Origin of the sequence: Niveibacterium sp. COAC-50, assembly GCF_013184235.1 — a bacterium.
GTDB classification, from domain to species: domain Bacteria; phylum Pseudomonadota; class Gammaproteobacteria; order Burkholderiales; family Rhodocyclaceae; genus Niveibacterium; species Niveibacterium microcysteis.
The window spans coordinates 455,564-511,121 of the sequence record NZ_JABCJM010000001.1; the positions used below are offsets into that span (position 1 = coordinate 455,564).

At 63.9% G+C, this 55,558-nt stretch carries 59 protein-coding genes, 2 tRNA genes and 1 other RNA gene (2 of these 62 cut by a window edge); 54 read left to right on the forward strand and 8 right to left on the reverse strand.

The window, feature by feature from the left end; translation table 11 throughout:
• From HH302_RS02020 to HH302_RS02080, 13 genes are all read left to right on the forward strand, one after another.
• Positions 1-376: the end of a RodZ domain-containing protein gene (locus tag HH302_RS02020; protein WP_172197465.1), read on the forward strand. It extends 575 nt beyond the left edge of the window; only the last 376 of its 951 coding nucleotides appear in the window; its start codon lies off the left edge, out of view; its stop codon occupies positions 374-376.
• A gap of 5 nt (positions 377-381) precedes the next feature.
• Positions 382-1,632: a flavodoxin-dependent (E)-4-hydroxy-3-methylbut-2-enyl-diphosphate synthase gene (ispG, locus tag HH302_RS02025; RefSeq protein WP_172197468.1), complete on the forward strand. Its 1,251-nt coding sequence runs from the start codon at positions 382-384 to the stop codon at positions 1,630-1,632.
• 37 nt (positions 1,633-1,669) lie between these two features.
• A complete protein-coding gene (gene hisS / locus HH302_RS02030; RefSeq protein ID WP_172197471.1) occupies positions 1,670-2,974 on the forward strand; it encodes a histidine--tRNA ligase in 1,305 nt (434 codons plus the stop codon).
• Positions 2,961-3,608 carry a tetratricopeptide repeat protein gene (locus HH302_RS02035; RefSeq protein ID WP_172197474.1) on the forward strand — a complete coding sequence of 216 codons (648 nt, stop codon included), beginning with the start codon at positions 2,961-2,963 and terminating at the stop codon, positions 3,606-3,608. Before hisS ends, HH302_RS02035 begins: the two co-directional genes overlap by 14 nt.
• Positions 3,605-4,747: an outer membrane protein assembly factor BamB gene (gene bamB / locus HH302_RS02040; RefSeq protein ID WP_172197477.1), complete on the forward strand. Its 1,143-nt coding sequence runs from the start codon at positions 3,605-3,607 to the stop codon at positions 4,745-4,747. Before HH302_RS02035 ends, bamB begins: the two co-directional genes overlap by 4 nt.
• 10 nt (positions 4,748-4,757) lie before the next feature.
• Positions 4,758-6,086, forward strand: a complete 1,329-nt coding sequence (gene der, locus HH302_RS02045; RefSeq protein ID WP_172197480.1) for a ribosome biogenesis GTPase Der — start codon at positions 4,758-4,760, stop codon at positions 6,084-6,086.
• A 94-nt stretch (positions 6,087-6,180) separates the two neighbouring features.
• Positions 6,181-6,423 carry an RNA chaperone Hfq gene (gene hfq / locus HH302_RS02050; RefSeq protein ID WP_172197483.1) on the forward strand — a complete coding sequence of 81 codons (243 nt, stop codon included), beginning with the start codon at positions 6,181-6,183 and terminating at the stop codon, positions 6,421-6,423.
• A gap of 44 nt (positions 6,424-6,467) precedes the next feature.
• Positions 6,468-7,577, forward strand: a complete 1,110-nt coding sequence (gene hflX / locus HH302_RS02055; RefSeq protein ID WP_172197486.1) for a GTPase HflX — start codon at positions 6,468-6,470, stop codon at positions 7,575-7,577.
• 39 nt (positions 7,578-7,616) lie between these two features.
• Entirely contained in the window at positions 7,617-8,870 is a 1,254-nt protein-coding gene (gene hflK, locus HH302_RS02060) for an FtsH protease activity modulator HflK (protein WP_172197489.1), read from the forward strand.
• The gene (hflC, locus tag HH302_RS02065; protein WP_172197492.1) at positions 8,870-9,760 is read left to right on the forward strand and encodes a protease modulator HflC; all 891 of its coding nucleotides are present in this window, start codon (positions 8,870-8,872) and stop codon (positions 9,758-9,760) included. The genes hflK and hflC overlap by 1 nt, the downstream gene beginning before the upstream one ends.
• Before the next feature lie 3 nt (positions 9,761-9,763).
• Entirely contained in the window at positions 9,764-9,949 is a 186-nt protein-coding gene (locus tag HH302_RS02070; RefSeq protein ID WP_172197495.1) for a DUF2065 domain-containing protein, read from the forward strand.
• Positions 9,950-9,954: 5 nt separating this feature from the next.
• Entirely contained in the window at positions 9,955-11,121 is a 1,167-nt protein-coding gene (locus HH302_RS02075; protein ID WP_172197498.1) for an ATP phosphoribosyltransferase regulatory subunit, read from the forward strand.
• 2 nt (positions 11,122-11,123) lie between these two features.
• A complete protein-coding gene (locus HH302_RS02080; protein WP_172197501.1) occupies positions 11,124-12,431 on the forward strand; it encodes an adenylosuccinate synthase in 1,308 nt (435 codons plus the stop codon).
• 157 nt (positions 12,432-12,588) lie between these two features.
• Here HH302_RS02080 and HH302_RS02085 read toward each other — a convergent pair.
• Positions 12,589-12,673: transfer RNA gene (locus HH302_RS02085), tRNA-Leu, on the reverse strand.
• Positions 12,674-12,765: 92 nt separating this feature from the next.
• Here HH302_RS02085 and rnr point away from each other — a divergent pair.
• The 3 genes from rnr to ffs all read left to right on the forward strand — a co-directional run bounded on the left by rnr (position 12,766) and on the right by ffs (position 16,366).
• Complete coding sequence (rnr, locus tag HH302_RS02090) at positions 12,766-15,402, forward strand: ribonuclease R (RefSeq protein ID WP_172197504.1); 2,637 nt, start codon at positions 12,766-12,768, stop codon at positions 15,400-15,402.
• Positions 15,395-16,138 (forward strand): 23S rRNA (guanosine(2251)-2'-O)-methyltransferase RlmB, encoded by a 744-nt coding sequence (gene rlmB, locus HH302_RS02095; protein WP_172197507.1) that lies wholly within the window; start codon positions 15,395-15,397, stop codon positions 16,136-16,138. Before rnr ends, rlmB begins: the two co-directional genes overlap by 8 nt.
• A 130-nt stretch (positions 16,139-16,268) precedes the next feature.
• Positions 16,269-16,366, forward strand: an RNA gene (gene ffs, locus HH302_RS02100) — signal recognition particle sRNA small type.
• 64 nt (positions 16,367-16,430) lie between these two features.
• Here ffs and HH302_RS02105 read toward each other — a convergent pair.
• Complete coding sequence (locus HH302_RS02105) at positions 16,431-16,634, reverse strand: hypothetical protein (protein ID WP_172197509.1); 204 nt, start codon at positions 16,632-16,634, stop codon at positions 16,431-16,433.
• 157 nt (positions 16,635-16,791) lie between these two features.
• On the opposite strand from HH302_RS02105, the gene dnaX reads away from it, so the two are divergent.
• The 8 genes from dnaX (at position 16,792) to HH302_RS02145 (ending at position 26,446) form a co-directional block, all read left to right on the forward strand.
• Positions 16,792-18,675, forward strand: a complete 1,884-nt coding sequence (dnaX, locus tag HH302_RS02110) for a DNA polymerase III subunit gamma/tau (protein ID WP_172197512.1) — start codon at positions 16,792-16,794, stop codon at positions 18,673-18,675.
• 15 nt (positions 18,676-18,690) lie between these two features.
• Complete coding sequence (locus HH302_RS02115; protein WP_172197515.1) at positions 18,691-19,026, forward strand: YbaB/EbfC family nucleoid-associated protein; 336 nt, start codon at positions 18,691-18,693, stop codon at positions 19,024-19,026.
• Positions 19,027-19,088: 62 nt separating this feature from the next.
• The gene (recR, locus tag HH302_RS02120; RefSeq protein WP_172197518.1) at positions 19,089-19,679 is read left to right on the forward strand and encodes a recombination mediator RecR; all 591 of its coding nucleotides are present in this window, start codon (positions 19,089-19,091) and stop codon (positions 19,677-19,679) included.
• A complete protein-coding gene (locus HH302_RS02125) occupies positions 19,645-20,802 on the forward strand; it encodes a rhomboid family intramembrane serine protease (protein WP_172197521.1) in 1,158 nt (385 codons plus the stop codon). The genes recR and HH302_RS02125 overlap by 35 nt, the downstream gene beginning before the upstream one ends.
• A 22-nt stretch (positions 20,803-20,824) precedes the next feature.
• Positions 20,825-21,802, forward strand: coding sequence for a Gfo/Idh/MocA family protein (locus HH302_RS02130; protein ID WP_172197524.1), 978 nt, complete (start codon positions 20,825-20,827; stop codon positions 21,800-21,802).
• A gap of 62 nt (positions 21,803-21,864) precedes the next feature.
• Positions 21,865-25,515 (forward strand): DUF748 domain-containing protein, encoded by a 3,651-nt coding sequence (locus HH302_RS02135; RefSeq protein WP_172197527.1) that lies wholly within the window; start codon positions 21,865-21,867, stop codon positions 25,513-25,515.
• 47 nt (positions 25,516-25,562) lie between these two features.
• Positions 25,563-26,153 carry a malonic semialdehyde reductase gene (locus HH302_RS02140; RefSeq protein WP_172197530.1) on the forward strand — a complete coding sequence of 197 codons (591 nt, stop codon included), beginning with the start codon at positions 25,563-25,565 and terminating at the stop codon, positions 26,151-26,153.
• 8 nt (positions 26,154-26,161) lie between these two features.
• Entirely contained in the window at positions 26,162-26,446 is a 285-nt protein-coding gene (locus HH302_RS02145) for a 4a-hydroxytetrahydrobiopterin dehydratase (RefSeq protein WP_172197533.1), read from the forward strand.
• Between the two features lie 68 nt (positions 26,447-26,514).
• Here the strand turns inward: HH302_RS02145 and HH302_RS02150 are convergent, their stop codons facing one another.
• Complete coding sequence (locus tag HH302_RS02150) at positions 26,515-27,786, reverse strand: O-acetylhomoserine aminocarboxypropyltransferase/cysteine synthase family protein (RefSeq protein WP_172197536.1); 1,272 nt, start codon at positions 27,784-27,786, stop codon at positions 26,515-26,517.
• Between the two features lie 223 nt (positions 27,787-28,009).
• On the opposite strand from HH302_RS02150, the gene rpsF reads away from it, so the two are divergent.
• From rpsF to rplI, 4 genes are read left to right on the forward strand one after another with little or no spacing between them, the layout of a single operon-like run.
• A complete protein-coding gene (gene rpsF, locus HH302_RS02155) occupies positions 28,010-28,387 on the forward strand; it encodes a 30S ribosomal protein S6 (RefSeq protein ID WP_172197539.1) in 378 nt (125 codons plus the stop codon).
• 30 nt (positions 28,388-28,417) lie between these two features.
• Positions 28,418-28,720 carry a primosomal replication protein N gene (gene priB / locus HH302_RS02160; protein WP_172197542.1) on the forward strand — a complete coding sequence of 101 codons (303 nt, stop codon included), beginning with the start codon at positions 28,418-28,420 and terminating at the stop codon, positions 28,718-28,720.
• 2 nt (positions 28,721-28,722) lie between these two features.
• Entirely contained in the window at positions 28,723-28,998 is a 276-nt protein-coding gene (gene rpsR / locus HH302_RS02165) for a 30S ribosomal protein S18 (protein WP_172197545.1), read from the forward strand.
• A 21-nt stretch (positions 28,999-29,019) separates the two neighbouring features.
• Positions 29,020-29,469 (forward strand): 50S ribosomal protein L9, encoded by a 450-nt coding sequence (gene rplI, locus HH302_RS02170; RefSeq protein ID WP_172197548.1) that lies wholly within the window; start codon positions 29,020-29,022, stop codon positions 29,467-29,469.
• Between the two features lie 90 nt (positions 29,470-29,559).
• On the opposite strand, the gene HH302_RS02175 is transcribed toward rplI, so the two are convergent.
• The 5 genes from HH302_RS02175 to rplU form a co-directional block, all read right to left on the reverse strand.
• Entirely contained in the window at positions 29,560-30,891 is a 1,332-nt protein-coding gene (locus tag HH302_RS02175) for an NAD(P)/FAD-dependent oxidoreductase (protein WP_172197551.1), read from the reverse strand.
• A 127-nt stretch (positions 30,892-31,018) separates the two neighbouring features.
• Positions 31,019-32,134: a glutamate 5-kinase gene (proB, locus tag HH302_RS02180; protein WP_172197554.1), complete on the reverse strand. Its 1,116-nt coding sequence runs from the start codon at positions 32,132-32,134 to the stop codon at positions 31,019-31,021.
• Positions 32,135-32,137: 3 nt separating this feature from the next.
• A complete protein-coding gene (gene cgtA, locus HH302_RS02185; RefSeq protein WP_172197557.1) occupies positions 32,138-33,283 on the reverse strand; it encodes an Obg family GTPase CgtA in 1,146 nt (381 codons plus the stop codon).
• A gap of 133 nt (positions 33,284-33,416) precedes the next feature.
• On the reverse strand, positions 33,417-33,680 hold the full coding sequence (rpmA, locus tag HH302_RS02190) for a 50S ribosomal protein L27 (RefSeq protein ID WP_172197560.1): 264 nt from the start codon (positions 33,678-33,680) through the stop codon (positions 33,417-33,419).
• 18 nt (positions 33,681-33,698) lie between these two features.
• On the reverse strand, positions 33,699-34,010 hold the full coding sequence (rplU, locus tag HH302_RS02195; RefSeq protein WP_172197563.1) for a 50S ribosomal protein L21: 312 nt from the start codon (positions 34,008-34,010) through the stop codon (positions 33,699-33,701).
• Positions 34,011-34,181: 171 nt separating this feature from the next.
• On the opposite strand from rplU, the gene HH302_RS02200 reads away from it, so the two are divergent.
• The 26 genes from HH302_RS02200 to HH302_RS02325 form a co-directional block, all read left to right on the forward strand.
• Positions 34,182-35,150 (forward strand): polyprenyl synthetase family protein, encoded by a 969-nt coding sequence (locus HH302_RS02200; protein WP_172197566.1) that lies wholly within the window; start codon positions 34,182-34,184, stop codon positions 35,148-35,150.
• Positions 35,151-35,169: 19 nt separating this feature from the next.
• Positions 35,170-35,246, forward strand: a tRNA-Pro gene (locus HH302_RS02205).
• A gap of 366 nt (positions 35,247-35,612) precedes the next feature.
• Positions 35,613-36,320, forward strand: a complete 708-nt coding sequence (locus HH302_RS02210) for a beta-ketoacyl synthase chain length factor (RefSeq protein ID WP_172197569.1) — start codon at positions 35,613-35,615, stop codon at positions 36,318-36,320.
• Positions 36,321-36,402: 82 nt separating this feature from the next.
• Positions 36,403-37,086 (forward strand): 1-acyl-sn-glycerol-3-phosphate acyltransferase, encoded by a 684-nt coding sequence (locus tag HH302_RS02215; protein ID WP_216661741.1) that lies wholly within the window; start codon positions 36,403-36,405, stop codon positions 37,084-37,086.
• Positions 37,079-37,351 (forward strand): phosphopantetheine-binding protein, encoded by a 273-nt coding sequence (locus HH302_RS02220; RefSeq protein WP_172197575.1) that lies wholly within the window; start codon positions 37,079-37,081, stop codon positions 37,349-37,351. The genes HH302_RS02215 and HH302_RS02220 overlap by 8 nt, the downstream gene beginning before the upstream one ends.
• Positions 37,348-37,599, forward strand: a complete 252-nt coding sequence (locus HH302_RS02225) for an acyl carrier protein (protein ID WP_172197578.1) — start codon at positions 37,348-37,350, stop codon at positions 37,597-37,599. Before HH302_RS02220 ends, HH302_RS02225 begins: the two co-directional genes overlap by 4 nt.
• A gap of 6 nt (positions 37,600-37,605) precedes the next feature.
• Entirely contained in the window at positions 37,606-38,151 is a 546-nt protein-coding gene (locus tag HH302_RS02230) for a hypothetical protein (RefSeq protein WP_172197581.1), read from the forward strand.
• On the forward strand, positions 38,144-39,823 hold the full coding sequence (locus HH302_RS02235) for an AMP-binding protein (RefSeq protein ID WP_172197584.1): 1,680 nt from the start codon (positions 38,144-38,146) through the stop codon (positions 39,821-39,823). Before HH302_RS02230 ends, HH302_RS02235 begins: the two co-directional genes overlap by 8 nt.
• The gene (locus HH302_RS02240; protein ID WP_172197587.1) at positions 39,820-40,560 is read left to right on the forward strand and encodes a glycosyltransferase family 2 protein; all 741 of its coding nucleotides are present in this window, start codon (positions 39,820-39,822) and stop codon (positions 40,558-40,560) included. Before HH302_RS02235 ends, HH302_RS02240 begins: the two co-directional genes overlap by 4 nt.
• Complete coding sequence (locus tag HH302_RS02245) at positions 40,557-41,549, forward strand: acyltransferase (RefSeq protein ID WP_172197590.1); 993 nt, start codon at positions 40,557-40,559, stop codon at positions 41,547-41,549. Before HH302_RS02240 ends, HH302_RS02245 begins: the two co-directional genes overlap by 4 nt.
• Entirely contained in the window at positions 41,533-43,074 is a 1,542-nt protein-coding gene (gene hutH / locus HH302_RS02250) for a histidine ammonia-lyase (RefSeq protein ID WP_172197593.1), read from the forward strand. The genes HH302_RS02245 and hutH overlap by 17 nt, the downstream gene beginning before the upstream one ends.
• On the forward strand, positions 43,067-43,483 hold the full coding sequence (locus HH302_RS02255) for a thioesterase family protein (RefSeq protein WP_172197596.1): 417 nt from the start codon (positions 43,067-43,069) through the stop codon (positions 43,481-43,483). The genes hutH and HH302_RS02255 overlap by 8 nt, the downstream gene beginning before the upstream one ends.
• Positions 43,480-44,085, forward strand: coding sequence for an outer membrane lipoprotein carrier protein LolA (locus HH302_RS02260; RefSeq protein WP_172197599.1), 606 nt, complete (start codon positions 43,480-43,482; stop codon positions 44,083-44,085). The genes HH302_RS02255 and HH302_RS02260 overlap by 4 nt, the downstream gene beginning before the upstream one ends.
• Positions 44,078-46,444 (forward strand): MMPL family transporter, encoded by a 2,367-nt coding sequence (locus HH302_RS02265; protein ID WP_172197602.1) that lies wholly within the window; start codon positions 44,078-44,080, stop codon positions 46,442-46,444. The genes HH302_RS02260 and HH302_RS02265 overlap by 8 nt, the downstream gene beginning before the upstream one ends.
• Entirely contained in the window at positions 46,441-46,971 is a 531-nt protein-coding gene (locus HH302_RS02270; RefSeq protein WP_172197605.1) for a DUF3261 domain-containing protein, read from the forward strand. Before HH302_RS02265 ends, HH302_RS02270 begins: the two co-directional genes overlap by 4 nt.
• Positions 46,968-48,155 (forward strand): beta-ketoacyl-[acyl-carrier-protein] synthase family protein, encoded by a 1,188-nt coding sequence (locus HH302_RS02275; protein WP_172197608.1) that lies wholly within the window; start codon positions 46,968-46,970, stop codon positions 48,153-48,155. The genes HH302_RS02270 and HH302_RS02275 overlap by 4 nt, the downstream gene beginning before the upstream one ends.
• Entirely contained in the window at positions 48,152-48,601 is a 450-nt protein-coding gene (locus HH302_RS02280; RefSeq protein ID WP_172197611.1) for a hotdog family protein, read from the forward strand. Before HH302_RS02275 ends, HH302_RS02280 begins: the two co-directional genes overlap by 4 nt.
• Positions 48,598-49,323: a 3-ketoacyl-ACP reductase FabG2 gene (locus tag HH302_RS02285; RefSeq protein WP_172197614.1), complete on the forward strand. Its 726-nt coding sequence runs from the start codon at positions 48,598-48,600 to the stop codon at positions 49,321-49,323. Before HH302_RS02280 ends, HH302_RS02285 begins: the two co-directional genes overlap by 4 nt.
• The gene (locus HH302_RS02290; protein ID WP_172197617.1) at positions 49,320-50,543 is read left to right on the forward strand and encodes a beta-ketoacyl-ACP synthase; all 1,224 of its coding nucleotides are present in this window, start codon (positions 49,320-49,322) and stop codon (positions 50,541-50,543) included. Before HH302_RS02285 ends, HH302_RS02290 begins: the two co-directional genes overlap by 4 nt.
• Before the next feature lie 24 nt (positions 50,544-50,567).
• Positions 50,568-50,996 carry a hypothetical protein gene (locus HH302_RS02295; protein ID WP_172197620.1) on the forward strand — a complete coding sequence of 143 codons (429 nt, stop codon included), beginning with the start codon at positions 50,568-50,570 and terminating at the stop codon, positions 50,994-50,996.
• A gap of 17 nt (positions 50,997-51,013) precedes the next feature.
• Positions 51,014-51,493: a hypothetical protein gene (locus tag HH302_RS02300; protein ID WP_172197623.1), complete on the forward strand. Its 480-nt coding sequence runs from the start codon at positions 51,014-51,016 to the stop codon at positions 51,491-51,493.
• A gap of 175 nt (positions 51,494-51,668) precedes the next feature.
• Entirely contained in the window at positions 51,669-52,739 is a 1,071-nt protein-coding gene (locus tag HH302_RS02305; RefSeq protein WP_216661743.1) for a class I SAM-dependent methyltransferase, read from the forward strand.
• Between the two features lie 25 nt (positions 52,740-52,764).
• On the forward strand, positions 52,765-53,238 hold the full coding sequence (locus HH302_RS02310) for a hypothetical protein (RefSeq protein WP_172197629.1): 474 nt from the start codon (positions 52,765-52,767) through the stop codon (positions 53,236-53,238).
• Positions 53,239-53,276: 38 nt separating this feature from the next.
• Positions 53,277-54,239: an NAD(P)H-dependent oxidoreductase gene (locus tag HH302_RS02315; protein ID WP_172197632.1), complete on the forward strand. Its 963-nt coding sequence runs from the start codon at positions 53,277-53,279 to the stop codon at positions 54,237-54,239.
• The gene (locus tag HH302_RS02320; RefSeq protein WP_172197635.1) at positions 54,232-55,386 is read left to right on the forward strand and encodes a beta-ketoacyl-ACP synthase III; all 1,155 of its coding nucleotides are present in this window, start codon (positions 54,232-54,234) and stop codon (positions 55,384-55,386) included. The genes HH302_RS02315 and HH302_RS02320 overlap by 8 nt, the downstream gene beginning before the upstream one ends.
• Positions 55,386-55,558: the beginning of a hypothetical protein gene (locus tag HH302_RS02325; RefSeq protein WP_172197638.1), read on the forward strand. Its footprint extends 229 nt past the window's final position; 173 of the gene's 402 nt are visible here — the first part of the coding sequence; its start codon is at positions 55,386-55,388; its stop codon lies beyond the right edge, outside the window. Before HH302_RS02320 ends, HH302_RS02325 begins: the two co-directional genes overlap by 1 nt.

Below are 55,558 nucleotides of genomic sequence, written 5' to 3' on the forward strand. Positions count from 1 at the left end.
GGTTGCCGCCCAATCCCAGCCGGCTACGGCCTCGGTGGCGCAATCGTCACCCGTTGCCGTCGCCAAACCTGCCGCGTCGCAAGCTCCGCAATCGGCGCCTACGCCACTTGCGCAGCAGTCGGCGCCGGTTGGTGCAGCGCAGGGCGGTTTGAATTTTTCGTTCGCGCAGGACGCATGGGTCGAGGTGCGTGATGCCTCCGGCAGCGTGGTGTTCTCGCGCCTTAGCAAAGCCGGTTCGACACAGACGGTGCAGGGCACGGCACCGTTTGCGCTGGTGATTGGCAACGCGCCGAACGTCAAAGTCGAATACAACGGCCGCCCGGTCGATCTCGCGCCCTACACCAAGGTGAGTGTGGCGCGCCTTTCCGTGAAGTGATGCTGATGCCTGTTCTCGATCCATTCGGCGGAAAGCCGGCCGCTCGCCACCGTACCCGTGAAGTTCGCATCGGGCGTGTCCGCGTTGGGTCGGATGCGCCGATCGTCGTGCAGTCGATGACCAACACCGACACGGCAGACCACATCGCGACGGCAATCCAGATCGCGCAACTCGCGCGGGCTGGCTCCGAGATCGTGCGCATCACGGTGAATAACGAAGAGTCGGCGGCGGCAGTGCCGAAGATTCGCGAGCAGCTGCTGAAGATGAACGTTGATGTGCCGCTGGTCGGTGACTTCCACTACAACGGCCATCGCCTGCTGACGGCCTACCCCGAGTGCGCGGAGGTGCTGGACAAGTACCGCATCAATCCGGGCAACGTCGGCTCCGGTCAGAAGCGCGATCCACAGTTTGCGGCGATCATCGAGCTGGCCTGCAAGTATGACAAGCCGGTCCGCATCGGCGTGAACTGGGGCAGTCTCGACCAGTCGGTGCTCGCGCGCATCATGGACGAGAACGCCAGCCGTGCCGAACCGATGGATGCGCAGGCGGTGATGCGCGAGGCGCTCGTCACCTCGGCGCTGGAGTCCGCCGCCAAGGCTGAAGAGTTTGGCATGGCCGGCAACCGAATCATCCTGTCCGCCAAGGTGTCAAGCGTGCAGGATTTGATCGCCGTCTACCGCATGCTGGCTGCGCGCTGCGACTATCCGCTGCACCTTGGTCTGACCGAGGCCGGCATGGGCAGCAAGGGCATCGTTGCCTCCACCGCGGCGCTGGGTGTGCTGCTACAGGAAGGTATCGGCGACACGATCCGCGTCTCGCTGACGCCGGAACCGGGCGGCGCCCGGACGCAGGAAGTGATCGTTGCGCAAGAAATCCTGCAGAGCATGGGCTTGCGTGCCTTCACCCCGATGGTGACGGCCTGCCCCGGCTGCGGGCGCACGACCAGCACCTTCTTCCAGGAACTCGCGCAGTCGGTGCAGGGCTATGTGCGCGACAAGATGCCGGAATGGAAGACCCAGTACGACGGCGTCGAGAACCTCACGCTTGCAGTGATGGGGTGTGTCGTCAATGGGCCGGGTGAAAGCAAGCACGCGAACATCGGGATCTCGCTGCCCGGTACCGGTGAAACCCCGGCTGCGCCGGTCTTCGAGGATGGGGAAAAGACCGTGACCCTGCGCGGCGATAACATCGCCCAGGAGTTCATTGGGCTGATCGACGCCTACGTAGCGCGCAAATACACAAGAAAGACCGTCTGAGCGTTCCGACGCCGACGAGACATTGAACAGGTAGCTGATGGCACAAAAACTGATTCAGGGCGTGCGTGGCATGCACGACATCCTGCCCGACGACGCCGAACGCTGGGAGCTGTTCGAGGAGATCGTGCGCGGCTGGCTGCGTAGCTATGGCTATCGCCCGATCCGCACGCCGATTCTTGAATTCACACCGCTCTTCGTGCGTGGCGTCGGTGAGCACACCGACATCGTTGAGAAGGAGATGTACGCCTTCGAAGATCGCCTCAACGGCGATCCGCTGGTACTGCGTCCCGAGGGCACAGCACCGTGCGTGCGTGCCGTGCTTGAGCACAACCTGATCAATTCGTCAGGTCCGCAGCGGCTCTATTACAACGGCCCGATGTTCCGCCACGAGCGGCCGCAGAAGGGGCGCCAGCGCCAGTTCCACCAGTTTGGTGTGGAAGCCTTCGGCTACACAGGTCCGGACATCGACGCTGAGCATATCGTGATGCTCGCGCGGCTGTGGCGCGATCTGGGTCTTGAAGAGGACATCACGCTCGAGCTCAACACGCTTGGCTCCAGCGACGAGCGTGCAGCGCATCGCCAGGCCCTGATCGCCTATTTCGAGGCGCATCGCGATCAACTGGACGAAGACGCTCAGCGTCGTCTGCACTCGAATCCGCTGCGCATCCTTGACACCAAGAATCCGGCGATGCAGGCGCTCGTCGAAGCCGCGCCGAAGCTCGCCGAATTCCTTGGCGTCGAATCGCTGGCGCACTTCGAAGGCGTTCAGACGCTGCTGCGTGAGGCCGCGATTCCTTTTCGCATCAATCCGCGTCTGGTCCGCGGGCTGGACTACTACAACCGCACCGTGTTCGAATGGGTGACCGATAAACTCGGTGCCCAGGCAACCGTGTGTGGCGGCGGTCGCTACGATGGCCTCGTCGAACAGCTTGGCGGAAAGCCGACCCCGGCCTGTGGTTTTGGCATGGGGATCGAGCGTCTGATGATGCTGTGGGAGGTCTCGCAGGGCGATGCCGCGCGCTCGGTTCCCGATGTATATCTGGTACACCAAGGCGATGCCGCCTCGCGCTTTGCATTCCGTCTGGCGGAACAGCTTCGCGAGGATGGATTTGCGGTCGTGTTGCATTGTGGCGGCGGCAACTTCAAGAACCAGATGAAGAAGGCCGATGCGTCCGGCGCGGCAGTTGCGGTCATCGTTGGTGACGACGAGGCGGCAGCCGAAGAGGCCAGTTTCAAGCTTTTGCGGGAAGGCGGCGAGCAACGCCGGCTGCCTGCTGCACAACTCGGCGAGACCCTCGCCGCTCTGCTCTACAACGTGGAAGAAGAAGATGGCAGCGTTTGACCTCGAAGAACAGGAACAGATTGCAACGCTCAAGGCCTGGTGGGAGAAGTGGGGCAATTTGCTGACGATCGGCGCCGTGGTCTTGGCCGTGGCCGTTGTTGGCTGGCGTGGCTGGGAGTATTACCGCAACAAGCAATCGGGCGAAGCAAGCGTGATCTACGCAAGCCTGATGCAGGCCGTTGAGGCCAAGGATGCACAGAAGATCCGCGAAGCGTCGGGCATCATCGCCGAACGTTTTGGCTCGACCGCCTATGCCGATCTGTCTGCGCTGCTCGCTGCGGAAGCCCAGGCGGCTGCCGGTGATCGTGCAAGCGCCAAGACCAAGCTGGAATGGGCTGCCGAGAAGGGAAATGACCCGCTGACCCGCGATCTCGCGCGGCTGCGCCTGGCTGCCGTGCTGCTGGACGAGAAGGCCTACGACGCGGCGCTCAAGCAACTCGCCGTGAAGCCGAACAAGGCATTTGCGGTGCGTTATGCGGACTTGCGTGGCGATGTGCTGGTTGCACAAGGCAAGCCGGCTGACGCCCTGACGGCCTACAAGGAGGCGCTCGACGGGCTCGGTTCCGAACAGGGTTCGCAGGCATTCAAGTCGGTTCTTGAGCTGAAGATCGACGCGCTCGGAGGCGGCAAGTGAAATTGCGCGCGCCGATTGCGCTCACGCTCGCTCTGGCGCTGCTGAGCGGTTGCTCCACGGTCAGCTCATGGTTCAGCAAGACAATCGTCGAGCCGATGGCGGAGCTCAAGCCATTCACGGCATCGGCGCGCTTGGAGCAGGTGTGGCGCTTCAGTGTCGGCGCTGCCGGCAAGGCCCTGATTCAGCCGGCCTCGAATGGCGATGCCGTCTTTGTCGCGAACGAGGGTGGCGACGTCTATCGTATTGAGAACGGGCGCCAGGTCTGGCGTGCCCGGACCAAGGAAGACATCGTTGCTGGCGTAGGTGCGTCGAGCGGGCTGGTTGTGGTGGGCACGCATCGCGGCATGGTCGCAGCGTTCGATGCTGCAACCGGCGCGGAGCGATGGACCGTCGACGTCGGTGGCGATCTTGCTGCCACGCCGCAGGTCGAGAACGACATGGTGGTCGTGCGCGTTGGCGACTCGCGCCTTGTGGCGCTGGACGTGGCGAACGGCCGCCGTCGCTGGACCTACACGCGCAGCACGCCGCCCTTGTCGCTGCGGGCGTTCTCCGAAATGCGCCGCGTTGAGAACTACCTCTTCGCGGGCTTCTCGGGCGGCCGCGTTGCAGCGATCACGACCAATAACGGTCAGCTGGCATGGGAAGGTGCGGTCGCCCAGCCGCGTGGCACGACCGAGCTTGAACGTCTGTCGGACGTTGTGGGTTCGCCGCTCCTCGGCGGCGGTGCGTTGTGTGCTGGTGCCTTCCAGGGGCGCGTCACCTGTTTTGACGTGACCAAGGGTGTTGCCGTCTGGGGGCGTGACATTTCGACGCCAGTAGGCATCGCCATGGACGCCAACAATGTGTTTGCGACGGACGAACGTGGCTCGGTGCACGCACTTGATCGCGGTACCGGCGCCACTGCCTGGAAGCAGGATGACCTGAAGCTGCGCAAGGTCGGTCGTCCGCTTGAATTTGATCGATACGTCGCCGTAGGTGATGTCGAGGGTTGGGTACATCTGCTCAACAAGGCTGACGGTCACTTCGCCGCCCGCCTGCGTGCGGACAACTCGCCGCTGGATGCGCCGCTGCTCGAACACGATGGCGGCATTGTTGCACTCTCGCGTGACGGCATCCTGTCGTACATGAAAGTGCGTTGAGGTAAATGCAGTGAAACCCACCCTGGTCCTCGTCGGGCGTCCGAATGTTGGCAAGTCGACGCTATTCAACCGTTTGACCCGATCGCGTGATGCGCTCGTGGCAGACATGCCCGGCCTGACGCGTGACCGTCACTACGGCATCGGCCGCCTCGGCGACCGGCCGTATTTCGTGGTCGACACCGGCGGTCTTGAGCCGGCCGCGAAGGACGGCATCCTTGCCGAAATGGCGCGCCAGGCCGATCAGGCGATCGCCGAGGCCGATGCGCTGCTGTTCCTGGTGGACGGCCGCGCGGGCCTGACGCCGCAAGACAAGCAAATCGCCGTCGAACTGCGCCGTACCGGGCGTCCGGTTCATCTGGTCGTCAACAAGGGCGAGGGCATGAACCGCGCCGTTGTGGCTGCGGACTTCCATGAACTTGGGTTTGGCGATCCGATCGTGATTTCCGCCTCGCACGGTGATGGTGTGCGAGGCCTGATCGATGCCGCGCTGGCACCGTTTCCGGTCGATCCGGAGGGTGAGGACGACGGCTCGGGTGGCCCCAAGGTCGCAATCATTGGCCGTCCGAACGTCGGCAAATCGACGCTGATCAACGCGCTGCTGGGTGAAGAGCGCGTTATCGCCTTCGACATGCCGGGCACGACGCGTGATGCGATCTCCATCCCCTTCGAGCGCAATGGCAAGAACTACACGCTGATCGACACCGCTGGTCTGCGCCGCAAGGGCAAGGTGTTCGAAGCGATCGAGAAGTTCTCGGTAATCAAGACCCTGCAGGCGATCGAGCAATCGAACGTCGCGGTACTGGTGCTCGACGCGAGCCAGGACATCTCGGAGCAGGACGCGCACATCGCCGGCTTCGCGCTGGAGTCCGGTCGCGCGATGGTGGTGGCGGTCAACAAGTGGGATGCGGTGGATAGCTATCGCCGCGAACAGCTCAAGAACGATCTGGCGCGCAAGCTCAACTTCCTGTCCTGGGCAAAGTTCCACTACATTTCGGCGCTGGAAGGCGACGGCATTGGTGCGCTGATGCGTTCCGTCGATGGCGCCTACGCTGCGGCGATGATCAAGCTCGCGACGCCGAAGCTGACCCGCACGCTGCAAGCGGCGATTACGAAGCAGGCGCCGCCGCGCCACGGCATCTTCCGCCCGAAGATGCGCTATGCGCACCAGGGGGGCTCCAACCCGCCGGTGGTCGTGGTGCATGGCAACGCGCTTGAGCACATCCCTGATTCTTACAAGCGCTTCCTTGAGCGCAACTTCATGGAAGTCTTCAAGCTACAGGGCACGCCGTTGCGGATACAATTCAAGACGGCCCGCAATCCGTTCTCCGACACGGAATAGGGCTTGGCGGGGACACGGCTGACCCCGCATTCGATCTACCCCGGGACATGCGCCCATCGAATGATTATTACAAGCACACAAGAGGACACCCGAAATGAGCAACAAAGGGCAACTGCTACAAGACCCGTTTCTGAATACGCTGCGCCGGGAACATGTTCCGGTCTCGATCTACCTGGTTAACGGCATCAAGCTGCAGGGTCAGATCGAGTCCTTCGACCAGTACGTCGTGCTGCTGAAGAACACCGTCACTCAGATGGTCTACAAGCACGCCATCTCCACCGTTGTACCGGCGCGTCCGGTCTCGATCCAGCAGGATCATGGAGACAAGCAGGATTGAACGCACGCTGTCTGAAAGCGGCCGCGCAAGCGGCCGTTCGCTGAATGTTTGAACGGCCCGCGAGCGGTAACAGGGCCGTCATCGTTCAACTCGATCTCGGCGAACCCGGCCAGGTCGAGCGGTTGAACGAAATCTCTCTCCTCGCCAAGAGCGCCGGCGCTGAAGTGCTGGCCGTCGTGCGCGGCAAGCGGCGCGCACCCGATGCAGCCTTGTTCGCTGGGCGCGGCAAGGTGGAAGAAATTGGCGCTGCATGCCAAGAACACCAGGCCGATCTGGTGCTCTTCAATCACCAGTTATCCCCGGTTCAGCAACGAAATCTCGAACGCGAGCTGCAGTGCCGCGTTGTCGATCGCAATGCGCTGATCCTCGACATCTTCGCGTTGCGTGCCAAGAGCCACGAAGGCAAGTTGCAGGTCGAGCTGGCACAGCTTGAGCATCTGGCAACGCGCCTGGTGCGGGGCTGGACCCACCTTGAGCGGCAGAAGGGCGGCATTGGCTTGCGTGGCCCGGGCGAAAAGCAGCTCGAAACCGACCGCCGTTTGCTCGGCGTGCGGGTCAAGGCGCTGAAGGAGCGCCTCGCCCAGGTTGAACGCCAGCGCAAGACACGTCGACGTGCAAGGGAACGTCGCGACATTCCGACGGTCTCTCTAGTCGGTTATACGAATGCAGGCAAGTCGACGCTGTTCAATGCGCTGACTAAGGCGGGCGCCTATGCGGCCGACCAGCTGTTTGCGACCCTCGACACGACTTCCCGGAGAGTGTTTCTTGGTCGTGGCATCGTGGTGTTGTCGGATACGGTCGGTTTCATCCGCGACTTGCCGCACTCTCTGGTGGCAGCGTTCCACGCGACGTTGGAAGAGACGGCAAGCGCTGATCTCTTGCTGCATGTGGTGGACAGCGCCAGCGACGACCGTGAAGCTCAGATCGAGGTGGTTAATCAGGTGTTGCAGGAAATCGGCGCAGGTGATGTGCCGCAGATTCTCGTGCTGAACAAGATCGATGCGACCCTAGCGGCGCCCAAGGTTGAGCGGGACGCCTGTGGTAACATCGCCCGCGTTTTTGTCAGCGCTCAGACTGGCGCCGGCCTTGATGGCCTGCGCGAAGCGCTCGCCGAGCTGTTGCTCGGCGAGGACGTGCCCGCAGAGCCGGGCTGATCTCCAAGGACCATCCCTATGGTCATCACCGGAATTCTCATGTCTCTCAACGACCCGCGCTGGGGCAACAACAATCAGGGTGGTGGCGACCGCGGCGGCAATCAAGGGCCGCCCGATCTGGAAGAGGTATGGCGCGATGTCAATCGCCGCCTGTCCGGCTTCTTTGGTCGCAAGGGTGGCGGCGGCGGCGACTCGGGTGGTAATTCGCCAAGCCCCGGCCAGATCGGTGGCGGCATCGGCTTGATCGCCGGCGTCGTGGCTGCGCTATGGCTGGCGAGCGGCTTCTACATCGTTGATGCGAGCCAGCGCGGCATCGTGCTGCGCTTCGGCAAGTTCATCCAGAGCACCGAACCGGGTTTGCGCTGGCGTTTGCCCTACCCGATCGAGACGCACGAACTGGTCAACCTGACTGGTGTGCGTACCGTCGAAATCGGCTATCGCGGCAGCGAGCGCAACAAGGTGTTGAATGAATCGCTGATGCTCACGGACGACGAAAACATCGTGAACATTCAGTTCGCGGTGCAGTACGTGTTGAAGGATCCGAAGGAGTACCTGTTCAACAACCGTGAGCCGGACGCAAACGTCGTTCAGGCGGCGGAGTCCGCGATCCGCGAGATCGTCGGGAAGAGCAAGATGGACTTCGTGCTTTACGAGGGCCGTGAGCAGATTGCGACGAACGCCGCGACGCTGATGCAGGAAATCCTGGACCGCTATCAGGCGGGGATCATGATCTCCAAGGTGACGATGCAGAATGCACAGCCGCCCGAGCAGGTGCAGGCGGCATTCGATGACGCGGTGAAGGCAGGGCAGGATCGCGAGCGTCAGAAGAATGAAGGTCAGGCCTATTTCAACGACGTCGTGCCGAAGGCCAAGGGTACGGCATCGCGCCTGTTCGAAGAGGCGGCGGGCTACCAGGCTCGCGTGATTGCGAACGCCGAGGGCGATGCCTCGCGCTTCAAGAGCATTGTCACCGAGTATGCGAAGGCGCCGGAGGTGACGCGCCAGCGCATGTACCTCGACACCATGCAGCAGATCTTTGCCAACACCACCAAGGTGCTGGTCGATGCCAAGGGCAATGGCAATCTGCTCTATCTGCCGCTCGACAAACTGATGCAGGCGACCGCTCAGGGCCCAAGCGCGCCGGTGGCAGCGCCGGACGTTGCTGCCACGCCGAGTCGTCCGGCGAGCACGGCTGGCTCGGATCCGGTCGCGCCGCCGAAGGCCGATGTGCCGGTGCCTGCCGATTATCGTAGTCGCGAAGCCATGCGTTCGCGCGAAAGGGGAGAGCGCTGATGCGCGAACGTTTGCCTTTGCTCGCGGGGTTTGCTCTCGCGATCATCGCGGTGCTGTCGCTCGCCGTCTTTACGGTGGATCAGCGCCAGTACGCGATCGTCTTCCAACTCGGCGAGATCCGTCGTGTCGCCAACGAGCCGGGTTTGTTCTTCAAGGTGCCGCTGGTGCAGAACGTGCGCTACTTCGACAAGCGCATCCTCACGTTTGAAACCAGCGATCCCGAACGTTTCATCACCAGCGAAAAGAAGAACGTGCTGGTTGATCTGTTCGTGAAGTGGCGCATCGTCGATCCAAAGGCCTACTACACGGCTGTTGGCGGCGATGAAGCGCGCGCCCGTACCCGGCTTGAGCAGACCGTGAATGCTGGCCTGCGCGAAGAGTTCGGCAAGCGCACCGTGCATGAAGTCGTCTCCGGCGAACGCGAGCGCATCATGAACGAGATGCGCAGCAAGGCCGACCTCGATGCGCGCAAGATCGGCGTGCAGGTGGTGGATGTTCGCCTCAAGCGCGTCGAGTTGCCGACCGAAGTCAGCGCCGCTGTCTTCAGCCGGATGGAGGCAGAGCGCAAGCGCGTTGCAAACGAGCTGCGCTCGCAGGGCTCAGCCGAGGCTGAGAAGATTCGCGCCGATGCTGATCGCCAGCGCGAAGTGATCATCGCCGAGGCCTACCGCGACGCGCAGAAGGTCAAGGGCGAGGGTGACGCGAAGGCGGCCGCCATCTACGCGGAAGCCTTCAATCGGAACCCCGAGTTCTACAGCTTCTACCGCAGTCTGGAAGCGTACCGCCAGAGCTTCAAGAACCGCAGCGACGTGCTGGTCGTCGATCCGGGCTCGGAGTTCTTCAAGTACTACCGCGGAGCCGGCAGCAACAAGGGCGGCGCCGGCAAGTAGGCCATGTTTGATACCCTGTTCATGGCCTTCGCGCTGATGCTGGTGCTCGAAGGCCTGCTGCCCTTTCTGGCGCCCGGTGTGTGGCGCAAAGTCTTTTTGCAGGTTGCCAGCCTCGCAGACGGCCAAATCCGATTCATCGGGCTGACCTCAATGCTGGTCGGCCTGATTCTCCTGATCCTTTCGCACTGATACTCATGTCGTCGCCGCGCTGGGCTTTGCCCGACCATATTGAAGACGCATTGCCACTTGAGGCCGCTCGCCTTGAGGCGATGCGCCGCCGCCTGCTCGACGAGTTCCGGCTCCACGGCTACCAGTTGGTGATGCCGCCGCTGATCGAGTACGTCGAGTCGCTGCTTTCCGGTACCGGCAAGGAGATGGGGGAGCACACCTTCCGCATGGCCGATCCGTTCACCGGTCGCGTCCTCGGATTGCGCGCCGATATCACGCCGCAGGTCACGCGGATTGATGCGCACCTCTTGAATCGGCAGGGTGTGACGCGTCTTTGCTATGCCGCGAGCGTCGTGCGGACGACCCCGCGCTCCCTTCTGGCGAGCCGTCAGCCGATGCAGCTTGGCGTCGAGATCTATGGCCACGCCGGCATCGATGCCGATATCGAGGTCATCCGCATGCTGTCGCGAACCCTCGACGTCGCTGGCGTGAAGGCTTCGCGCATCGACCTTGGTCACATCGGGCTGTTCCGCGCGCTCGCGGAGCTCGCCGGGCTGAGCGCAGAGCAGGAGCGAGAGCTGTTTTCCGTGCTGCAGGCGAAGGATGTGCCGACGCTGGAGGCGATGACGGCCAGCATGCCGGCCGAGGCTGCTGCCGCCTTGCGGCAGTTGCCGGTGCTGTACGGTGATGTCAGTGTGCTTGCACGCGCTGCCGCGGTGTTGCCCGCAATTCCGGCTGTGCAGGCTGCTTTGGCCGATCTGCGCGCGATTGCTGAGGCATTGCCGGATCTGCCCTTGTCATTTGACCTCGCGGATTTGCGCGGCTACGACTATCACAGCGGGCTGGTATTTGCGGCCTTCTGTGGTACCTCGCCAGCCGCCGTGGCCTTCGGTGGTCGCTACGACGAGGTGGGGCGCGCGTTCGGGCGTGCGCGTCCGGCGACGGGATTCAGCGTCAATGATCTGCGTGACCTGATCGACGCGGATTTGGATGCCGTGTTGCCCGGTGCGGTGTTGGCGCCGGCCGGCGACGATCCGTTGCTCGCGCAGGCGGTTGCCTCGCTTCGCGCCGCTGGTGAGATCGTCACGCGTGCGCTGCCGGGGCATGAGGGTACCTGGCGCGAAGCCGGATGTGATCGGGAATTGGTTCTGCAGGGCGACCGTTGGGTGGTCGTCCCGCTTCAGGGAGATTGAGCATGGCAAGAAACGTTGTCGTCGTCGGCACCCAGTGGGGTGACGAGGGCAAAGGCAAGGTCGTCGACTGGCTGACCGATCACGCGCAGGGTGTTGTGCGTTTCCAGGGCGGTCACAATGCCGGCCACACGCTGGTGATCAAGGGGCAGAAGTACGCGTTGAACCTGATTCCGTCGGGCATCATGCGCGATGGCGTACGCTGCTATATCGGCAATGGCGTGGTCGTCAATGCCGAGCATCTGCTGTACGAGATCGACAAGCTGGAAGCCGGTGGCATTGAAGTCCGCTCACGCCTGATGGTCAGCGAAGGCTGCCCGCTGATCCTGCCGTATCACCAGAAGCTGGATCTCGCACGCGAAGCCCGCCGCGGCGAAGCCAAGATCGGCACGACCGGCAAGGGCATCGGGCCGACCTACGAAGACAAGGTCGCCCGCCGCGCGCTGCGCGTGCTGGATCTGTTCTATCCGGATCTCTTTGCCGAGAAGCTGCGCGAGAACCTCGACTATCACAACTTCGTGCTGACCAAGTATTTCGGCGGCGAGGCGGTCGATTTCCAGCAGACTTACGACGCCTCGATGGCGAACGCGGCGAGGGTGCTGCCGCTCGTGGGCGACGTGTCGGCTGCGCTGCATGCGGTCAACCGCCGCGGCGAGAACCTGCTGTTTGAAGGCGCGCAGGGCACGCTGCTGGACGTTGATCACGGCACCTACCCGTACGTTACGTCGAGCAACTGTGTGGCGGGCGCAGCGTCGCCCGGTTCGGGTGTTGGCCCGAACATGCTCCACTACATCCTGGGCATCACCAAGGCTTACACGACCCGCGTCGGTGCAGGCCCGTTCCCGAGCGAACTGCCAATCGAGGAAGAGGGCTGCGTTGGCCATCATCTGTCGACGGTTGGCCACGAGCGTGGCACCGTCACCGGGCGCGTGCGCCGTTGCGGCTGGTTCGACGCGGCCTTGCTCAAGCGCTCGATTCAGATCAATGGCGTTTCGGGTCTTTGCATCACCAAGCTCGATGTGCTTGATGGCATCGAAGAGCTACAGCTGTGTGCGGGGTATCGACTCGACGGCAAGATCATCGACCTGCTGCCGATCGGCGCCGATCGCGTTGCGCGCTGCGAACCGATTTACGAGACGATGCCGGGTTGGAACGAGCCGACGGTGGGCGTGAAGTCCTACGACGCTTTGCCGGCGAATGCGCGCGCCTACCTGCGCCGTATCGAAGAGCTTTGCGGCGTGCCGGTCGATATGATCTCGACGGGCCCTGATCGCGAAGAGACGATCGTTCTGCGCCACCCGTTCAAGGGCTGAGGGCAGGCAGCAACAGATGGGGTCTGGCTGCGATGGGCGGCCAGACCTCTCGATGAAACGCCCAAACCACTACACCGAAGGCGAAACGGAAACGCGTGCAGGGAAAGCACAAAAGAAAAATGCCAGCTCGAAGAGCTGGCATTCTTTGCGAAATTCTTGGTGCCCAGGAGAGGACTCGAACCTCCACACCTTGCGGCACTAGTACCTGAAACTAGCGCGTCTACCAATTTCGCCACCTGGGCATTCGCTGCTCCGCAGCGAGAACAGAAGTATAAACGAAGGAATTGAATTGTCAACAACACCAAAGAAAAATATGCGCTCACGCAAGCCGACGATGAGTGAAGTACCCGATACCGCCGCTGAAGTTACGCCGGCGGCCGAACCGAAGAAGCGCGTGAGCAAGAAGGCTGCTGGCCCGGCGCTCTCGAAGATTCGGCGCGCAGATCCGTTTCTCGAACGGGAACTGCAGAAATACGAATATCCGCTACCGAGCCGCGAGTACATCCTGCAGACCCTGACGGATCGCGGCGTGCCGATGACCGGCGAAGATCTCGCCGACGCGCTCGACATCACGCTCGAAGAGTCTGACGTGTTTGCGCGCCGCCTCGGTGCGATGGAACGCGACGGTCAGATGATGCGCAACCGTCGTGGCGCGTACATCCTGCCGGACAAGGCGGATCTGATTCGCGGCCGGGTGGAAGGCCATCCCGATGGGTTTGGCTTCCTGAAGCCGGAGGAGGGCGGCGACGACCTCTTCCTCGGCCCGCGCGAGATGAAGGCCGTGCTGCACGGCGACCGCGCCCTGGTGCGGGTCACCGGAGCGGACTGGAAGGGGCGTCGCGAAGCCAAGATCGTCGAAGTGCTCGAGCGTGCTAACGAGCGCCTGGTTGGTCGCGTCGTTGTAGAGCACGGCGTGCACTACGTTGTGGCCGAGAACCGACGCATCAACCAGGAGATCCTGCTCGCGCGCGAGGGGCGTACCAAGCTTCCCGTCGCTGGTCAGGTCGTGACCGTCGAGCTCGTGCAGCAACCGACGAAGAACAGCCAGCCCATCGGCAAGGTGGTCGAGGTGCTGGGTGCTTACGCCGATCCGGGCATGGAAATCGAGATCGCCCTGCGCAAGCACGATCTGCCGTTTGAGTTCTCGAAGGCTGCCAAAGCGCAGACGGCGCGGATTCCCGATACGGTGCGCGAGAGTGATCTGGGCGGTGGCCGCGAGGACTTGCGCGCACTGCCGCTGGTGACGATCGACGGAGAGACCGCAAAGGACTTCGATGACGCAGTGTTCGCCGAACCGGTTGGCAAGGGCTGGCGTCTGGTCGTCGCGATCGCCGATGTGAGCCACTATGTCACCGAGGGCAGCGCGCTCGACAAGGACGCCTACGAACGCGGCAATTCGGTGTACTTCCCGCGCCGCGTCATCCCGATGCTGCCGGAGAAGCTCTCGAACGGCCTGTGCTCGCTGAATCCCAACGTCGATCGCCTGTGCATGGTCTGCGACATGGCGATTTCGGTGACCGGCAAGATTCAGCGCTATCGCTTCTACCCTGCCGTCATGCATTCGAAGGCGCGCCTGACCTACACCAAGGTTGCCGCAGCCCTGTATGACAAGGATGAGGCCACGCGTGCAGAGCTTGCGCCCTTGTTGCCGCATCTGGAGTCGCTCGACGCGGTGTTCCAGATTCTGCTCAAGGCGCGCGCACGGCGCGGTGCGATCGATTTCGAGACGACCGAGACGCGCATGGTGTTCAACGACCAGGGCAAGATCGAGAAGATCGTGCCGGAGACGCGCAATGACGCGCACCGCCTGATCGAGGAGTGCATGCTCGCAGCCAACGTATGCGCCTCCGAATACCTCGAGTTCAACGAACAGCCGGCGCTGTATCGGATTCACGAGGGGCCGAAGCCGGAGAAGCTGGAAAAGCTGCGGACCTTCCTCGGCGAATTCGGTTTTGACCTGGGCGGTGGCGACGACCCTGCCGCATCTGATTTTGCGCGTTTGATCGACCGTATCAAGACGCGGCCGGATCGCCAGCTGCTGCAGACGGTGATGCTGCGTTCGCTGCGCCAGGCGATGTACAGCCCGGACAACGTCGGCCACTTTGGCCTTGCCTACGACGCATACACCCACTTCACGTCGCCGATTCGTCGCTACCCGGATCTGCTGGTGCATCGCGCCATTAAGGCCGTGATCGCTCGGCAGCAGCCGCGCAAGAAGAGCAAAGCGGCGGAAGCGCTCGCCGCGCTGGATCTTGATGAAGTCGGCGCGCATTGCTCCGCGACCGAGCGTCGTGCTGACGAAGCTACGCGCGATGTCGAGGCCTGGCTCAAGTGTTTCTTCATGCAAGACCGGATCGGTGAGCAATTCGAAGGCAGCGTTTCTGCCGCCGTCCCGTTCGGTATTTTCGTGGCGCTCGACGATGTGTTCATCGAAGGCTTGGTGCACATCTCGGATCTGGGTGCCGACTATTTCCACTTCGACGATGCGCGTCACGAACTGGTGGGCGAGCGCACCGGGCAGCGTTTCCGTCTGTCCGATCGCGTGAAGGTGCAACTGGTGCGCGTGGACCTCGAAAGCCGCAAGATCGACTTCCGCCTGGTCGAGGCCACGCCGTCGGCAACCGCGCGTCGCGGCAAGACTGCGCGCGACGCCGCGCGTGGCGATGCACGCGAGAAACCGGTCGTGGCATCGCTGGACGATGACGAAGGTGAGTTCGTGAGCTGGCGCGAGCTTCAGGGGGTGAAGGCCGGCGCCCAGGTGCCGGGCGCCGGAGCAGGCCGCCGCAAGACGGCTGGGCCGGCACGCGAACGCAGCGGCCCGCCACCGGCGGGTGCGAAGAAGGCAGGCAGCAAGCCAGCGAAGAAAGCTGGCGCCGCGCCGCGTAAGGCAACCGGCGGGAAGCCCGCACCGACAGGCAAGAAGCCGGCGCCCAAGGGTGGCCCGCGCAAGAAGGGAGGCCGTCGTGGCTGAAACGCGTTACATCCATGGTTTTCACGCGATTGGCGCCAAGCTGCGGCATGACCCGGAATCGGTGCTCGAAATCTATCTGGACGCCAAACGCGCCGATGCAAGGGCGAAGGACCTTGTGGCACGCGCCGAGCTGGCGGGCGTGCGGCTACATCCGGTGGATGGGCCACGGCTGGATGGCATGGCGGGTACCCACCGCCACCAGGGCGTTGTCGCAAAAATCGACGCGCGGCAGCGCGCGCTGAAAGTCGACGATGTGCTCGAAGGCCTGACGGAACCGGCCCTGCTGCTGGTGCTCGATGGGGTGACTGATCCGCACAACCTTGGCGCTGCGTTGCGTGTGGCAGACGGCGCTGGGGCGCATGCGGTGATTGCGCCGAAGGACCGCTCGGTCGGGCTCAACGCCACGGCGATGAAGGTTGCCAGCGGCGCTGCAGACACCGTGCCCTACATCACCGTGACCAACCTGGCCCGCACGCTGCGCGAGTTGCAGGATGCTGGCGTGTGGTGTGTCGGCGCGGCGGGCGAGGCGGAGAAGGACCTCTACGCCATCGACCAGCGTGGATCGCTCGCCTGGGTGCTGGGGGCTGAGGGTGATGGGCTGCGTCGACTCACGCGCGAAACCTGCGACGAGTTGGCGAAGATCCCGATGTACGGCTCGGTCGAGAGCCTCAACGTTTCGGTTGCCAGCGGAATCTGCCTGTTTGAGGCGAGGAGGCAGCGCACGCGTAGCGCCTAAGGCGATTGCTCGGCGGTTCGCCCTCCGCGCAGCGCCAAGTATCGGCTGCGCAAGGGCTGCGGCGACCTCGCGTCGTGAGACGGCGCATTGCCGCGCAGATGTCCGCTTTCGCCGTGTTATGATTCGGCGTGGCGGGTCTCCTCGCATTGCAGCGTGGGAATCTGGTCAGGTCCGGAAGGAAGCAGCCATAACCGCTCCCTGCAAGTGCCGGGGGTCAGGCTCGCCACCCTGAATACGAGAAGGGCGCCGAAGGAAACTTCGGCGCCCTTTGCTTTTTCAGCGCTGTGCGTCCTTACGTCGCGATGCCGACATGCTTGCCGATACCGTGCGCCGGCGAACTGATCGTGTGGATGCGCGGGTCGAGATGCGGCGTTCGGTCTGCTCCGATCGCGCTGGCGCCCTGCATGGCCAGAACCGTTACACCGCCCATGAAGATGGCGAGCCCAAGGCTGCGGCGTGCGCGGCGCAGGGTTTGGCTGCGAGTGATCTGGTTCATGGTGGCCTCCCGTTGCTCTGTTGGTGTTGCTCAGTGTGGTCGTTTGGTTTCGGTAGGGCCAATTGATTAAAGCAACCATTGCCATCAGGTTTGCCTATCGGTCGGCTACGCCGCACCGCTCGCGGGGCCCCTCCGACCCTCTGCTAGAATCCCCCGCATGAGTTACTTGGTGCTGGCGCGCAAATGGCGCCCAAAAAGCTTCGACACCCTCGTCGGGCAGGAGCATGTGGTGCGCGCGCTGACGCATGCGCTGGCCACCGGCCGCCTGCACCACGCCTGGCTTTTTACCGGCACGCGAGGGGTCGGCAAGACGACGATCTCGCGCATCCTCGCCAAGGCCTTGAACTGCGAGACCGGGGTGACGGCGACCCCGTGCGGCGTGTGTTCGGCCTGCCAGGAAATCGATGCCGGGCGCTTCGTCGATTACGTCGAGATGGACGCCGCGAGCAACCGTGGCGTGGACGACATGGCCTCGCTGCTGGACAAGGCGGCTTATGCGCCGACCCGCGGTCGCTACAAGGTCTACATGATCGACGAAGTGCACCAGCTCACCGGGCATGCGTTCAACGCGATGCTCAAGACGCTGGAAGAGCCGCCCGCGCACATGAAGTTCATCCTCGCGACCACCGATCCGCAGAAGATTCCGGTCACCGTGCTGTCGCGCTGCCTTCAGTTCAATCTGAAGCAAATGCCGCCGGGGCACATCGTCGATCACCTGTCGCGCATCCTTGAGCAGGAGAACGTGCCCTTCGAGGCCGGCGCCTTGCGCCACCTTGCGCGCGGCGCGAACGGCTCGATGCGTGATGCGCTGTCCTTGCTTGACCAGGCGATCGCGCATGGCGCGGGCCGTGTCGAGGAGCAGGGCGTGCGCGACATGCTGGGCTCGGTTGGCGAGGATCAGCTCTACGCGCTTGTGGAAGGCCTTGCGGCACAAGACCTTCCGGCGATGCTGGCGGTGGCTGACGAGATGCAGGCACGCAGCCTCAGTTTTGAAGCCGCATTGCAGGCGTTTGCCAGTCTCCTCCATCGTCTTGCGCTGACCCAGTTCGCCCCGCAGGCCATCATGGACCTGCAGGAGCGTGCGCAGCTTGAAGCGTTGGCAGCGCGTTTTGATCCGGAATTCCTGCAGCTGGCCTATCAGATTGCGATTCATGGTCGCGACGATCTTGCGCTGGCGCCGGATCCCTATGCCGGATTCACGATGACACTTCTGCGCCTGCATGCGTTCCGCCCGGAGATGCCGGGCGATGTACGCGGTGCGCAGGGTGGGGCGCCCTCGGGTGGCGGTGCGCCGCGCGCGCGACCAATGCCGGCCGCTCCGCAGGTCGCAACCACTGCGCCGCAGACACAGGCTGCACCCGCCGCGGCACCGCGCGCGCAAGCGCCGGTGGCGGTGTCGACGCCGCGCGAGCCTGCGCCTGATCCCGAACCAGAGCCTGCTGCGCCAGCGCCGACTGTTGCTGCACCGCAAAGCGAACCGCCGTTTGATCCAGGTTTCGATGACCGCTACGAACCGGTACTCGAGCCGGATTTCGAACCGCCATTTGATCCACCCTATGTGCAGGCGGAGGCACGTACCGCTGCGCCAGCTGCACGCGAAGCCGCGCAGAAGCCTGCCGAGGTGGCGCCTGCGGTTGTCGAGCCGGCGAGCTGGAATGGCGCGCTCGACGACTGGCATGGCATGGTTGCCGCGATGCGGCTGGGCGGATTGGTGCGTGAGCTCGCGCAGCAATGCGAGCTGCTGGGTTTCGATGGTTCCTTGGTGCGCTTGCGCCTGCCCGAAACGCACAAACATCTGGCCGCGATGCAGAGCACGCGCGACAAGTTGCAGGACGCGCTGACCGGCCTGTTGGGGCGTGCTGCGCGTCTTGGTATCGAGATCGGCGCCGTTGCCAGTGAAACGCCGGCACAGCGCAACCAGATTGAAAAGCAGCGTCGCCATGCTGATGCCGTGGCGGCGCTGGAAGCCGATCCCTTCGTGCGCGAAGTGATCGAACGATTCGATGCGACGCTTGTGGAAGCGTCGGTAAAACCGCTTTAAGAAGGAGAGCAAGCGATGTTCAAGGGTGGTGGCATGGGCAATCTGGCCGGGCTGATGAAGCAGGCCCAGCAGATGCAGGAAAACATGAAGAAGGCGCAGGAAGCCCTGGCGCTGATCGAGGTCGAGGGTGCGTCGGGTGCCGGCATGGTCAAGGTTCAGATGACCTGCAAGTACGATGTGCGCCGCGTGACGATTGATCCCTCGGTCATGGATGACAAGGAAATGCTTGAAGACCTCGTCGCCGCCGCCATGAACGATGCGGTGCGCAAGGTTGAAGCCACCACGCAGGAGAAGATGGCCGGCTTCACCGCCGGACTCAACCTGCCGCCGGGCATGAAACTGCCCTTCTGAGCCAATGGGGCGCGGTGCTCTGCCAGGTGCGGAGCTACGCGCCTCACAACTGAAGCGACTGCATGCCTGCCGCCCTAGACGAACTGATTGATGCCTTGCGCGTGTTGCCAGGCGTGGGGCCGAAGTCCGCCCAGCGTATGGCCTATCACCTGCTGCAGCGTGATCGTCAGGGCGCCGGGCGTCTCGGGCGGGCGCTGGAAGGCGCGCTTGCGCACATCCGCCATTGCAATCGCTGCAATACCTTCACCGAGGCCGAGGTCTGCGATCGCTGCCTCAATCCTGCGCGCGATCCGCAGCAGCTTTGCGTGGTGGAGATGCCGGCCGACCTCGCGATGATGGAGCAGACCCACGCCTACCGCGGCATGTACTACGTGCTGATGGGGCGCGTCTCACCACTCGACGGCATCGGTGCGCGCGAACTGCGGCTCGACCGCCTGTTGGCGCGAGCGACCGACGGTACCGTGCAGGAAGTGATCCTCGCGACGAACTTCACCAACGAGGGTGAAGCGACTGCGCACTACGTCGGCGAGATGCTGCGCGCGCGCGGGCTGAAGGTCAGCCGCATCGCCCGCGGGCTGCCGGTCGGCGGCGAGCTGGAACACACCGATATCGGAACAATTGCGCAGGCGCTGGTCGAGCGCCGCGCGCTCTGAGGGCTGCAAGCTGGACGAACAACGCTTCCTCGATCTGTTGTTCGGGCGCATCAAACGCCCGTGGGTGACCACTGTGCTGCTGCTGGCCAACGGCTTGGCATTTGGCTGGCTGATGCTGCGTAGCCACGGCTTGCTGCAGATCGACAGCCGGGTGCTGATTCGCGCCGGCGCACTGTACGGCCCGGCGGCACTGACGGGCCAGACATGGCGTGTCGTCACCGCGCTGTTCCTGCACGGCGGGCTGATGCACATCGCGATGAACATGTTCGCGCTGTGGCAGGTCGGTGCGGTGACTGAGCGACTCTTTGGGCACCGCAACTTTCTGTTGACCTACGCCGGAGCGGGCCTGCTCGGCTCGCTCGCGAGCCTGTGGTGGAAGCCCGCGGTGCTGAGCGTGGGCGCTTCGGGCGCGATCTTCGGTCTCTACGGCGCCTTGCTCGCCTACCTGATTTTTGAACGCCGCGCGGTGCCCGAGGGTTTGCTCCAAGAACTGCGTACCAGCACGGTGGCGTTCATCGGCTTCTCGCTGGTCGCCGGATTCACCTTGCCGGGCATCGACAATGCCGCGCACGTCGGCGGCCTGGTCGGCGGTTTCGTACTCGGCGCGGGCTTTGCTCACCCGCTCGACCAGAGGCCGGGGCTGGGCGTGTGGCTGCGCGGGCTCGCTGGCATCTCGGCGGTATGCGGTGTTGCGTTGGTGCTGTGGGGCGGGGCGCAGCCGGCGGGTGAAGGCTTCCGCCGCATGGCTGCCGAGCAGCATCAGACCCTGCTGTTCGCCGAGGCGGATCAGGAGCTGACACAGCACACGGCCGCTTTGGTGGCCGGTATGCGGCAGGGCAAGATCACCAGCGCTGAAGCGCTCGAACAGATCGAGGGGGAGCTGCTGCCGGGGCGCGAGCTGCAATTGCGCACTGTGACGGCGCTGCCCGCAGGAGCGCCGAACCGCGAGCTTCTGCTGCATTACGTCCAGGCGCGGCGCAGTGCCGTGGTCGCCCTGGGTCAGGCCTGTACGACAGGAAATCCGCGCTGGTTTGATCTGGCGGTTAACCATTCGCTGCGGGCTGACAACATCATCCTTGCATTGCGTCTGCAGCAGGCCGAAGGCGTCAAGAGCAGGCAGTAAGTTTGCCCGGGGGAGGGCAGCAATGAACACGACGGTGGGCGCTACGGTGAAGTGGGGCGTGCTTGGCGCCGCACGGATCGCCGAACAAGCGTTGATTCCGGCAATCCGGGCTGCGGGTGGGCATGTGGCCGCCCTCGGCTGCCGTGATTTGCAGCGGGGCCAAGCCTATGCGCAGTGCAATGGCATCCCGCACACGATGGGCTATCTCGATCTGGTGCAAAACGCGGATGTCGATGCGGTCTATATCGCCTTGCACAACGCCGCGCATTTGCCCTGGGCGCTTGCCGCCCTGGCTGCGGGAAAGCATGTGCTGTGCGAGAAACCGCTTACGCTCAACGCGCGGCAGGTCGCGCAGTTGCAGGCTGCTCAGCGGATTCACGGCCGCTTTGCGATGGAAGCGTTCATGTATCGCTTTCACCCCGCGATCGAGCAACTCCACGCGCTGGTGCGTGATGGCGCGATCGGCCAGCCGCGCGTGATGCGCGGCGCCTTCGCTTTCGTGCTCGACCGGCCCGAGGATGTGCGCTGGGACCCGGCAATGGGTGGCGGCGCCCTGTACGACGTCGGGTGTTATCCACTCGACCTGATGCGCCAGTTGACCGGTGAGCAACCCGACGTGCTGGCAGCCCAGGCGAGCTACACCGATCGCGGTGTGGACCATGCGCTAAGCGCGCTGCTGCGGTTCGGCGATGCGACGGCGCACATGGACTGCGGCTTCTCGCTGCCCTTCCATCAGGGGTTTGAAGTGCTCGGTGCGCATGGCGCCTTGCGGGTTGATCAGCCCTTCCTGAACAAGGACCGGGATGTCGTGCTGTGGCACGACGCGCACGCGTATCGCTTTCCGCCCACCGATGCGTATGTACGCATGGTGTCCCATTTCCAGCGTGCGATTCGCGTCGAGGAGCCCCTGCGGTATCCGCTTGATGATGCGTTGGCGCAGGCGGAGACGCTCGACCGTGTTTTTCTCGCGATGGAGCCAGCGCCAGCCGGCGCAATGTGAGTCGTAGTGCGGGCGCGCTGCTAAGCTGAAAGCAGGCCCAAAACAAGAAAACGAGGGTTGCGATGAAGGCCTTTCCGGCGGTGATGAGTCATCCTGGGGTTCGGCGCTGGGGGCGCCGTGCGGCGATCGCGGTTGTGGCGGTTCTGGTACTCGCCGGGGCCGTGGGGGTGCTGGTGCCGCCCTTCGTGCGCGGCGCGCTGCAGAAGGAATTGGGCGCCGTACTTGACCGGCCGGTCACGGTCGGTGCCGTGCACATCAATCTGCTTCGGCTGTCGGCTGGCATTGATGACCTGAAGATCGGCGGGCGCCCCGGTGAGCCGCCGCTGCTCGAAATCGGCCGCGCCGAAGCCAATCTGGAAGGCCCCAGTTCCCTGCTGCATCGTGCTGTGGTCGTGCGTTCGCTCAGTATCGAACGGCCGCAGGTGTACGTTGCCCGCGAGGGGGCGAACCGCTACTCGATCAGCGATATTCTCGAACGCCTCGCCAAGCAGCCCAAGAAAGAGGGCGGCGGCGACACGCGCTTTGCGCTCTACAACATCGAAGTCCGCGATGGCGTGCTTCGCTTCAACGACAAGCCTGTTGGCCGCGAGCACCGCATTGAGCGCCTCACGTTTGGCCTGCCGTTCATTTCCAGCATCCCGGCGGATGTCGATATCTTCGCCAGCCCGCACTTGTCGGCGCTGGTGAATGGCACCGCGCTCGAACTCGGTGGCAAGGCGCGCCCCTTCTTGCGCGAGCGGCGCGATGCTGAAATCGAGCTCAAGCTGGCACCGATCGAACTGGCCCCGTATCTCGCCTATCTGCCCAAAAAACCGGGGGTTACCCTGGACAAGGGCAAGATCGCGGCCGATCTGCGCCTACGCTTCGAACAGCCTCTGGGAAAGGCGCCCGCCATTTCGCTGTCGGGCCAGGCCAGCGCGCTGGATTGGCTGGTGCGCGACTCGGACGGCAGCGACATCGCGCACTTCGAGGCGCTGCGTATCGCACTCGCCGACGTTCAGCCGCTGGCGCGTAAGGCGCATGTGCAACAGGTGGAACTGGTCAAACCCGGCATGGCGGTCGAGTTCGATCGCACGAACCGGGTCAAGGCCGTACTGGCGATTCAACGCGAATTGCTGGCCTACGCGGCACCGGCCGATGCGGCGGCGCCTGCCCAGCCGGAAGCCGGCGGCGGCTGGCAGTGGCAGATCGACCGCATCGCGCTGGATCGTGGGCATGTCGATATCTCCAACGTGACCACCGATCCGCCCGTGAAGATGGCTGTTGAAACGCTGGACATCGAACTGAAGGGGCTGTCTTCGGCGCTTGATAAAACTGCGGCGCTCAAGGTCGCTGCCAAGGGCGACGCGGGTGAATCGATCGGACTCGATGCGAAGCTTGCGATCAAACCACTGCATCTGGCCGGGGTGCTGGACTTCGCTGAGTTTCAACCCGCGCGGGGCTCGCCCTACGTCGCCGCGACGGTGCCTGGATTGGTGATCGATGCCGCCCGTTTCAGCGGCCATGTTCCGTTGGATCTGCAGGTTGGCGAAAGCGGGGTCGGCATCGTGCTGACTGATGCGGAGCTTGGCGCAGCAGACGTTGCGCTGCGCGTGCGTGGCGAGAAGACGCCCTTCCTGAAGGCCCCGAAGATCGCCCTGAGTGCGGTGACCTTGGACCTTCCGCAGCGCACGATCAAGCTTGGCGCCGCGACGATCGATGCGCCTGAATTCGCTTTGCAGCGTGACAAGGAGGGGCGTTTCAATCTCTCGCGCCTTATGGGAACGAAGCCGGCCGCCAAAGCGAGCGAACCGCCCAGGACCGCCAAGGCGGAATCCGACTGGGCCTACGCCCTGGGCGAACTGAAGCTCAACGGCGCAACGCTGCGTTACGAGGACGTCTCGCACGTGACCCCGCTGCGCCTGAACCTCTCGCCACTGACGCTGGCCGTGAGCAACGTGGACAGCCGTGCGGGCAGCTACGCGCAGCTCAAGTTGGCAACGGGCTGGAACCAGAAGGGGAAACTGGCGGTGGATGGACGCGTGTCGCCGCAGCCGCTGCGCGCCGACTTGAAGATTGACGGCAGTGGCCTGGACGTCGTACCGCTGGTGGCACAGGTGACGCGTGACTATGAGGTCTCCGTGACACGCGCGAAGGTGTCGGCGCAAGGGGCGCTCAGCATCGACCTGAGTAAGCCCGATGCGCCCGCGGGCAGCTACAAGGGACGCGTGGCGGTGGCGGATTTCTCGTCGCTCGATCTGATCAACGATGCCGACTTCGTGCGCTGGGGCAACTTCTCGGTCAGCGGTATCGATCTGCGCTTGGCGCCATTGTCGATCGGCATCGGCGAGATCGCGTTGCGCGATTTGCAGACCCGGCTGATTCTGAGCAAGGAGGGTGAGCTGAATCTGCGCGAAGTCACGCAGCGTCGTCACTCGGATGACGATACCCCCACGCCCCCGCCTACTGATGCTAAGAAAGCGGCGGCTGCACCCAGCACGGCGACGGTGCCACCCGCGAAGCCGATGCCGCCGATCCGGATCGACCGCATCGTGTTGAGCGGCGCGTCGATCAACTACAGCGATCGCTTTGTGCGGCCGAATTTCGATGCGCGCCTTTCCGGGGTTGCCGGCCGTATCGAGAACCTCGGCACCGATCCGGCGAAAGTGGCCTCGCTGGATCTGCGGGGTGCGGTGGATGGGCTGGCGCCACTCGAAATCAGCGGCCAGCTTGCGCCGTTCCGTAACGACCGCTTCCTCGACGTGAAGACCTCGGTCAAGGGGTATGAGCTCACGGCCCTGTCGGCATATGCGAGCAAGTACGTTGGCTACGGCATCGAGAAGGGCAAGCTCTCGATGGATCTGCGCTACCGCATCGAAGATCGCAAGCTCAGCGCCGAGAACCATGTGTTCCTCGACCAACTGACCTTCGGCGACAAGGTCGAGAGCCCGGATGCAACCTCGCTACCGGTGCGCTTCGCGGTGAATCTGCTGAAGAACAGCCGCGGCGAAATCGACGTCAATCTGCCCGTGGGGGGCACGCTTGATGACCCGGAGTTTTCGGTCGGCGGCATCGTCTGGAAGATGATCCTCAACTTCTTCGGCAAGATCGTCTCGTCGCCGTTCTCCTTCCTGGCAGGCGGTGGTGCGGATGCCGATTTTTCCAACCTGCCGTTTACCGCGGGTTCGGCCCGTATTGACGCCGAAGGCACCAAGCGACTCGATACCGTTGCGAAGACCTTGAAGGACCGGCCTGCGCTTACCCTTGAGTTGATCGGGCGCGCCGATCCGCTGGTCGATGCGGAAGGGCTCAAGCGCGAGAGCTATCAGCGCAAGATTCGCAGCCTGAAGTTGCAGGACATGGCGAAGGCGGGCGAATCGGGCGGCAGCATCGACGAGGTGCGCATCGACCCGGCCGAATATCCGGCACTGCTCAAGCGTGTTTACGCCGACGAGAAGATCCCCAACAAGCCGCGCAACGTCGTGGGGATGCAGAAGGATGTTCCCGTCGCTGATATGGAGCGGATGCTGATGAGTGTTGCCAACGTCGGCGACGCCGATGTGCGCGCACTGGCGCAGGAGCGTGCGAACCAGGTCAAGGCTTGGTTGGTCGAAACCGGGAAGGTGCCCGTCGAGCGCGTGTTCGTTCTGGCGCCCAAGGTGGGAGAAGACAAGGACAAGAGCGACGCGAAGGCTGCCACAAGTGCCAGTCGCGTCGATTTTTCACTGCGCTGACCCAATCGGTCTGGCGCGATTATCGGCTGACGGAGCAACTCACACCCATGACCCAAGCCCTTGGCGCGGAAGCGCTGGACCAATTGTTCAACGCCGCACGCACGCACAGCAAATGGCTCAACAAGCCAGTCGAGCCCGCGTTACTGCACCGACTTTACGATCTGCTGAAGATGGCGCCGACGTCGGCCAACTGTTCGCCGGCACGCATCGTCTTTGTCACCTCGCCGGAAGCCAAGGCGCGTCTCGCCCCAGCGCTTGATGACGGAAACCGCGCAAAGACGATGGCGGCGCCGGTGACGGCGATCATCGGTTACGACCTGCAGTTCCACGACCGCCTCGACTTTCTGTTTCCGCATACCGACGCAAGATCCTGGTTCGCGGGCAATGACGCCAAGATCCAGACCACGGCCTTCCGCAATGGTAGCCTCCAGGGCGCTTACCTGATTCTTGCCGCCCGTGCCTTGGGGCTCGATTGCGGGCCGATGTCCGGCTTCAACAATGCGATGGTCGATGCCGAGTTCTTCGCCGGCACCGCCATCAAGAGCAACTTCCTCTGCAACCTTGGTTACGGTGACGCGAGTGCGCTGCATGCGCGCAGCCCGCGCTTCGCCTTCGACCAGGCATGCGGCATCGTCTGAGGCGCATCATGGCAATCGCAAAACTCACCGAGGCCGAGCGTGCAGCGCTGGTGTCACTGAACGGGTGGGCGCACGACGCCAGCCGTGATGCGCTGGTGAAGCACTTCAAGTTCAGGGACTTCAGCGAGGCCTGGGGATTCATGAATCGCGTGGCGCTGCTGGCAGAGAAGCACGACCATCATCCCGAGTGGAGCAACGTCTACAACCGCGTCGAGATCTTGCTGACGACACACGACGCAGGCGGTTTGTCGGCGCGCGATGTGGCGATGGCGAAGGCGATCGACGCCTTGTAACCCGCGTTGGCCGAGAACGAGAAAAGGGCACCCGCGGGTGCCCTTTTTGTGGTCGCGATCGACCGACCTCAGGCGGCGGCGAGCGCTTGTTCCAGATCAGCGATCAGGTCGTCGATATGCTCGATACCGATCGACAGGCGCACCGTATCCAGCGTTACGCCCGCTTTCTCAAGTTCAGCCGGCGAGAGTTGGCGGTGCGTGGTGGAGGCCGGGTGGCAGGCAAGCGACTTCGCGTCGCCGATATTCACCAGGCGGGTGAATAGCTTCAGCGCATCCTGGAAGCGCGCGCCGCCTTCCAGGCCGCCCTCGACGCCGAAGGTCAGGATGCCGGACGGGCGGCCGCCCATGTACTTCTGCGCCAGCGCATGGTCGCGGTGGTCGGCAAGCCCCGCGTAATTCACCCACTTCACCTTCGCATGGCCCTTCAGGTATTCGGCGATCTTGCGGGTGTTTGCAGTGATGCGATCCATCCGCAGCGCGAGCGTTTCGATGCCCTGCAGGATCATGAAGGCGTTGAAGGGCGAGATCGCGGCGCCCATGTTCCGCAGCGGCACCACGCGGGCGCGGCCGATGTAGGCCGCCGGGCCAAGCGCTTCGGTGTAGACCACGCCGTGGTAGGACACATCCGGCTCGTTGAGGCGGCGGAAGCGCGCCTTGTGATCCGCCCACGGGAACTTGCCCGAGTCTACGATCGCTCCGCCGATCGAGTTGCCATGGCCACCGAGGTACTTGGTCAGGGAGTGCACCACGATGTCCGCGCCGAATTCGATCGGTCGCAGCAGGTAGGGCGAGGGCACTGTGTTGTCGACGATCAGCGGCACCCCGTGGCGGTGTGCGATAGCGGCGATCGCTTCGATGTCGGTGATGTTGCCGAGCGGGTTGCCGATCGATTCAACATAGACCGCCTTGGTCCGCTCATCGATCAATGCTTCAAAGCTCGCCGGGTCACGGTAGTCGGCAAAGCGCACGTTGATGCCGTACTGCGGCAGCGTATGGGCGAACAGGTTGTAGGTGCCACCGTAGAGCGTGGCGGCTGACACGATGTTGTCGCCGGCCTCCGCGATCGTCTGGATCGCGTAGGTGATCGCCGCCTGGCCGGAAGCCAGTGCCAGCGCGGCGATGCCGCCTTCGAGCGCGGCCACGCGCTTCTCCAGCACATCCTGAGTCGGGTTCATGATCCGCGTGTAGATGTTGCCCGGCACCTTCAGGTCGAACAGATCGGCGCCATGCTGGGTGTCGTCGAAGGCGTAGGCCACCGTTTGGTAGAGCGGCACCGCGACTGCGCGCGTGGTCGGGTCGGGCGAGTAGCCGGCATGTACCGCAAGCGTTTCGAGCTTCATCTGTTTGGTCTCCGGGTCACAAAAACAAGCGCACGAGTATAGAGGCGGCGCCGGCGGCGGCTATTGCGAAATCTTGCAATGCATATCGTCTCCTGCCGCCATTCTGGCGCCGCTGGCGTCAACTTGAATAAATACATGGGCTTGTATAAAATCGCGGGTTCCCTTGCTCCACCGGTTTCGCATGCCGGGGGGCTGTGATTCACGCAAACCGCAAGGAGCATCCATGCGACATTACGAAGTTGTCTTCATCGTCCACCCGGACCAGTCCGAACAGGTGCCGGCGATGATCGAGCGCTACAAGGCGCTCGTGACCCAGCGTGGCGGCCAGATCCATCGTCTTGAAGACTGGGGTCGTCGTCAGCTGGCTTACCCGATCCAGAAGGTTCACAAGGCTCACTACGTCCTGATGAACATCGAGACGGATCAGGAAGCGCTCACCGAACTCGAACACGCGTTCAAGTTCAACGACGCCGTCCTGCGCCACCTCACCATCAAGATGAAGAAGGCCGTCACTGCGCCGTCTCCGATGATGAAGGAAGAGAAGGCCAAGTCGCTGACCCCGGCACCTGCTGCCGACGAAGCCAAGACCGCCGAAGCCTGAGTCGCCTGACTCCCGGGCCACCAGGAGGTGATGCGTAACGCACTGGTTCTGGATGGAGTGATCGCCGAATGCGGCGTACTCCGCAGAACGCCGGCAGGGATGCCGGTCCTCGAATTCAGCCTCGAACATGTCTCACGACAGATCGAAGCCGGGATCGAGCGGGAAGTGCGGTGCGAAGTTTCCGTCCTGGCCTTGGGTGATGCCGCGCTGTCCGCGCAGGCTCGGCGCCCGGGTGACAAGGTGACGCTCACCGGATTTCTCGCAGCGCGTAGCGCGCGGCACAAGGGTCTGGTGATGCATGTGAATACGATCGAAATTTTGGAAGGGAACTGAAAATGGCTTTCAGACCGAAGAAAAAAGATGACAAGAAGGGCGGCAACCGCCGCGGCGGGCTCTTCAAGCGTCGCAAGTTCTGCCGTTTCACGGCTGAAAAAGTCGAGCTGATCGACTACAAGGACGTCGACGTCCTCAAGGAATTCGTGACCGAAACCGGCAAGATCATGCCGGCCCGTATCACCGGCACCAAGGCCGGCTATCAGCGTCAGCTGCAGGCTGCTATCAAGCGCGCCCGCTTCCTGGCCCTGCTGCCGTTCTGCGACCTGCACGACTAATCGGGTCGAAGAGGAATTACCATGCAAATCATTCTGCTCGAAAAGGTCATCAACCTCGGCAATCTCGGCGATGTCGTCAAGGTCAAGGACGGTTACGCCCGTAACTTCCTGATCCCGAACGGCAAGGCCAAGCGCGCTACCGCTGACAACCTAGCTGCCTTCGAAGCCAAGCGCGCTGAACTTGAGCGCGTTGCTGCCGAGAAGCTGGCTGCTGCTCAGGAACTGGCCGGCAAGCTGGACGGCACCACCGTTCAGATCGTTCGCAAGGCTGGTGTCGATGGCCGTCTGTTCGGCTCCGTCACCAATGCCGACGTCGCCGAAGCGCTCAACGCGCAAGGCTTCTCGGTTGAGAAGGCTGCGGTTCGCATGCCGCTCGGCCCGATCAAGGCTATCGGCGACAACGCGCTGCAAGTCGCGCTGCACACCGATGTGCTGGTCAACGTGACGGTGTCGGTGCTCGGCGAGAACTAAGCCGACCCCGCTGCTGCATGTGAAACGGCCCGCTTTTGCGGGCCGTTTTCTTTTGAGCGCGGTATCGGCCGTGTGGCCGATACGCAGCGTTCAGTGCAGCTTGATGCGCGGATTGCGCATACGGTCGATGGCCTCGACCCAGGTCGCCAGCCAGGTGCGAAACATGCCGTTGATCGCGACCTGATGCTTCTTGTAGAGCGACCAGTACATCCACTTGGCGAACATGCCCTCGATGAACACGCCGCCGCTGGCCACGCGCCCCATCAGGCTGCCCACCGTGCTGTATTCGCCAAGCGAAACCAGCGAACCATGGTCGTGGTAGCGGAAGGGCAGGCCTGGCTTGCCCGCCAGCACCCGCGGAATGGTCTTGGCGAGCAGCAGCGCTTGCTGGTGTGCCGCCTGGGCGCGTGGAGGCACCATCGCCTTGCCGCTATCGTCCATCGGGCACGCAGCGCAGTCGCCCATCGCGTAGATGGATGGGTCGCGCGTGCTGCGCAAGGTGCGATCGACCACCAGCTGGTTGATCCGGTTGGTTTCAAGTCCGTCGATCTCGCGCAGAAAATCCGGTGCCTTGATGCCGGCGGCCCACACCGTCAGGCCACTCGGGATGAACTTGCCGCTGCCCATACGCACGCCTTCGGCGCTGACCTCGACAACCTTTTCGTTGGTGTGCAGATCGATGTCGAGCTTGCGCAGCTCTCGCGACACGGCCGACGATACGCGCTCGGGCAGCAGCGGCAGAATGCGTGGCGCGGCGTCGACGATCGAGATCTTCAGATCGCGTTCCGGATGCAGGTTCTCCAGCCCGAAGCTCGCCATGATGCGGGCGGTCATATGCAGCTCAGCGGCGAGCTCCACGCCTGTCGCGCCGCCGCCGATGATCGCCACGGTGAAGCGCCCTTGGCCCGCAGCCGGGCCGCCTGCCTGCGCGCGGATCGAGGCGTCGATCAGTTTGCGGTGGAAGTGCAGCGCGGCGGCGGGCGAGTCCAGCATGATGCTGTGCTCGCGCGCGCCCGGCGTGCCGAAGTCGTTGGTCTGGCTACCTAGCGCGAACACGAGCGTGTCGTAGGGCAGGCTCGACTCCGGTAGCAGAATCTCGCCTTCAAGCGAGCGTACGGGCGCCAAACGGATCTGCTTGCTGGCTCGATCGAGCCCGGTGAATTCACCCTGCCGGAAACGGAAGTGGTGACGCCGACCGAGCGCAAGGTATTCGATCTCGTCTGCATGGCTGTCGAGCGTGCCTGCCGCAACCTGATGCAGCAGCGGTTTCCAGACGTGCGTGCGGCCGCGGTCGACGAGGGTGATGTCTGCCTTGCCGGGTTTGCCGAGGCAGTCGCCGAGTTTGACCGCCAGTTCGAGCCCGCCTGCGCCGCCGCCGACGATGATGATGCGATGGCGCGGTGTTGCGTCAGCCTGTGTCACGTTTGAATCTCCGGTGCTGCTGAAGGACCGGGGACTCTAGCGGCAATGCGCTAGGGGCGACAATCGAATTTCATGATTGACGCATCGGCCGCCCCTATGTCGCGGAAACCCGCATGCCGGCGTGCGCTCAGAGCAGTACGAGATTGTCGCGGTGGATCAGCTCTGGTTCGTCGACATAACCGAGAATGCTCTCGATTTCATGGCTGGCGTGGCGGGCAATACGGTTTGCCTCACGGCTGGCGTAGTTCGTCAGTCCGCGTGCCAGCGCGCGGCCATCGGGCCCCACGCAGGCGACTACGGCGCCGCGGCCAAATTCACCTTCGACCGAAACCACGCCGACCGGAAGCAGGCTACGACCGGTTTCGAGCGCGCGCACCGCACCCGCGTCAAGATGAAGCGTGCCGGCGAGCTGAAGATGATCCGCCAGCCACTGTTTGCGGGCCGCCAGCGGCGAGCTGGATGCGTAGAGCAGAGTCCCCAGCGATTCACCTTTGGCGAGTCGCAGCAGCGCGTCGGCCTCGCGGCCGCTGGCGATGCAGGTGTGCGTACCGCTGCGTGCACCGCGCTGCGCAGCGCGAATCTTGGTGATCATGCCGCCGCGCGAGATACCGGTGCCGGCACCGCCAGCCATCGCTTCGAGCGACGTGTCTTCGGCGCGTGCTTCGGCCACCAGCGTGGCATCCGGGTCTTTACGTGGGTCGGCGGTGTAGAGGCCTTGCTGGTCGGTCAGGATGATCAGCGCGTCGGCTTCGATCAGATTGGCGACCAGGGCACCGAGGGTGTCGTTGTCGCCGAACTTGATCTCGTCAGTGACGACTGTGTCGTTCTCGTTGATGATCGGAATCACGCCGAGATCCAGCAGCGTCAGCAGGGTCGAACGTGCATTGAGGTAGCGGGTGCGATCGGCGAGATCTTCGTGCGTCAGCAGCACTTGGGCGGTTTTCAGGCCATGGGCTGAAAAGATGCCCTCGTAGGCTTGCGCGAGGCCCATTTGCCCCACCGCTGCAGCGGCTTGCAGTGCATGCGTCTCGTGCGGGCGGGTCGTCCAGCCCAGGCGTTGCATGCCGGCTGCGATCGCGCCGGAAGAGACCAGCACGATCTGTCGGCCTTCGCGACGCAGTGCCGCGATTTGGCGCGCCCAGTCTTCAAGGGCGGCGAGCGCGAGTCCGCGCCCGTTGTCGGTCACCAGTGCGCTGCCGACTTTCACAACCAGCCGGCGGGCTTCGCGGATCTGCTCGCGCATCGCTTACTTGTCCTCGTCTTCGTCCGTTTCGTCTTCGCTGTCGTCGCCTTCCGCGGCCGCCGCGGCGAGGATTTCTTCCTCGGAGGGGCCGACCGGTTCGGCCGGCAGGCCTTCCTCGTCGTCAACGAACTCCGGCTTCGGTTGGGCGTCGAGGAATTCCTGAATCGCCAGCACCAGCGAGCGGCAGTTTTCCCCGTTGATCGCCGCAATCGCAAACCAGCGCTCGACGGGACCGTAGGCGTCGAGGAAGGCTTTGACGCGCGCTTCGCGCTCTTCCTCGTCGAGCAGGTCGATCTTGTTGATGATCAGCCAACGCGGTTTGGCGGCGAGTGCCGGGTCGTACTTCTCGAGTTCTGCAACGATCGCCTTCGCTTCACGAACCGGGTCAGTCTCCGGCGAGAAGGGGGCAATGTCGACCAGGTGCAACAGCACGTTGGTGCGCGCAAGGTGCCGCAGGAAGCGATGTCCAAGCCCGGCGCCGTCTGCAGCACCCTCGATCAGGCCTGGGACGTCGGCGATCACGAAGCTGCGCCCCTCGTCGGTCCGCACCACACCCAGGTTCGGATGCAGCGTGGTGAAGGGGTAATCGGCCACCTTCGGCTTGGCCGCCGAGACTGCGCGGATAAAGGTCGATTTGCCGGCATTCGGCATACCGAGCAGGCCCACGTCAGCAAGCACCTTGAGTTCCAGATGCAGGCTGCGGCGCTCGCCGGGAATACCCATCGTCTTCTTGCGCGGCGCACGGTTGGTGGCGGTCTTGAAGTGCAGATTGCCCAAGCCGCCGCGCCCGCCGCGGGCGATCACCACCCGCTTGCCGTCCCGGTTCATGTCGGCGATGCGCTCGCCGGTCTCCAGGTCGGTGATGATCGTTCCGACGGGCATGCGCAGGACGATGTCCTTGCCGCCCTTGCCAAAGCAATCCTTGCTGCCGCCGTTCTCGCCGCGCTCTGCGCGGAAGGTGCGGGTGAAGCGGTAGTCGATCAGCGTGTTCACATTGCGATCGGCCACCACGATGACGTGGCCACCGTGGCCGCCGTCGCCGCCATCCGGGCCGCCCTTGGGGATGTACTTCTCGCGGCGGAAGGAGGCCATACCGTTGCCACCGTCGCCGGCGAGCACATCAATGCGGGCTTCGTCGAAAAATTTCATGCGTTTCTCCTTGCACCGCAGACAGGCGGTCGCACCTAGAAGGATGCGACCGCCTCTCTGCAGTGGTTGTGCGCCATCAGAAATGAAAAAGCCCTATCACGCGGATAGGGCTTTTGCTTCCCGACAGCGATGATTACTGCTGGGCGGGCACCACGGTGATGGTGCGGCGGCGGCTCGCGCCCTTGATCACGAACTGAACGACGCCGTCGATCTTCGCGAAGAGGGTGTGATCCTTGCCGATGCCGACGTTGTCGCCCGGGTGGTATTCGGTACCGCGCTGACGAACGAGGATGTTGCCAGCCAGCACGAATTGACCGCCGTAGCGCTTGACGCCGAGGCGTTTCGATTCTGAGTCGCGGCCGTTACGTGAACTGCCGCCGGCTTTTTTGTGTGCCATGTGCGTGACTCCCCGTTATCAGGCCGAGATCGCTTCGATGCGAAGCTCGGTGTAGTTCTGACGATGCCCCTGGTGCTTCTGGTAGTGCTTGCGACGGCGCATCTTGAAAATCGTGACCTTGTCGTGACGGCCTTGAGCGATCACGGTGGCCTTCACGGCAGCACCAGCAACCACAGGCGTGCCGATCTTGACCGACTCGCCTTCACCCACGGCCAGAACCTGGTCCAGGGTGATCTCAGCGCCAACGTCCGCAGGTATCTGTTCTACCTTGATCTTTTGGCCGGTGGACACACGATACTGCTTGCCCCCGGTTTTTACGACCGCGTACATGTTGACTCCGTTCTTTACGAACAACTACGTGGAAAAGCCCGCGACTCTAACTTTTTGCGAGAGCTAAGTCAAGGTTTCTAATCGGGTTTTCCTGTTTTGATCGAAGTGCGCGCCTTGACTCGCCGGCCGCCGCTTCCTAGCATTGCGTCTTTTGTCACGCACGGCCGCACCTTGTCGACCCAAGAACTCTACGCGCCGATTGCCGCCGATATGGCTGCGGTTGATGGCGTGATCCGCCAGCGCCTCCATTCCGATGTGGTGCTCATCCGGCAGGTGGCCGAGTACATCATCGCAGCGGGTGGCAAGCGCTTGCGCCCGGCTTTGCTCCTCTTCGTGGCCAACGCGCTTGGCTATCGAGGCGTCCATCACCATGAACTGGCGGCGGTGGTTGAATTCATTCACACCGCGACCTTGCTTCACGACGACGTCGTGGACGAATCCGCATTGCGTCGTGGCAACAGCACCGCCAACGCAATGTTTGGTAACGCCGCTGCGGTGCTGGTGGGCGACTTCTTGTATTCGCGCGCCTTCCAGATGATGGTGGGCGTGGACGACATGCGCGTGATGCGGGTGTTGGCGGATGCGACCAACGTCATCGCAGAGGGGGAGGTGCTTCAACTCCTCAATGTCCGTAACGTGGATGTGACGGTCGAAGACTACCTTCGCGTGATTCGCTACAAGACCGCCATGCTGTTTGAGGCAGCTGCTCGGCTCGGCGCAATCCTGGGTGGGTTGGATGAGGCTGGGCAGGAGTCGCTGGCAAGCTTTGGTCGCCACATCGGCACCGCGTTCCAGTTGGTGGATGACGTGCTGGACTACTCCGGTGACGAGGCTCATACCGGCAAGCATGTTGGCGACGATCTTGCCGAGGGCAAGCCGACATTGCCCCTGATTCATGTGATGCGCCATGGCTCGCAGGAACACGCCGACGCGGTGCGCCATGCGATCACCGAAGGGGGGCGCGAATCCTACCCTGCAGTGATGGCGGCGATCCGCGCCACTGATGCGCTGGAGCGCACGCGCCAAGCGGCGGTGGAGGAGGTTGCGCTGGCAAAAGCGGGTCTCGTTGCATTGCCCCCTTCACATTTCAAAGATTCGCTGCTACAATTGTCGGACTTTGCAGTTGCGAGAGATCACTGATCGGTCGCAGCAAGAAAAACGGGGTGTAGCTTAGCCTGGTAGAGCGCTACGTTCGGGACGTAGAGGCCGGAGGTTCGAATCCTCTCACCCCGACCAGGTTTCATGAAAAACGCCGGCTTTATGCCGGCGTTTTTTCGTTTGTGCGAAAATATTTATATTTTCTGACAAATTTGTCGGTTTTGTTTGCTTGTGTCGTAGTTGCTATGCCATTCGTTGGGGTGTGATGTGGTCGTCAGGCGATCATCGCCTGGGATAATTTGCCCCTCGATTGATTGTGGAGTTCGTGAGCGATTGCATCGCCGCGGCACCGGCGATTAGCAAACAATCCGAACTTTTTTGCGCCGACTCTTGGCGCTGTGGCAACTCGATGCGCGCACCCGTATCAATCTTTGCTGTCTTTTGTCTGCCGATGCGCGCCCGCGCAGCGTTGGGTGCGGGCTGGGCGTTTGCGGGTGTTGTGTGATGTCGGGTTTGCTAAGCGTGTCGTCCTGGACGGCGTGGGCGCCCGGCTTGCCGGATCGCGCTGCGTGGCAGGAGTGGGCCGGCGGCCTTCGCACGCTTGAGTCCACCGGTGAGCCCGCGCTGCCGGAGATTCCGGCAATGCTGCGACGCCGGGCTGATCGACTGGCGCGTATGACTTTGCGCGCCGCGTTCGATGTTCTGGGTGATCGAACCGGTTTGCCGGTCGTGTACGTGTCGAGACATGGATCGGTCGGCCGTTCCGCAGAGTTGCTCGAGGCACTTGCGCGAGGTGAGGCCTTGTCGCCGGCCGGCTTTGCTGCGTCGGTGCACAACGCGGCGCCTGGTTTGCTCGGCATCGTGCGCAAGGATTCGGCGCCGTATACGGCGCTCGCTGCTGAGACGGGCGGGGTCTTCGCGATGCTCGGCGAAGTGATGGCCTTTCTGTCTGATGGTCATGCCGAAGTTCTGGCGATTCTGAGTGATGAGCCGGTACCTGGCTGCTATTCAAGTTATGTAACCGAGCCTGAGTTCCCTGCCGCTTGGGCGGGTATTTTCCGGCTTGGCACCGGCACCGGTCTGACGCTGTCGCAAGCGGCGGTGCCAACGCCCGCGTATTCCGAACCAGAGGTGCTGGCTTGGACGCGGTGGTTGGCCGGCGACACCGTTTCATTCGACTGCGCTCGCGGGTGGCAGGTGCGGCGTGTCTAGTCCGTTTAATCGCGCTTGGCGGATCTTCGCGACCGCGTTCTGCTTCTCGAGTTTCGGGCTCGGCGGGCTGGTGCTTGGGCTGTTGATCTTCCCGCTGATTCGCATCGCGGTTTGGGAGCGGAACGCGCGCCGCTGCATTTCACGCAACGTGATCCGCTTCGCATTCCAAGTGTTCGTCGCGCAGATGCGCGTGATGGGCATCTATACGTATGAACTTCGGAACGTCGAACGGCTGCAGCGAGACGGGCTCCTGGTTGTTGCGAACCATCCGACCTTGATCGACGTCGTGTTCTTAATGTCGCTGGTGCGCAATGCTGATTGCGTGGTGAAGGCGGCGTTGTGGCGTAATCCGTTCACTCGCGGCCCGGTCCAGGCTGCTGACTATGTAAGCAATGGTTCCGGCCCGGAAGTCGTCGATGCCTGCATCGCGTCGGTCCGTAACGGCAGCAACCTGATCATCTTCCCGGAAGGTACGCGCACGGTGCCAGGGTGCCCGCTCTCGTTTCAGCGCGGCGCCGGAAACCTTGCGGTACGGGGTGCGCTTGCGCTGACACCGGTCTATATCCAGTGCAGCCCGATCATGCTGACCAAGGGGGAGAAGTGGTATCGAGTGCCGCTTCGGCCGCCGCATTTTGTGTTTTCCGTGGGGGAAGACATACCCGTCACCCCCTACCTGCGTCCCGATTTGCCTCTTGCTCTCGCGGCCCGGCATCTGACACAGGATCTCGAACGGCATTTCGCCCAGGAGTTGTTGCGCCATGGATGAGTTGTACAAAGAAATCAAACAGATGATCATCGACTGCCTCGACCTCGAGGACATCTCGGTCGACGATATCGACACCGATGCACCGCTGTTCGGCGATGGGCTGGGCCTCGATTCGATCGATGCGCTTGAGCTTGGCGTCGCGCTGCAGAAACATTACGGAATCACGCTGTCAGCTGATTCGAACGAGACGCGCGCGCACTTCGCCAGCGTTGCCGCACTCGCCGAGTTGGTCAAGGCGCGCCGGCGTACGCAGGAGGCTGTATGAACCGCGAGCAGATTTATGCCTGGATCGTGGGCGTGCTTCACGACACTTTCGAGATCGATCCGGCCGACGTGAAACCGGAATCGAATCTCTACACGGATCTCGATATCGACTCGATCGATGCGGTTGATCTCATGCTCCGCGCCAAGGAGCTGACCGGCAAGCGTATGCAGCCCGAGGTCTTCAAGACGGTCCGTACCGTGCAGGACGTGGTGGATGCGCTTTACGGTGTGATGGCCGAAGCCGCCTGACGCACGATGCCCAACGGCGTGCTCGCGCTCTTCGCGATCCTGTATCCGCTCGCGCTTGCGTTTGGCCAGCGCTGGGTGTCGCCTCGCTGGCTGGCGGCTGCGCTGCTGGTCGCGGCCCTGACACGCCTCGTCGTCGGTCCGCGCGATCGTATGGCGTGGACGTGGGTCGGTGCGGCAACGCTGATCGCCGGCTATGCGTTGCTTTCCAATGACGCACTGCCGCTGCGCTTCTACCCCTTGGCGATCAACCTTGGCTTGCTTGCGGTGTTCGGCTGGAGCCTGCTGCATCCGCCAACCGTCATCGAGCGTTTCGCGCGCCTGCAAGAGCCGGATCTTCCGGACGCAGCAGTGCCCTATGTCCGGCGCGTGACGCAGGTTTGGTGCGGCTTCTTCGTGATAAACGGCAGCATCTCGCTCGCGACAGCGCTGTGGGCTTCGGACGCGATCTGGGCTTTGTACAACGGTTGCCTGTCTTACGTCGCGATGGGGCTTTTGTTTGCCGCGGAATGGGTGGTCCGTCAGCGCGTCAAGCGGAGGCTTGCCGGTGCTTGATCGCCTTTCGAGCGCGCTGTTACAGGCGCGCGTGCCTGAGACGCCGTTCGCGCTCAGCCACGGCAGCCTCGTTTCCTGGGGGATGTTCCTCGCGCGTGTACGCGCGTGGGCCGCGCGCCTGGGCGAGATGCCGGGCGCGCGATGGGGGCTTTACTGCGACGACGTCGATGAAGCCGCCGTGCGCCTATTCGGTGCCTGGGCGGCCGGCAAAACGGTCGTACTGCCGGGTGACCTTCTGCCGGCGACACTTCAGCGCTTGCAAGGAGAGGTCGACGGCTGGCTGGCCGGCCCAGCGAGCGCGATCGCAGAGCCCGCGCCGGCTGATTTCGCCCTCGCGGCGCTTGATGGCGAACTGCCAGCCTTGGTCGTCTTCACATCGGGCACCAGCGGCGCGCCGGTGGCAATCGAAAAACGACTGCGCCAACTGGCTGCCGAACTCGCCGTCATTGAGTCGACCTGGGGTGGGGCGGCAGCCGATGCAACGATCGTGGGCACAGTCTCCCACCAGCACCTTTACGGGCTGCTGTTTCGTTTGCTGTGGCCCGTGGTCAGTAGTCGCGTGCTGCTCGCCCAGCAACTGCTGTATCCCGAGGCCGTCGCCGCCGCATTGACGGACCACGATGCGGTGCTGGTGTCGAGCCCCGCTTTTCTGCGACGCTGGCCCGAAGCGCTGGCGCTGCATGCGCTGCCACCAACGCCGCGCATTGTCTTTTCGTCGGGCGGGCCGCTGGCGCGGGACGCTTCGCTCGCGGTGCGCGGCACCCTTGGTGTGCCCGTGATCGAGGTCTATGGCAGCTCCGAGACGGGTGGCATCGCGTGGCGGAGCCAGTCCGATGCGGCGCTTGATGCGGTGTGGCACCAGCACGGCTGTGTTGACCTTGAATTCGCGGAGACTGGACTGCGTCTGCGCTCTCCTTTCATGCCCGACCCTGCTGCGTGGTACGACACTGCCGATCGTGCGCAGCCAATCGGGGCGGGCTTCCGTTTGCTGGGTCGCGCCGACCGTATCGTGAAGGTCGAGGAAAAAAGGGTGTCGCTCGACGCGGTTGAGCGCGCACTCACCGGCCAACCTGAAATTGCCGAGGCGCGCTGCTGCGTGCTGCCGGAGGGGCGTTTGGGGGCGGTCATCGTGTTGAGCGAGACCGGGCATGCCGCGCTTGCTCGGCTTGGTCGTGCGGGGCTGCACGGGTACTTGCGCACTGCGATTGCTGGCGATGTCGACTCGCTGGCGCTGCCGCGGCGTTGGCGGCATGTCGAAACGATACCGCTCAACGCGCTGGGCAAGACGCCGCAGGCGCTGCTCGTGGCCTTGTTCGGCGCCTCGGCCGAGCAGCCGGAAGCGCAGGTGCTGTCGGTGAGCGATACCCAAGCGGTCGTCGCGTTGGAGGTGGCGGCCTCACTCGCTGCCTTTGAAGGGCATTTCCCCGATACGCCGATCCTGCCGGGTGTCGTACAGCTCGATTGGGCGATGCGCTGGGCACAGGAAATGTTCGGCATTGCGGCGCCATTCCGCGGTGTTGATGCCCTGAAGTTCCAGCACGTCGTGCGCCCCGGTTGCCGCTTGGTGTTGTCACTTGAGCATTTGCCTGCGAAGGCGGCCGTGGCCTTTCGAATCACCGATGGCGAACGCCCTTGTGCGAGTGGCCGCCTGATGTTTGGAGCTGCGCGGTGAAGTGCTGCGCCGTGATCCCGGTCTACAACCACGAGCATGCGGTGGGCGGCGTGGTGGCGGCCCTGCGCGCGCAGCGCCTGCCCGTCTTGATGGTGGATGACGGCAGCCGCGCCGAGTGCGCAGCGGTGCTAGACGCTCTGGCGGCGGCTGACGCTCAAGTGACGGTGCTGCGCCGGCAACAGAACGGCGGCAAGGGCGCGGCGGTGTCCGACGGCCTTTGCGCTGCCCATGCGGCAGGCTACACGCACGCCCTGCAGATCGATGCCGACGGCCAGCATGACACGGCTGACGTGCCGCGTTTTCTCGCCGAAGCCGAATCTGCGCCCGACCACGCGATCATCGGTTGCCCGGTCTATGACGCCAGTGTGCCGAAAGGGCGTCTCTACGGGCGCTACGCCACGCATGTATGGGTCTGGATCAACACGCTCTCGTTTCGTATCACCGATTCGATGTGCGGATTTCGCGTCTACCCGCTCGATGCGGTGGTGCCGTTGTTGCAGCGCACCCGCATCGGACGCCGCATGGACTTCGATGTTGAGGTTCTGGTTAGGCTGGACTGGGCCGGCCTGCCGATCCGAAACGTGCCAACCCATGTGCGCTATCCGGAAGGTGGGGTGTCGCACTTCCGCCCGCTGGCGGACAACTTGGCGATTTCGTGGATGCACACGCGCCTGTTCTTCGGCATGTTGCCGAGGGCGCCGCGCCTGCTGCTGCGGCACTTCCGGAGTGCAGCATGAATCGTCCGCAGGCGAGCCCCGCGCCCGGGGCAGGGCAGCCGCCTGCGCGCGGCGCACGGCATTGGGCGCAGATGGACGAGGTGGGCTTCATCTTCGGCATGCGGCTGCTCTATCGCCTGCATCGCGCGCTGGGGCGCCTGCCGTTCCAGCTGGCGCTGTACCCGGTGGTTTTTGTCTATTGGCTGAGTGCGCGCAGCGCACGTGAAGCGTCGCTGGCCTACATCGAGCGCTTGCGGGCGAGTGGCGTCGAGCCCGGGCGCTGGGCATCGCTGCGCCACTTCGTGGCCTTCGCCGAGTGCATTCTTGACAAGCTGATGGTCTGGAATGGCGGACTCGACCCGGCGCGCTGCATCGTCGAGGGGGCCGAATTGTGTGCCGAGGCGTTTCGCGCGCGACGCGGTGGCCTCATTGTCACCGCTCATCTCGGCAACTTCGAGGCCAGCCGGGCGCTGGCGTCGAGCTACCATGACGCCCGCAAGATCCATGTGCTGGTGCACACGCGGCACGCGGCGCGCTTCAACCGGCTGATGGCCGAACTCAATCCGGACAGCCAGCTCAACCTGATTCAGGTGACCGAACTGGATCCGGCGATGGCCATGTTCCTCGCGGAGCGCGTTGCCGACGGCGACTTCATCGTGATGACTGGCGATCGTGTGCCGGTGACGCAGGATGCAGGGGTGCTCGAAGCCCCGTTTCTCGGCAAGGCCGCGCCATTTCCGATCGGCCCCTGGGTGCTGGCAGCGGTGCTGGGCGTACCGGTGTTCCTGATGTGGCCGACCGCCGAGGGCAAGGGTTTTCGCGTGCGTTTCGAGCGCTTCCGCGATCGCATCGTGCTGCCGCGGCGCAACCGCGAAGCGGCCTTGCAGCCGCTGGTGCAGGAGTTCGCCGCGCGCCTTGAGGCGGAAACGCGACGCACGCCGTTGCAGTGGTTCAACTTTTTCGATTTCTGGGCGCGCCCCGTGCGCGTGACACATGACTCGCAAGCCTGATTCCGCCATCCGCGTCGGTGGCTCCCGCATCCATACGGTCGACGTGGTCGCCGCCAGTCAGCGGCGCGCTGCCGTGGCGCTCGATCCCGCTCCAGCCTTCCGTGATCGCATCGAACGCGGCGCTGCCTTCCTTGACCGCCTGCTGGCGGAAGACGGCGTGATCTACGGCGTGACGACCGGCTACGGCGATTCCTGCACCGTCACGATCCCGCCTGCACTGGTCGCGGAGTTGCCGCACCATCTTTTCACCTACCACGGCTGCGGGCTGGGGCGCTGGCTCACGCCGGAAGAAACACGTGCAGTGCTGGTGGCGCGCCTGACCTCGTTGGCTCAGGGCTTTTCGGGCGTGAGTTGGGGCCTGCTTCGGCAGATCGAAACCCTGCTGGCGCAGGACATCCTGCCGTTGATTCCCGCCGAAGGCTCCGTCGGCGCGAGCGGTGATCTGACGCCGCTCTCGTATGTTGCTGCGGTGCTGTGTGGCGAGCGCCAGGTGTGGGTCGAAGGTTCGATCCGCAACACAGCCGATGTCTTTGCCGAACGCGGCATCACGCCGCTGCGCCTGCGCCCGAAAGAGGGGCTGGCGATCATGAACGGCACTGCGGTGATGACAGGCCTGGCTTGCCTCGCGATTGAGCGCGCCGAATACCTTGCGCGGCTGGCTACGCGCATGACCGGGCTGGCCTGCCTTGCACTCGACGGAAACGCCCACCATTTCGACGAGACGCTGTTCTCGGTGAAGCCGCATGCCGGCCAGCAGGGTGTGGCGGCACGCTTGCGCGCCGATCTGCATTCCGATCGCCCGCCGCGCAACGAGAAGCGCCTGCAGGATCGCTACTCGATCCGCTGTGCGCCGCATGTGATCGGGGTGCTGGAAGATGCGCTGCCATTCCTGCGCACGACGCTGGAAAACGAACTCAACAGCGCAAACGACAACCCGATCATCGATCCGGATGGTGAACAGGTGCTGCACGGCGGCCACTTCTACGGCGGCCATGTCGCATTTGCGATGGATAGCCTGAAGAACCTCGTCGCGAACCTCGCCGACCTGATGGACCGCCAGATGGCGTTGCTGGTCGATACCCGCTTCAACCATGGGCTACCGTCCAACCTGTCCGGTGCCAGCGGCGAGCGCGCGCCGATCAACCACGGCCTCAAGGCGCTGCAGATTTCGCTGTCGGCCTGGACTGCCGAAGCGCTGAAGCTGACGATGCCGGCCTCGGTGTTCTCGCGCTCGACCGAGTGCCATAACCAGGACAAGGTCAGCATGGGCACGATCGCTGCGCGCGATGCGTTGCGTGTGCTGGAACTGGTGGAGCAGGTGGCGGCCGGGCATCTGATCGCAGTGCGCCAGGGCGTCGCGCTGCGGCGCGCGCAGCAGGCCGTCGAGCTGACGGAAGAACTCGGCGAGTTCGTTGCCGACCTTGATCAGTTGATTCCTTTCGTAGCCGAAGATCGCGCGCTCGACGCTGACTTGCATCGCGTGCTCGGGGCGCTGCGCAGCCAGCGCTGGGGGCTGTATGCGTGACAACTGGCAGGCCGAGATCGAGATCGAGGTGCCTTTCCACGACCTCGACCCGATGGAAGTCGTCTGGCATGGTAACTATGTGCGTTACTTCGAACGCGCCCGCCATGCCTTGCTGCAGGGCCTGGACTACGACTATCCGCAGATGCGTGATTCGGGCTATGCCTGGCCTGTGATCGACATGTCGGTCCGTTACGCACGCCCTGCACGTTTTGCGCAGCGCCTGCGCGTGTCTGCCCGCATCGTCGAATGGGAAAACCGGCTGCGCATCCGTTACGAAGTGCGTGATGCAGCCAGCGGCGAGCGCTTGACCAAGGGCGAGACGATCCAGGTGGCGGTGGAGATCGCCAACGGCGAGATGTGTTTCGTCTCGCCGCCGGTCCTGTTTGAGAAGCTTGGGGTGAGCCTGTGATTCGCTTGTTGTGTGCGTTGAGCCTGTCGCTGGTGGCCACCGTTGCGCATGCGGCCGACCCGTTGGTCGACAAGGTGCGTGGCTTGTTGCAGCAGCCACCGGTGGTGAGCGGCCGCTTTGAACAGGTGCGTGAGCTGAGTGGTTTTCCGAAGCCAGTCGCTTCGCGGGGGCGCTTCATCGTCGCCCGCGACCGCGGCGTGTTGTGGCAGACCGAAGCCCCGTTCGCGAGCAGCGTGCGGCTCACCAAGGGGGAGATCCTGCAGAAGGCGGGCGACACGGTGACGATGCGCATGTCGGCGGACAAGGAGCCCGCGGTGCGCGCGATCAACGGCGTGATGTTCGCGCTGCTCTCTGGCGATATCGCTCAGCTCGAACAGCGTTTCACGGTAACCGGCAAGGTCGACGGCAATCGCTGGTCCTTGAGCCTTGCGCCGCGCGAAGCGTCGATGGCGCAGGTGTTGTCGAAGATCGATCTCGCGGGGCAACGCTTCGTCGAATCGGTGGACATGCTCGACGCCAACGGTGACCGCACCCGTATTCGCCTGCTTGATATCGTGCCGGCAGCGGCGTTGGGCAAGGCCGAGGCCGCGCAGTTTGACTGATTCACCCTCCGCCCCCCACGTTCGCGACGAAGTCTCGTGGCTGCCGGAAGGTGGCTGGCGTGCGCTCGCCTGCGTGTGGCTGCTGCTCGTGCTTGCCGCCTGCGCGCACTTGGGCTGGCTCTGGCAGGTAGAGCGGCCAAGGCCGGATTCCGACGTGATGGCGTTGTTGCCGCAGGACGACCGTGACCCGGTCGCCGAGGCGGCTTTTGCGCGCATGGCCTCGTCGGCCGAACGGCGTGTGGTGGTGATGGTTGGCGCGCGCGACGCAGCGACCACGCGCAAGGCCGTGGATGCGTGGCTGAGCGGGCTCGACGGTGTGCCGGCATCGGTGCGCCACCGGGTCAGCGGTGGAGACCTCGCCGCATGGCGCGCTTTTCTTGCGCCATATCGCGGCGGCCTGATCAGCGATGCGGGTCGGGGCGTGCTCGCTCAGGGTGCCGACAAACAGGCGGACCATGCGCTGGCGCGACTCTTCTCGCCCGCGGGCGGTGGTGGTCTGGCCTGGCGCGAAGATCCGCTCGGCTTGTTCGGCGAGTGGATGATGGATCAGGCCGGTGGGCAGCGCGTGCGCACCGTTGATGGCCGCCTGTGGGTGTCAGCGGAAGGGCGTGAATGGGGCGTCGTGCTGCTGACGCTGAAGGAGGGCGCTTTCTCGCTCGACGCGCAGCAAAGCCTGATGGAACACCTCGGCCTGGCCCGGCAGCGCGCCGTGGGTGCCGCGCCGGATGCCGAGATCCTGATCGCCGGTGTGGCGCCGATTGCTGCGGTGATCGCGAGCGAGGCGCGCAATGAATTCGCCGCGATCGGTCTCGGCTCGACCATCGGCGTGACCCTGCTGGTGTTCCTGATCTTCCGCCGCCCGGGTGCCTTGGTGCTATCGCTGTTGCCGCTGTTCATCGGCACTCTCTGTGCAATGAGCGCCACCTGGCTGGTCTTCGAGCGTGTGCATGTGCTGACGCTGGTGTTCGGCGCCAGCCTTATCGGCGTCGGCGTTGATTACGGTGTGCACTTTCTCGCCGCCGGCATTGGCGAGCAGCCCTTCGACCCGAAGCGCCGGCGCGACCAGCTCAACCCGGGGCTCTGGCTGGCGATGGTGACGACGGTGCTGGCCTATGTCGCGCTCGCGTTGGCACCCTTTCCTGGATTGCGCCAAATGGCGCTGTTCTCAGGCGCCGGCCTCGTTGCCGCGTGGCTCACTGTGATCCTGTGGTTTCCCTATCTTCAGCGGCGCGCCACGCATGGCACAAGCGTTGGCACCTGGATGGGGCATCTGCGAGCGATCTGGCCGACGTTTGGGCGTGGGCCGATGGGCATTGCGATGGCACTTGCCACCTTGACCGTGCTGGTACTCGGACTCGCGCAGATCAAGGTTCAGGACGACGTGCGTGCGCTGCAGTCGGCGCCGCCGACCTTGCTGGCAGAGCAGGCACACGTTGCGCAACTCGCCGGCGTGCCGAGTCCAGCGCAGTTCTTCGTGGTGCAGGCGAGCAGCGCGGAAGCGGTGCTGCAGGCGCAGGAGGCGCTGGCAGCGCGCCTGGCCGCTCGTGTTGCCGACGGCACGCTGAGCGGCTACGACATGCTCGCCCGACACATTCCATCGCAAGCCCGGCAAGCAGCCGATTGTGCAGCGCTGCAAACGGTGTATCGCGCGCCGCAATGGCGCGAGCGCATCGAGGCGACCACCGGTTTCGACCCGGCGCTGATGGCCGATCGACTGGCCTGCAAACCGCTGGCTTTCGACGACTGGCTCAAGCATCCGGTGTCCGAGCCCTTCCACAGCCTATGGCTGGGCCGAATCGGCGCGCAGTTCGCAGGGGTCGTGCTGTTGAGCGGCGTGACCGGGGCCGCATCGCTGGATCGTCTGCGCACGCTGGGCGAGGGGATTCCCGGCGTGAGCTGGGTCGACAAGCCGGGCCGCATATCGAGCGTCATCGCGCGTTACCGCGGGCTGATGAGCGGCGTGATCGTACTTGGCTACCTCGGCTCCTTCTGGCTGCTGTGGCGTCGCTACGGCCGCGAAACCTGGCGTGCGGTGGTGCCGACTGTGCTGGCGAGTTTGCTTGCGGCTGCTGCGCTGGGCATCGCTGGCCTGCCATTTCAGCTGTTCGCAGTGCTGGGGCTGTTCATCGTGCTCGGCATGGGCATCGACTACGGCATCTTCCTGCTCGAGCATCCGCGCAATGACGATGGGAATCCGTGGCTCGCCGTCACACTGTCTGCATTCAGTACCCTGCTGTCGTTCGGCTTGCTCGCGCTGTCGCACACCCCGGCGCTGCGGGTCTTTGGCTTGGTGTGTCTGGTCGGCGTAGGCGCATCGTGGCTGCTGGCGCCGGCTTTCGCGCGCAAGGAGCGGGCATGAGGCGCTGGCTGCTGGCCTTGCTGACGTTGCTTGCGGCGTGCGCCGGGCCGTCACCCAATGAAGTGCCGCTGGGTTACGTTGCACCGGCTGCCTTTGGCCGCACGCTGACGCTGACGCAGCAGATCACCGTGGTCGCCATGGGCGAATCGCGCAGTTTCGAGGCGGTGGTGGCCATCGATCCGGAGCGCATCGACCTTGCTGCGCTGGCGATGGGGCGTCGGATGATCGCCGTGCATCTGGACGCCGGCGGGCTGCGTGAAGACCGCAGTCCGCTGGTGCCCGAGGCAGTGTCGGGAGCGCGTATCCTGCGCGACCTGCAGCTGGCGTACTGGCCGCGCGAGGCGCTCGCGGCGGCCCTGCCAGCTGGCTGGTCGGTGGAGGAGGGGGCGCATAGCCGCGACGTGCTGCTCAACGGCGCGACCATCCTGCATATCGAGTATTCCGGCGAGCCTCGCTGGCGGGGGCGGACAACGCTTGAGCACCGCCGCTTTGGCTATCGCCTGACGATTGATTCTGAAGAAGCATGAGCACGATCTATCTGAACCACCTGGGCCTGCTGTGCGCGTTGGGCGATAGCCCGAGCGAAGTAGCCGCCGCGCTGCAAGCAGGGGAATCGCCGGGCATGCGCATGCGAGAGGGCTACCTTGCCGGGCGCGAGGTGATGGTCGGCGAGGTACGGGCGGCGCTGCCGTCGGTCGCGCACTTGCCGCTGCGTCAGCGCAGCCGCAACAACGCGCTGATGCTCGCAGCCCTGGCGCAGATCCGCCCGCAGGTCGATGCCGCGATCGCGCGCGTCGGAGGGCATCGCGTGGCCGTGGTGCTCGGCACCAGCACATCCGGCATTGCCGAGGGTGAGCAGGCGATGCGCGAGCGGGTGGCGCAGGGCGAATTCCCGCCGGCATACCACTATGGGCAGCAGGAACTCGGGTCGCCGGCGCAATGCCTTGCCGAGACACTGGGGACTTCTGGCCCGATCTACACGATTTCCACGGCATGTTCGTCGAGTGCGCGTGCGCTGATTTCGGCTGCGCGGCTGTTACGCGCGGGCTTGGCCGATGTGGTGATCGCCGGCGGGGTAGACAGCCTGTGCGCATTCACCGTCAGCGGGTTTGCCGCGCTGGATTCGGTGAGTACCGAGCGCTGTAACCCGTTCTCGCGCAACCGCCACGGCATCAATATCGGCGAAGGCGCCGCGTTGTTCCTGGTGTCCAGTGAGCCGGCTGCGGTGAGCCTTACAGGCTGGGGCGAGAGCGCCGACGCGCACCACATGTCGGCGCCAGACCCGGAAGGGCGCGGTGCGGAAGCTTCGATGCGCGAGGCGCTGCGAAGGGCGGGCCTGGCTCCCGAGAACATCGACTACGTCAATGTGCATGGCACGGCGACGCCGCACAATGACGCGATGGAAGCACCGGCGATTGCGCGTGTGCTGGGAACGTCGGTGCCCGTCAGTTCAACCAAGCCGCTTACCGGCCATACGCTGGGCGCGGCGGGTGCGATCGAGGCTGCACTTGCCTGGCTCGCACTGCAGCCGGACAACGTTGACGGTTGGTTGCCACCGCATCTTTGGGATGGCGAGCCGGATCCGGCGCTCCCGGCCCTTTGCCTGGCTACCGCGGGCACGCGTCTGGGGCGCCGCCCGCGTCATGTGTTGTCGAATTCCTTTGCATTCGGCGGCAACAATGCGAGCCTCATCCTGGGGGCGGAACCATGATGCCTGCAATCGAATCGCTGCTGCCCCATCGTGGGCGCATGCGGCTGGTTGATCGACTCGTCTCGCATGAAGGCGACGCCGTCCTGTGTGAGCTGACGGTTCGCGACGATCCGCTCTTCTGCCACGACGGGAGCGTCGGTGCTTGGGTCGGTATCGAGTACATGGCCCAGACCGTCGCGGCGCTCATTGGCGTGCGGGCGCAGAAGGCGGGTGCGCCGGTGAAGATTGGTTTGCTGTTGGGCGCGCGTCGCTATGTGGCCCATGTGCCGGGGTTTGCGCCGGGCGATGTGCTGCAGGTAGCGGCCTCTCAGGTTTTTCAGGGTGACAACGGGCTGGCGGCGTTCGATGCGCGCATCACGCGCGATGGTGCCGTGGTGGCGGAGGCGACGCTGTCGGCTTTCCAGCCTGACGATGTGAACGTTTTTCTGAAGGGTTCTGAAGCATGAACCGGACGGTTCTTGTCACGGGTTCCAGTCGTGGAATCGGACGTGGTGTGGCGCTGCAGCTTGCGCGCGATGGATTCGACGTTGTGCTGCATTGCCGCAGCAGGCGCGAGGAGGCGCTCGCTGTAGCGGCGGAGATCGAATCACTCGGGCGCGCAGCGCGCGTGCTGCAGTTCGACGTATCCGACCGTGCCGCCGCGCGCGCTGCGTTGGAAGCGGACGTGGGTGCCAACGGCGCCTACTGGGGCGTGGTCCTGAATGCGGGCATCACACGCGACACGGCTTTCCCGGCGATGGCGGATAGCGATTGGGACGCCGTGCTGCGGACCAACCTGGATGGTTTCTACAACGTGCTGCATCCGTTGGTAATGCCGATGGTGCAGCTGCGGCAGGGCGGTCGGATCGTGACGCTCGCCTCTGTCTCAGGTGTCATCGGCAACCGCGGGCAGGTGAACTACAGCGCATCGAAAGCCGGCCTGATCGGCGCGACCAAGGCGCTGTCGCTGGAACTTGCGAAACGTCGTATCACGGTGAACTGCGTTGCGCCGGGGCTGATCGAGACCGACTTGACGAGCGATATACCAGCCGAGATTCGCGACATGATCCCGCTGCGCCGCGCCGGCACGGTGTCGGAAGTCGCCGGTACCGTGGCGTTTTTGATGAGCGAGGCGGCGGCCTACATTACGCGGCAAGTGATCGTGGTGGACGGAGGATTGGCAGGATGAAGCGCGTCGTGATTACCGGCGTGGGGGCAATCAGCCCGCTAGGCCACGACTGGGAAACAGTGTCGGCGCGTCTGAAGGGCTCGCAGAATGCAATCCAGGTGATGGACGACTGGGCTCAGTACGAGGGCCTCAACACACGCCTGGGTGCACCGGCCGCCCCCTTCGAATTGCCGGCCCACTACAACCGTAAAACCACACGAAGCATGGGGCGCAATGCGCTGATGGCCGTGCGTGCCAGCGAAGTTGCGTTGGGTGACGCGGGTCTGCTTGGCGACCCATTGGTGCAGAGCGGCCGCATGGGTATTTCGTATGGCTCGTCCGCCGGTACGCCGAATTCGATGGGCGACTTCGGCAACATGCTTAACAACAAGACGGTCGAAGGCATCAACGCCACCACCTACATCAAGATGATGGCGCACACCGCGCCGGTGAACATCGCGGTCTTCTTCGGCATGACCGGCCGAGTCATCACGACTTCCAGCGCGTGCACCTCCGGCAGCCAGGGCGTGGGCTACGCCTTCGAGGCGATCCGCAGCGGCGCCCAGCTGGCGATGCTCGCAGGCGGTTCGGAGGAACTTTGCGCCACCGAGGCGGCTGTGTTCGACACGCTGTTCGCGACCTGTGTATCGAATGACACCCCGCAGCTCGTGCCACGCCCCTTTGATGCAAAGCGCGATGGCCTGGTGCTTGGCGAAGGTGCCGGCACACTGGTGCTGGAAGAGTACGAACACGCGAAGGCCCGCGGCGCGAAGATCTACGCCGAGATCGTCGGCTTCGGTACCAACTGCGACGGCTCGCATGTCACGAATCCGCGTTCCGAAACCATGGGCCGTGCGATGCTGCTGGCGCTGGAGAGCGCTGGCCTGTCGCCGGACGAGATTGGTTACGTCAACGCACACGGTACGGCGACCGAGCAGGGTGATATTGCCGAGTCGCAAGCGACGGCACGGGTCTTTGGCCGCGCGGTGCCCTTCAGTTCGCTCAAGAGCTACATGGGCCACACCCTCGGCGCCTGCGGCGCGCTGGAGGCCTGGATGTCGGTTCGGATGATGAACGAAGGCTGGTTCTCGCCGACGCTCAACCTCACCGAGATCGATTCGCGCTGCGGCGACCTCGACTACATCCGTGACGGGATCCGCGCGATCGACACCGGCTACGTCATGTCCAACAACTTCGCCTTCGGCGGCATCAACACTTCGTTGATCTTCCGGCGCGTCTGATTCCTGTATTGCCCTGGAGCTTTCATGTACCGCTTTATGCAAGTGCTCGCCATGGTTTTCTTGTTCGGTCTGGCAACCGCTGCTGGCGCCTACCAGACTGAGTTGAAGGATGACTACCAGATCAAGATCTCCACGATCACGACGGTTGCGCTCACCAAGCAACAGGTTCGCGATGCCGTCTTGTCCGGCGGTCTGGCGCACGGCTGGGCGCTCAAGTCGGAGGCGCCCGGTCGTCTTGTGCTCGAACTGGAACACCGCGGCAAATATCGCGTCGAGGTCGCGGTCAGCTATGACGAAACGCAGTACAGCATTACCTATGTTTCCAGCGATAACCTGCGGTACAGCGAGACGGCCGATGGCGCGCGGATGATCGACAACGCCTATTACCGTTGGCTGTCGTCTCTGACAAAGGCGGCCAGCACTGCGCTGCGCAACGTGCGCGCTGCGCCCTGATCGCGGAACTGCGACGAATGTCGTTCTCGATGATTCGCGTGGGTCTGTTCGCGCTGCTACTCGGGGCTGGGTTCTCCAGCAGTGTGTCGGGCGCCGTGCCTGTTCCTTTGGTCAATCCGGCGCCGATCAAGACTGCGACGCTCACCCGCGTTAAGTTGAGCGCACCTCAGGTCCGCGCGGCGATCATCGCGGGCGGCGCAGCCCAAGCATGGATGCTGAAATCCGAGGAAGCGGACCACGTTGTGCTCCGCTTTGAAAAGGGGCGCTATGCGGTGGAGGTCAGGCTGCCGTACTCGGAAGAGGGCTACCGCATTGAGTATCTCAGCAGCCGTAACCTTGACTATCAGATCGCTGAGCTCGATTCGCGTCCGAACGTTTTTCCCGAGATCGGCGTCACGAAGCCGACCGGACCGGTAATACACCCGGCATATACGCGCTGGACCGATGCTCTATCCCGCTCGATCAACGCCTTCATCGTCGGAACGCGCGCGGAGTGACGATCGCAGCTTCCCACTCCGTCTTGCTCGCCTGTCGGGAGGCAACGGGCGACCGCCTTGATGCCGCAATGATCCCTGGCCGGGAAACCGACGCGGCATGATCGTCGCCGGCGGCGCTGACCATGCCAGACAACGCCTGATCGGCATGAACCTGTACTGAATAATGATGAACGCCGTGAATGAACTGTTCCGCCCCCGCAAGTTGTCGGCGCTTGATGCGCAGTACGACGCACAGCGCATCGCTTTTGCGCCAGTCGTATTCCAGTGTGTACGCGTCGCCTGGAAGCGCGGCATGCTGGACGCCCTGGCCGGCGCCGCGAAGGCTGGCTTGACGACGGAAGACCTGGTGCCAATTGGCCGCCTGTCGCGTTATGCGGTTGGCGTGCTGATGGAAACGGCGCTGTCGGCTGGCGTGGTCTCGCGAGACCAAGACCGCTGGTATCTGACCAAGACCGGGCACTTTGTCGTGTCTGACCCGCTGTTCCGCGTCAATGCAGATTTTGTGCACGATGTCTGCTACATCGGCCTCGCGGATCTGGAGGCCTGCCTTGAACAGGAACGCCCCATCGGGCTGCGCGCACTTGGCGACTGGCCCACGATTTACGAGGGGCTCTCGATCCTTCCGGAGCCGGCACGCAAGAGCTGGTTCGATTTCGACCATTACTATTCCGACTCTGCATTCCCGGACGTGCTGCCGCACGTCCTTGCCCATCAGCCTGCGCGGCTCATGGATATTGGGGCGAATACCGGCAAGTTTTCCCGCATGTGCCTGCAGCAGGATCCCGCGCTTCACGTGACGATGCTGGATCTACCTGTGCAGCTCAACGTCGCGCGTCAGACGCTTGCCGATGCTGGCGTGCTTGATCGCGCCACCCCTTACGAAATCGACCTGCTCGACGAGACGGCCGCTTTCCCCGGCGGACAGGACGTGGTCTGGATGAGCCAGTTCCTTTGTTGCTTCTCCGAAGAGAAGATCAGCAGCATCCTTGCACGCGCCGCGGCCGCGTTGGCCGATGGTGGGCGGGTCCTCGTACTGGATACCTTCTGGGACCGCCAGCAGCACGAAGTTGCGGCCTATTGCCTGATCAATACGTCGCCGTATTTCACTGCGCTTGCAAGCGGCAATAGCAAGATGTACGAATCGCGAGCCTTCATTGACTGTGCGCGTCGCGCCGGCCTGCAACTGGCTGACGTCCGTGACGGACTTGGAATTTGCCACTCGCTGCTGTCGTTTGTCCGAGCCTGATTCAGAAACTTCAGGAACTTCACATATGAAACTGTTTCCCTCGATCTCGCGCGCCTTGTGCTTGGCGTTGACTGTTGCAACGCTGGCCGTATTTGCAACCCCTGCGCTTGCCGGACGGAGTACTCCGCTTGTCAATCCGCCGGCAGTGGTGATTCCGGCCACTGCAGGGAAAGCTTGGACCGAGATTGAAGTCCGTGACGCGATCGTAAGAGGCGGTGCCGCCAAGACGTGGGTCTTGAAGTCGGAGCAGCCAGGGCGTGTCGTCCTTGCAGTGGATGTGCGCAGTCGCCATGCCGCTGAGGTGGCGATTACGTACGACGCGAAATCCTACCGTGTGGAATATCTCTCCAGCGTGAACCTGAACTATCGCAAGGCGGAACAGGGCGAGGTGATTCATCCCACGTACATCCGCTGGGTGCGCGGTTTGATGGCTGAGATCAACAAGGGTCTTGGAATCCAGTCCACGCAAGCCGAGCCGGCCGACGCCGACGAACTGTGATCAGCGCGGGCGCGCATGCGCATCAACCTCTACGTCCCGTGCGCGCGCCGGGTTCGGGCACGAAGCGTGTCCTCGTCGTAGGTGGGTCGCAAAGCGGCCAGCTCGACCGGATCCTCGACCGCATCATTGACCCGCTTCGTTGCAGTGGCGCGGTCGAAGTTGATCGCTGGCGGCTCGACGGGTTCGATCGATACCCTTTCCCGTGGGGCTTCTGGGAATTTCTCGACGCATTCCCGGAGTCGGTGCAACAGGATGCGCCGCCGCTTCGCACTATTCCGGCGCTGGCCGACGACTACGACCTGATCGTGCTGGGTTATCAGGTCTGGTTTCTGTCGCCATCGCTGCCGGTCACTGCCTTTCTGGAGAGCCCCCAAGCGCAACGACTTCTCGCCGGGAAGCCCGTGGTGGCCGTTGCCGCTTGCCGTAACATGTGGATGTCGGCATGGCAGAAGCTGCGCACGCGACTTGAGGCGATAGGCGCACGCGTCATTGATCACGTGGTACTGGTCGATCAGGGTCCGACACTCGCCACCTTCATTACTACGCCACGCTGGCTGCTTACCGGGTGCCGTGATCCTTTGTGGGGCATGCCGGCCGCGGGGGTGTCCGATGCAGAGATCAAAGCGACTGAGCGATTTGGCAAAGCCCTCTGTGTGGCGCTAAGCGAGGATCGCGAGCAGGGCGCTTCGCCTTTGCTGACGGGTCTGGGCGCAGTCAAGGTCGAGCCACGCCTCGCGCTGTCCGAACGCGCTGGCGCCCGCGCTTTCTCGGTGTGGTCGCGCATCGTTCGCGCAGCGGGCAAGGCAGGGCAGCGTCGCCGGCGCCCGGTGCTGTTCTTATTCGTAACCTATCTGGTGTTGGCCATCGTCACGATCGTGCCGCTGAGCCTGGCACTGCAATCTTTGCTCGCGCCGCTGCTGCGCAAACGCTTCGAACGCATCCGTGCTGAATTCGAGGCGCCGTCCGGCAGCGGCACTGAGCGTATCCAGTCTCATGTCTGAACCGTCTTACGCGTACATCACCCGCATTGCCAGCGTGCTGCCCAATGCGCCCATTGACAACGAGCACATGGAAGATGTGCTCGGCCGTGTCGGCCCGGATCGTTCGCGCGCGCGCCGTGTTGTGCTGCGCAGCAACGGCATCCGCTCGCGCCACTATGTACTCGATCCGGCGACCGGCGAGCCGCGCCAGAGCAATGCGCAGCTCACGGCGGCTGCGGTGCGCGCACTGGCGTCGGCCGACTTCGATCCGGCGACGATCGACTGCCTGGCATGTGGCACCTCGCTGCCCGACCAGCTGATGCCCAATCACGCGGTGATGGTGCACGGCGAATTGGGTATCCCGGCCTGCGAAGTCGTGGCGACTGCTGGCATCTGCCTGGCGGGCACTTCCGCCTTGAAATATGCCTGGATGGCGGTGATCTCCGGCCAAGCCGAGCATGCCGTTTCGACTGGTAGCGAAGTCGCATCGATGATGATGCGCGGCCGCAATTTCGCGCCAGAGCGCGATGCGCGGGTCGCTGAACTGGAAGCGCGGCCAGAGATCGCCTTCGAGAAGGACTTCCTGCGCTGGATGCTGTCTGATGGTGCCGGGGCGATGTTGGTGGAGCGTTCGCCACGAGCGGGCGGGCTTAACCTGCGTATCGACTGGATGGAGCTGTCGTCCGCAGCCCACGAGTTGCCGGTTTGCATGTACGCCGGTGGCGACAAGGACGAGGCGGGCAACTTCCACGGCTGGCTCGCCTACGATCCCGCTACGCGCGACCGGGATTCGGTGATGGCGGTGAAGCAGGACGTCCGCCTGCTCAACGACAACATCATCGAACACACGCTGCGGCGACCGTTTCCCCGCGTGATTGAACGTCGTCGCCTGCGTGCGGCAGACATCGACTGGTTCTTGCCCCACATGTCGTCCGAGTTCTTCCGCGACGGCATCGCGCAAGGGTTGCGTGACGTGGGCTTCGAGATTCCGCAGTCGCGCTGGTACACCAACCTTTCGGAATGCGGCAACACCGGTGCCGCTTCGATCTACATCATGCTCGATGGCCTGCTCAAGAGCGGGCGGGTGGAGCCTGGTCACCGCATCCTGTGCGCGGTGCCAGAGAGTGGGCGCTTCTCCAGCGGCTATTTCCATCTGACGGTGGTGTGATGCGCGACGAACAGGTTCCGCAAGACAGCGGGCGCGTGCTCGCCGGCCATCGCAAGGCCGTTTATGCGCAGGGCGCTGACGGTCGCTTGCATGTGGTTGCCTCGACCGGCTGGGAGGCGGAGGAAATCGTCAACCTGCAGGCAGTGGACGAACTCCAGCGCCTTGCCGAGGA

Bases quoted from the DNA above. Each gene is read 5' to 3' on its own strand.
- ispG (WP_172197468.1), top strand. From the start codon at position 382: ATGCCTGTTCTCGATCCATTCGGCGGAAAGCCGGCCGCTCGCCACCGT.
- hisS (WP_172197471.1), top strand. From the start codon at position 1,670: ATGGCACAAAAACTGATTCAGGGCGTGCGTGGCATGCACGACATCCTG.
- HH302_RS02035 (WP_172197474.1), top strand. From the start codon at position 2,961: ATGGCAGCGTTTGACCTCGAAGAACAGGAACAGATTGCAACGCTCAAG.
- hfq (WP_172197483.1), top strand. From the start codon at position 6,181: ATGAGCAACAAAGGGCAACTGCTACAAGACCCGTTTCTGAATACGCTG.
- hflX (WP_172197486.1), top strand. From the start codon at position 6,468: ATGTTTGAACGGCCCGCGAGCGGTAACAGGGCCGTCATCGTTCAACTC.
- hflK (WP_172197489.1), top strand. From the start codon at position 7,617: ATGTCTCTCAACGACCCGCGCTGGGGCAACAACAATCAGGGTGGTGGC.
- hflC (WP_172197492.1), top strand. From the start codon at position 8,870: ATGCGCGAACGTTTGCCTTTGCTCGCGGGGTTTGCTCTCGCGATCATC.
- HH302_RS02070 (WP_172197495.1), top strand. From the start codon at position 9,764: ATGTTTGATACCCTGTTCATGGCCTTCGCGCTGATGCTGGTGCTCGAA.
- HH302_RS02075 (WP_172197498.1), top strand. From the start codon at position 9,955: ATGTCGTCGCCGCGCTGGGCTTTGCCCGACCATATTGAAGACGCATTG.
- HH302_RS02080 (WP_172197501.1), top strand. From the start codon at position 11,124: ATGGCAAGAAACGTTGTCGTCGTCGGCACCCAGTGGGGTGACGAGGGC.
- rnr (WP_172197504.1), top strand. From the start codon at position 12,766: ATGAGTGAAGTACCCGATACCGCCGCTGAAGTTACGCCGGCGGCCGAA.
- HH302_RS02105 (WP_172197509.1), bottom strand. From the start codon at position 16,634: ATGAACCAGATCACTCGCAGCCAAACCCTGCGCCGCGCACGCCGCAGC.
- dnaX (WP_172197512.1), top strand. From the start codon at position 16,792: ATGAGTTACTTGGTGCTGGCGCGCAAATGGCGCCCAAAAAGCTTCGAC.
- HH302_RS02115 (WP_172197515.1), top strand. From the start codon at position 18,691: ATGTTCAAGGGTGGTGGCATGGGCAATCTGGCCGGGCTGATGAAGCAG.
- recR (WP_172197518.1), top strand. From the start codon at position 19,089: ATGCCTGCCGCCCTAGACGAACTGATTGATGCCTTGCGCGTGTTGCCA.
- HH302_RS02130 (WP_172197524.1), top strand. From the start codon at position 20,825: ATGAACACGACGGTGGGCGCTACGGTGAAGTGGGGCGTGCTTGGCGCC.
- HH302_RS02135 (WP_172197527.1), top strand. From the start codon at position 21,865: ATGAAGGCCTTTCCGGCGGTGATGAGTCATCCTGGGGTTCGGCGCTGG.
- HH302_RS02140 (WP_172197530.1), top strand. From the start codon at position 25,563: ATGACCCAAGCCCTTGGCGCGGAAGCGCTGGACCAATTGTTCAACGCC.
- HH302_RS02145 (WP_172197533.1), top strand. From the start codon at position 26,162: ATGGCAATCGCAAAACTCACCGAGGCCGAGCGTGCAGCGCTGGTGTCA.
- HH302_RS02150 (WP_172197536.1), bottom strand. From the start codon at position 27,786: ATGAAGCTCGAAACGCTTGCGGTACATGCCGGCTACTCGCCCGACCCG.
- rpsF (WP_172197539.1), top strand. From the start codon at position 28,010: ATGCGACATTACGAAGTTGTCTTCATCGTCCACCCGGACCAGTCCGAA.
- priB (WP_172197542.1), top strand. From the start codon at position 28,418: ATGCGTAACGCACTGGTTCTGGATGGAGTGATCGCCGAATGCGGCGTA.
- rpsR (WP_172197545.1), top strand. From the start codon at position 28,723: ATGGCTTTCAGACCGAAGAAAAAAGATGACAAGAAGGGCGGCAACCGC.
- rplI (WP_172197548.1), top strand. From the start codon at position 29,020: ATGCAAATCATTCTGCTCGAAAAGGTCATCAACCTCGGCAATCTCGGC.
- proB (WP_172197554.1), bottom strand. From the start codon at position 32,134: ATGCGCGAGCAGATCCGCGAAGCCCGCCGGCTGGTTGTGAAAGTCGGC.
- cgtA (WP_172197557.1), bottom strand. From the start codon at position 33,283: ATGAAATTTTTCGACGAAGCCCGCATTGATGTGCTCGCCGGCGACGGT.
- rpmA (WP_172197560.1), bottom strand. From the start codon at position 33,680: ATGGCACACAAAAAAGCCGGCGGCAGTTCACGTAACGGCCGCGACTCA.
- rplU (WP_172197563.1), bottom strand. From the start codon at position 34,010: ATGTACGCGGTCGTAAAAACCGGGGGCAAGCAGTATCGTGTGTCCACC.
- HH302_RS02210 (WP_172197569.1), top strand. From the start codon at position 35,613: ATGTCGGGTTTGCTAAGCGTGTCGTCCTGGACGGCGTGGGCGCCCGGC.
- HH302_RS02220 (WP_172197575.1), top strand. From the start codon at position 37,079: ATGGATGAGTTGTACAAAGAAATCAAACAGATGATCATCGACTGCCTC.
- HH302_RS02225 (WP_172197578.1), top strand. From the start codon at position 37,348: ATGAACCGCGAGCAGATTTATGCCTGGATCGTGGGCGTGCTTCACGAC.
- HH302_RS02230 (WP_172197581.1), top strand. From the start codon at position 37,606: ATGCCCAACGGCGTGCTCGCGCTCTTCGCGATCCTGTATCCGCTCGCG.
- HH302_RS02245 (WP_172197590.1), top strand. From the start codon at position 40,557: ATGAATCGTCCGCAGGCGAGCCCCGCGCCCGGGGCAGGGCAGCCGCCT.
- hutH (WP_172197593.1), top strand. From the start codon at position 41,533: ATGACTCGCAAGCCTGATTCCGCCATCCGCGTCGGTGGCTCCCGCATC.
- HH302_RS02255 (WP_172197596.1), top strand. From the start codon at position 43,067: ATGCGTGACAACTGGCAGGCCGAGATCGAGATCGAGGTGCCTTTCCAC.
- HH302_RS02270 (WP_172197605.1), top strand. From the start codon at position 46,441: ATGAGGCGCTGGCTGCTGGCCTTGCTGACGTTGCTTGCGGCGTGCGCC.
- HH302_RS02275 (WP_172197608.1), top strand. From the start codon at position 46,968: ATGAGCACGATCTATCTGAACCACCTGGGCCTGCTGTGCGCGTTGGGC.
- HH302_RS02280 (WP_172197611.1), top strand. From the start codon at position 48,152: ATGATGCCTGCAATCGAATCGCTGCTGCCCCATCGTGGGCGCATGCGG.
- HH302_RS02285 (WP_172197614.1), top strand. From the start codon at position 48,598: ATGAACCGGACGGTTCTTGTCACGGGTTCCAGTCGTGGAATCGGACGT.
- HH302_RS02290 (WP_172197617.1), top strand. From the start codon at position 49,320: ATGAAGCGCGTCGTGATTACCGGCGTGGGGGCAATCAGCCCGCTAGGC.
- HH302_RS02295 (WP_172197620.1), top strand. From the start codon at position 50,568: ATGTACCGCTTTATGCAAGTGCTCGCCATGGTTTTCTTGTTCGGTCTG.
- HH302_RS02300 (WP_172197623.1), top strand. From the start codon at position 51,014: ATGTCGTTCTCGATGATTCGCGTGGGTCTGTTCGCGCTGCTACTCGGG.
- HH302_RS02310 (WP_172197629.1), top strand. From the start codon at position 52,765: ATGAAACTGTTTCCCTCGATCTCGCGCGCCTTGTGCTTGGCGTTGACT.
- HH302_RS02320 (WP_172197635.1), top strand. From the start codon at position 54,232: ATGTCTGAACCGTCTTACGCGTACATCACCCGCATTGCCAGCGTGCTG.